We start from the raw sequence: 57671 nt of genomic DNA, 5'->3' as shown, positions 1-57671 counted from the left end.
GCTGCGGACGATTCCGGCACTCCAGTGCTCGATCCAGCAGCGGATAGCTCCCACGAGATCGCGATGCCTGAGCGCGGCGCGCGCCGGTTCGACAACAGGGCGGTGCGCGAGCTCAACAGTGGGCACTGCTCGAAATTGAACATGAAGGCGGGAAGGCGGGAAGGCGGAAAGAAAGATCAATGATCTTCCTGCCTTCCCGCCTTCATGTGAATTCTCTCCGGGCAAATTTGAGCACTACCCAACAGTGCTGGCCTCTCGGCCGGATGGCCAGCGTCGTTCCAGCCACGCGAGGTGACGCGCACCGCAGCGGTAAAGCTCGTTGCGAGACTCGTCCGTCAAGTGCCCCATTGGGGGATTGTCCTGCCCCCGCACGTCGATCGTCGGCAGCACGGCGCCGCGGCGCCCGACCGCGGCTAGTACGACCGTAGCGCCGAATGAGCTCGGTCCTCGCCCGAGCCGTCCAGTCCTCTCGAGCGTGCGTGACGCCCCGCGGCGAGGCATAGGCCGGTATGCCTATGCCTCGCTGCGGCGGTTTCGGGTATGAGCTCGTTGCAATCACTTGCATCGGGCGACGCGAGGACCGACGGCGATTTGGGAGCAGGGAGGCGAGGGCGCTTGGAGACGTTTCGCGACCTCGGCGAGGCCGCTCCAGAGGTCGCCGCGTCCGCCGCCGCGCTCGCCTGCTCGGACCAGGGCGATGTGACGACCGACGCGCGGCCGCCGAGCCATCCCGATCCCTCGAGCTGAGCTTCCAAGGACGCGACCCGAACACCGGATACCGTCCCCGTATCCACCGCAAACGAAGGTGCTGACCCATGATGAACCGACGAACGTATTTACCAAAGCAGATCCTGCTGTCAGGAGCGCTCGGCATCGCCCTCTTGGGCTGCGGCAGCGGCAGCGACGGGACGACCACCGGCGGCGGCGACGGCGGCGGTACCAGCGGCTCGACCAGCTCGGGCGTCACCTCCGGTAGCGGCGGCAGCGCCGCGTCCGGGGACACGACGACCACGTCGTCAGCGGGCACGACGGGCGCCGCCGGCGGCACCGGCACCGGCGGGGGCGGCGCCGGGGACGCGGGCACCGGCGGCGCGGGCACCGGCGGCGCGGGCACCGGCGGCGCGGGCGCCGGCGGCAGCGGCAGCGGCACGGGCGGCGGCGGGAGCGTCACCTGCCCGTCGCCCGCGTTGAGCGCTGGCGACTCGAACAAGACCGTGATGGTGGGCTCCCGGAGCCGCAGCTACGTCTTGCATGTCCCTGCCACGTACGACGGCAGCAAGCCGGTGCCTCTCGTCGTCGACTTCCACCCGCTCGGCGGCTCTGGCCCGTCGGAGCGGTCGGGCTCGCCGTATCCGGCGCAGACCGACCCGGAAGGCGTGATCATGGCCTTCCCGAGCGGGCTGTCCGGCCCCTCGGGCGGCGCCTGGAACGTGGGGCCCTGCTGCGTGGCCGACACCGACGACGTGGCGTTCGCCAGGGCGCTCGTGGCGCAGGTCCAGGAGACCGCCTGCATCGACCCCAAGCGCATCTACGCGGTCGGCTTCTCCATGGGCGGCGGGATGTCCCACTACCTCGCTTGCCACGCCGCCGACGTGTTCGCGGCCGTGGCGCCCGCCGCCTTCGATCTCCTGCAGGAGAACATCGGCGGCTGCGAGCCGTCGCGCCCCATCAGCGTGATCTCGTTCCGGGGCACGTCGGATTCCATCGTGCCCTACGCCGGTGGAGGCTCCTCGGTGGTGCGCGGCATGCCCGTCACGTTCCTCGGCGCGAAGTCGACCTTCCAGAAGTGGGCCGACATCAACGGCTGCACCGGCTCGCCGTCGGCCGAGAACGGGCAGGGCTGCTCGACCTACTCCAATTGCCAGGACGGCGTCGAGGTGACGCTCTGCACGAAGCAGGGAGGCGGCCACGAGCCCGGCAACGCCTCGGTCGGCTGGCCCGCGCTGAAGCGGCACGTCATGCCGTAGCCCACCCCGCCGCACGATGTCCCTCGGGACATCGTGCGGCCTCTGCAGCACCGGCTGGGAGATCGAGCAGAAGAGCTTCGAAGAAGATGACGGCGCGTCGCGCGACGCGTGACGCGTGACGCGCGAAGCTTTGGGTGTGCATCGATATTGAAATGATCTGTTGCTGATATATCCGTCGCACCATGAGAGCGCCGCCACAGAGCGAGCGAGCTCGCGTGTTGACCGCTGACACCCCGATCGGCCATACTGGCAGGCGATCCTTTGCCTTCCTGCGTCCTGCGCGGCCTCGTCGCTCAGGAACAGGGGCCGATCGGCTGTTCCATGAAGGTCAGCGGAACCACAATCCTGACGCGGAAGACCTTGGTGAGCCGGAGGTTCGGCTCGGAGGCGTGGCGCGGCTTCTTTCGTGAAGTGGCGGTGGCCAACCCCTGGTTCAAACGGCCGATCACCGCGAGCAGCTTCGTCCCGCTGCCCGAGTTCCTCGCGTTCCACGACGAGCTCGTCCGGCGGTTCTACGCGGATGGCAAGGACGCGCTCTTCGAGCTCGGGGCCGAATCGGCGCGCTGGGCGCTCGTCGACGGCCCGCTGCAGCGCTTCGTCCAGGATCCCGACATCTCGTCGCTGGTCGCGACCACCCAGAACATCTGGCACCGGTACTTCGCCGAGACGGACAGCCGCTCCGAGGCGACGCTGAGGGACTCCGGCATCGAATTTCGCGTGCGCGACCTTCCCGCATGGCATCCGTATTTCGAGTACTTCGTGGTCGGGTACACGAAGGAGATGCTGGAGATCTATTGCGCCAACCCGATCTGGACGCACCGCCTCGCGGGCGGGAACGGCACGACGTACGGCTACCTGCTCGCCACCGATCCCGTGCCGTCCGCGCCGCCGAGCAGCGAGCGCGGCGCCCGGTGCGGTCGGCTCCTCCAGCCGCGAAAGGCGCTCACGGGGCGCGAGCTGGAGGTGCTGCGGCTCGTCGGGGCCGGCAAGACCAACCGCGAGATCGCCCTCGTCCTTTGCATCTCGGAGAAGACCGTGCAGCACCACGTCGCCCACGCCTACGACAAGCTCGGCATCTACAGCCGCGCCGGCGCGACGCTGTGGTTGGCCGAGCGCGGCCTCCTGGGCTGACCGGTCCCGACGGGCTCCGGTTCGTGCCCAGCGCCGGCACCCCCGGCCAAGACCTGTTCGTCAGGCCAGCGTCCCCCGCGCGCCCGGCCGGGAGAGCGCATAGGCGATCCCGCCCTGGAGCGTGCCCCGCGTGACGATGTTCCGCAGTTCGACGCCGAGGCCGACCATGGTCTGCGCGACCTCCGCGCGGATCCCGGTGAGCACCACCTCGGCGCCGAGCAGACGCGCCCCCTGCGCCACGCGGATGAGCGCGTCGGCCACCTTCGTGTCGACGACCTTTACACCCGTGATGTCGACGATCGCGACCGTCGCGCCCGAGGACGAGAGCCCCTGCAGCAGGGTGTCCATCGCCTGCTGCGCGCGCATCGTGTCGAGCACGCCGATGAGCGGCATCACCACCACGTGGTCGGTGATCGGGATGAGCGGCGTCGACAGCTCGGCGATCGCCGTGGCCTGCAAGCGGATGAGCTCCTGCTGCTGCTCCGAGCGCATCCGCTCCGCCTCCTTGCGCGCCGTGATGTCGGTGTTGATCTCCATGATCAGCGCCTGTGCATCCCCCGGGTCGGCCTGCGCGACCCACCGGCTCTCGACCATGATGGTCCCGCCGTCGCGCCGGGTGTGCTCGAGCTCCCCCTGCCAGTGGCCCTCCGTACGCAGCGCCCTTTCGATCGCGGGGAGCGCCGCGGGGAAGCGCGTCCCCAGGAGCTCATGGGATCGCGCCCCGATCGCCTCGGCGGCGGCGTAGCCGTACATCCGCTCTGCCCCTTGGTTCCAGTAGGCGATCGTGCCGTCGAGCGCCCGCAGGAGGATCGCGTCGTGCGCGAGATCGAGCAGCCGCGCTTGCCGTTCGAGCAGGGCAGTCTGTCGGTCGCGCTCCTCCTCGGCCGCCTTGCGCGCGGTGATGTCGTTGTTGATCTCGAACACCGTCTCGGGCGCGCCGCTCGGGCCTCGCCGGAGCACCCACCGGCTCGAGACGATGACGACCCCGCGAGGCGTCGTGTGCTTGAGGTCTCCCTCCCAGCGGCCCGCCTCCAGCAACGAGCGCTCGATCGCGGGGAGCGGCGCGGGGAAGGCGGTGCGCAGGAGCTCATGGGAGGCGCGCCCCACGGCGTCCTCGCGGCGGATGTCGTACATCCGCTCTGCGCCCCTGTTCCAGTACGTGATCACACCGTCGAGGCGCCGGACGAGGATGGCGTCGTGCGCGATGTCGAGCAGCTCCACCTGCTCCCGGAGCGCCCCGATCTCCCTCTCTCGCTCGATCTCACGCGCGGAAGCGGCGTGAAGCAGCCGCTCCAGCTCGACCGTGCGATGCTGGAACACGTCGAGCTCGGCCGCTGCTGTGCCGCTCGGTGCGCTGCTGTTCGACATGGTCGCTTACCCTCCCGTCTCGCCCCCCAAGGATCCCCACCGCCAGCGCCGAGCTGGAGCGAGCCATGGACGCGAGAGGCTAGTCCGCGGCCGACTCGGCTGTCAAGATGCGGTGTCATCGGAATCCGCTGGAGGACCGGTGATCACCGCGGCGCGTCCAGGTTGGTTCCGTCGGGCTCCGGTGGCGTGCGGTCAGACTCAGCGGCTCGGGCGCACGCGATCGAGCCATGCTCCGGCGCCGTGCACGCCGGTGGGCTCATGGCCCGCACCGGAGGCCGGGGGATCGCCGCGGCGCCCGCCGGTCATAACGACGCGATCGTGCCATTACGTATTTTTGCGCGAGCGGAACAGTATGCAGAAAACTGTTCCGCTCGACCCGGCCATGAATCTGGAAATTCGAGCTCGTCGATTTCATCCGAGCCCGGACTTCCCGGCCGCTCGACGCGCCGCCGCGGCGGATGCTCCCCCACCGTCCCGCGCGCGCGCCGTCTCGAATACGACCCGATGCCGCCGCGCGAGCACGGTTCGGACGTGATGCGCTGGAATCGACCCGGAAGGTGGGGAAGGGGACCAAGGCAGGGCGCGCCGGCAGCTGGCTTGGTGTATCCGCCCACAAGAGCATGAGTCGAGGCCGTGATCGCGAGCGCGGATACGCGCCGTCCGCTCGCCGGCGGCCGCGATGGTTCAAATACAAACTGGCATCGCGGTGTCCCTACTGCATACTGCGCAGCGTCCGCTTCGCGCCACGTCGCGACGCGGCCGACAGCGCGGCTCATGAGCTTGAGGTCCGCTTGGCGCCGGCTTCTTCTGGCCAGAAGCTCGACAAGCGACCGTGATGCCTGACGAGCGTACGACAGATCAACAAGCACGGTGTGCGTGAAGGTGCGTACGCGTCGAGCGTCTCGACGCGGCGTAGGCAGGTTCACGCGCGCCGATGCTACCGACCCCTACCAGCAACAGGGAGGTCATCCGCGATGAACGAATTGAGCACTATGCCGCTCTCTCTGGAGCAAGAATGCGCCTTGCGGCTCGACCGGGGCCGCGGCGCCGCGCCGGGCCCGGTGGGACGGGGCGCGGCGTGGCTGGACGGCGCGCTGGACGTGCCCAGGCTGGTCCGCGCCGTCGAGGGGCTCGCGGCGCGCCAGGCGATCCTGAGGACGTCCTTCGCAGAGCGCGATGGACAGCCGGAGCAGGTCGTCTCGCCGCGGGCGGAGATCGCCTTTCGCGAGGTGGATCTCGGCGCCGAGGGGCAGCCGGCCTCGGATGCGTCGGCGCTCGCGGTGGCTCGCCGGGAGACCTCGCTGCCGCTCGATCTGGAGCGCGGTCCCCTCTGGCGCGTGAGCCTCATCCGCGTCCATGCGCAGCGCCACCTCCTCGCGCTCTCCATGCACCCGATCCTCTCGGACGGTGAGCCAAGCGCAGCGCTGTTCTTCTCGGAGCTGTTCGACGGCTACCACGGAATCGAGCGGCCGGCGCCGCCGATAAGTTATCAGGGCTACGCGCGGCGACAGCGGGAGCACAGGACCGCGGCGCTGCTCGACGCGCAGCTCGCGCACGTCCGCCGCGAGCTCGCGGGGGCGCCGGAAGCGCTGGAGATCCGGACGGATCGGCCGCGGCCCGCGGCGCGGACCTTCGCCGGAGGCTCGGCGGCGCGCGCGCTCGATCCGGAGCTCGCGCGCGCGCTGCGCGCCCTGGCGCGGGAGGAAGGCGTGCCGCTGTCCGCGGTCCTGCTCGCGGGAATGCACGCCGTCCTGCACCGGTATACAGGCCAGGACGACGTCCTCATCGGCGTGGCGCTGTCCAGGCGAGACGAGGAGACCCAGGGCCTCATCGGTCCGTTCGGCAACCTCGTGGTCGTGCGGGGCAGGCTGGGCGCGGATCCGGGCTTTCGAGCGCTCCTGCGCCAGGTGCGCCGATCCCTGGAGGAGGCGAAGGAGAACGGCGATCTCCCCTTCGCGTCCCTGGTCGAGCGGCTGGCGCTGCCGCGCGATCCGAGCCGCCCCCCGCTCGTCCAGGCCACCTTCTCCAGCGCGCGCGGCGCGCTCGCGCCGAGGAGAGGCGCTCTGCTCACGCTGACGCCGGCGGCGCTCGAGGCGGCCGAGGTGGCGTTCGAGCTCGCCGTCCGCGTCGAGGAGACCGACGCGAGCGTGATCGCGCGCATCGATTATAACCGCGATCTCTTCGAGCGCGCGACGGTGGAGCGGCTGCTCGGGCACTGGGCGGCGCTGCTGGGCGGCGCCGCGGGCGACCCAGCGCAGCCCGTCTCGGCGCTGCCGATCCTGACCGAGGAGGAGCGGCGAACGCTGCTGTTCGGGTGGAACGGCGGCGGGGTGTTCGATCCGCCGCGCGATCGGCTGCACGAGCGGGTCGAGGCGCACGCCCGTCGCGCCCCGTCCGCCGTGGCGGTGGCCTTCGAGGGGCGCCGCCTCACCTATGCCGAGCTGGATCGGCGGAGCAACCAGATCGCCCACCTCCTCCGGGCGAGCGGCGCGGGGCCCGACGTCCCGATCGGCGTTTGCCTGGAACGCTCGCTCGAGATGATCGTCGCGCTGCTCGGCGTCCTCAAGTCCGGCGCCGCCTATGTCCCGCTCGACCCGTCGTATCCCGAGGAGCGGCTCGCCTTCTTGCTGGAAGATACCCGCGTCCCCGTGATCCTCACCGAGGAGCGCTTCGCCTCCCGGCTGAGGAGCGGGAGCGCCAGCGTCGTGTGCCTCGACGCGGATCGGGCCGTGATCGAGCGACAGCCCGAGGGGGAGGTGGCGCCCGCGCCGGGCGAGGGCCCGGAGAACCTCGCGTACATCATCTATACCTCGGGGTCGACCGGCAAGCCCAAGGGGGTGATGGTCACCCACGCCAACGTCGTTCGCCTCTTCGACCATACCGCCGGTGAGGTCGGTTATGGCGAGCGCGACGTCTGGACCCTATTCCATTCCTATGCCTTCGATTTCTCCGTCCTGGAGATCTGGGGCGCGCTCTGCCACGGCGGGCGGCTGGTCGTGGTGCCGTTCCTCACGAGCCGCACGCCGGACGCCTTCCACAGGCTCCTCGGCGACGAGGGGGTGACCGTCGTCTGCCAGACGCCCTCGGCGCTCCGCCAGCTCATCCACGCGGACACCGCGGCCGATCCATCGCTCCGCGACCGCCTCCGGCTGCGCCTCGTGATCTGCGGCGGCGAGGCGCTCGACGTGGCCGCGCTCAAGCCGTGGTGGGACCGCCGCGGGGACGAGCGGCCCGCGATCCTCAACATCTATGGGCCCACCGAGACGACCGTGTTCGCCACCCGCCGCCCGATGGGCATCCCGGACCTCGAGCGGCCGTGGTCGAGCTCGATCGGCCGCGCGTGCCGCGACGTCCAGGTGCTGCTGCTCGATCGCCACCGCGCACCGGTCCCCGTCGGCGTCGCCGGCGAGATCTACATCGGCGGCCCCGGCGTGGCCCGCGGCTACCTGAACCGCCCCGAGCTCACGCGGGAGCGGTTCGTCGAGGACCCCTTCCGGCCCGGGCCGGGCGCGCGGCTGTACCGGACAGGCGATCTCGCGCGGTACCTCCCGTCGGGCGAGCTCGAGTTCCTCGGCCGGATCGACGATCAGGTGAAGATCCACGGCCACCGCATCGAGCTCGGCGAGATCGCGGCGGCGCTGGGCCAGCACCCCGGCGTGCGCGAGGTCGCGGTCGTGGCGCGCGAGGACGCGCCGGGCGACCGGCGGCTCGTGGCGTATGTCGTCCCGCGCCCGGTCGAGGGCGCCTCCGCCGAGGGCGAGCAGGCGCTCGTCCCCGCGCTGCGCGCCCTCGCGCAGCGCCATTTGCCGAGCTACATGGTCCCGTCCGCCTTCGTGTCGCTCGACGCGCTCCCCACCTCGCCGAACGGCAAGGTCGACCGCAGGGCGCTCCCTGCGCCCGGCGGCGCCCGGACGGGGCTCGGGACCGCCTTCGTGGCGCCGCGCTCCGAGCTGGAGGAGGCGCTCGCCGGCCTCTGGAAGGAGCTCCTGCGCGTCGAGCGCGTGGGCGTCGACGACAGCTTCTTCGAGCTGGGCGGCAGCTCGCTGCACGCCGTGCAGCTGTTCTCGCGGCTCCGCGGCGCCTTCGGGCTCGACATCGGCTTTCAGGAGCTCTTCGCGCACCCGACCGTCGCCGGGCTCGCCGCGCTGGCGGAGGGGGGCGGCCGCGCGGCCCCCCGGGCGGAGCATGCCATTCCAAGGGGCGCCCGGACGGGGCCAGTCCCCCTCTCGTTCGCCCAGGAGCGCATGTGGTTCCTCCACCGGCTCGCGCCGGAGAGCAGGGCCTACAACTGCCTTTGTCCCTTCCGCCTCACCGGGGAGCTCCACGCCCCGGCGCTCGACCGGAGCCTCCGTGAGCTCCTCCGCCGCCACGAGATCCTGCGCACGGTCTATACCGAGATCGACGGCCTGCCCGTCCAGATCGTCGCCGAGGACGCCGCGTTCCGGCTCGAGGTCGCGGACCTCCAGCACCTCTCCGAGGGGGAGCGCGAGGCCCAGGCGGCGCGGCTCCTCGACGCGGAGGCCCAGCGGATCTTCGATCTGAAGCGCGGGCCCGTCTTCCGGGCGGGGCTGCTGCGGCTCGGGCTGCGGGATCACGTCCTCTGGCTGCACATCCACCACATCGCCGTCGACGGCTGGTCGCTCGAGGTGGCCTACCGCGAGCTCGCGGCGCTCTACGACGCCTTCTGCCGGGGCGCTCCCGCTCCGCTGCCGGAGGCGCCGCTCCAGTACGCCGATTTCGCCGCGTGGCAGCGAGAGCAGCTGACGGAAGAGAGCCTGTCGGAGCTGGTCGCCGGCTGGAAGCAGCGGCTCCTCGGCGCGCCGCCCCTGCTCGAGCTGCCGAGCGATCGCGTCCGGCCGCCGGTCCAAACGTTCCGCGGCGCGACGATCCCGTTCCAGCTCGACCCGGAGGTCGCGAGGGCCATCCGCGACCTCGGCGCGCGAGAGGGCGTGACCGTCAATATGGTCCTTTTGGCCGCGTTCGCCGTCCTGCTCCACCGCGTCACGCAGCGCGACGACCTCCTCGTCGGGCTGCCGAGCGCGGGCCGCGATCACGCCGAGCTCGAGGCGGCGATCGGCTTCTTCGTCAACGTGGTCCCCATCCGGATCGAAGTCTCCGGCGCGCCGTCGTTCGAGCAGCTGCTCCGCCGAGTGAGGGCGGTGTGCCTGGACGCGTATGCGCACGACAGGCTCCCGTTCGAGCGGCTCGTCCAGGAGCTCCAGCCGGAGCGCGACCCGAGCTACAGCCCGCTCGTGCAGATCGTGTTCGCGCCGCAGCCGCCCGCGGAGCGCGAGCTGCACCTCGCCGGGGTCGAGGCGCGCGCCGTCGACACGGACACGAAGAAGACGATCTTCGATGTCTCGCTCTATGCCTGGGAGAGCGCCGGCGGCGTCGCCGGGATGCTGGAGTACAGCACCGATCTGTTCGAGCGGTCGACGATGGAGCGGACGCTCACGCACCTCTTCACGCTGCTCGCCGCCGCGACCTCGGATCCCGCGCGGTCCGTCGCGACGATGCCGCTGCTCCCGGAGCGCGAGCGGCGCCGGCTGCTCTTCGCGTGGAACGACACCGGCGCCGATTTCCCGCGCGATCGAAGCGTCCTAGCGCTGTTCGAGGAGCAGGTCGCGCGCGCGCCGCACGCCCCCGCGGTCGTGTCAGAGGGCGGTTCGCTCACGTATGGAGAGCTCGATCGCCGGGCGAACCAGCTCGCGCGCCGCCTGCTCGAGCTGGGCGTCGCGCCCGACACCCTGGTCGCGATCTGCGCGGAGCGCTCGCCGGAGCTGGTGGTCGGGATCCTCGGGGCCCTCAAGGCGGGCGCGGCGTACCTCCCCGTGGACGCCGCGATCGCGGGCGAGCGGCTCTCGTTCATCCTCGCGGACTCCGGGGCGCCGGTGCTCCTCACGCAGGCGCACCTCGCCGATCGCCTCCCGCCGTTCGCGGGCGCGGTGATCCGCCTCGACGCCGACGCGCCGGCGCTGGCGGCGCGGGACGGCTCGCGCCCGCCGGCGTGCGCGGGCCCCCGGGACCTGGCGTATGCCATCTACACCTCGGGCTCGACCGGCCGCCCGAAGGGCGTGCTCGTGGAGCACCGGAGCCTCATGAATTTGGTGGCGTGGCACGTGCGGCGCTTCGCCGTCTCCCGCGAGGATCGCGCGACCCTCGTCGCGAGCCCGGGCTTCGACGCGTCGGTCTGGGAGCTCTGGCCTTACCTGTGCTCGGGAGCGTGCCTGTTCATCCCCGGGGAGCCGCTCCGCCGCTCCCCGGACGAGCTCAAGGCGTGGCTCCTCGCGCGCGGGATCACCGTCTCGTTCTTGCCGACGCCGATGGCGGAGGAGCTCCTGCGCCTCGACTGGCCCGCTTCCGCCGCGCTCCGGTACCTGCTCACGGGAGGAGACAAGCTCCGCGTCTGGCCCGACGCGCGGCTCCCCTTCGAGGTCGTGAACAACTACGGTCCGACCGAGGGGACCGTCGTCGCCACCTCGTGCGTCGTGCCGAGGGCGCGGCCGGACGGCGGGACCGCGGCGGCCGACCCCTCGATCGGCCGCCCGATCGACAACATGCGGGCATACCTTCTCGATCCGCGCGGGGAGCTCGTCCCCGTGGGCGTGCCCGGCGAGCTGTACCTCGGGGGCGTGGGCATCGCCCGCGGGTACCTGAACCGGCCCGAGCTCGACGCGGCGCGGTTCCTCCCCGATCGGTTCTCGGACGAGCCGGGCGCGCGCATGTACCGCACCGGCGACCGCGCCAGGTGGCTCCCCGACGGGAACATCGAGTTCCTGGGGCGGGTCGACAACCAGGTGAAGATCCGCGGCTATCGCATCGAGCTCGGGGAGATCGAGGCCGTGCTGCGCGAGCACCCCGCCGTGGAAGAGGCCGTCGTGGTGGCGCGCGAAGAGCCGACGGGCAACAAGCGGCTCGTCGCGTACGTCATCCCGCGCCTCGACGACGGCGGCGCCGCGGAGCAGGCCCCGGCGCTCCAGGCGGAGCACGTCTCGGCGTGGCAGGCGCTGTACGACGGCACCTACGGGCAGGGCGGCGCCGGCGTGGATCCGGCCTTCAACATCACGGGCTGGAACAGCAGCTATACCGGAGCGCCCATCGACGCCGGCGCGATGCGCGCGTGGCGGGACCACACGGTCGAGCGGATCCTCTCGTTCCAGCCGCGGCGGGCGTGGGAGATCGGCTGTGGGACGGGGCTCCTGCTCTTGCAGCTGGCCCCGCAGTGCGCCGCCTACCTCGGCACGGATTTTTCGGAGAAGGCGATCGCGCTCCTCCGCCCCGAGCTCGCGCGCGGCACGCTCTCGCACGTGTCGCTGCAGCGCCGGGAGGCGAACGACCTCCGCGGCATCGAGCCGGGCAGCTTCGACGTGGTGATCTTGAACTCGATCGTCCAGTACTTCCCCAGCGCCGATTACCTGCGCTCGGTGATCGAGGGCGCCGTGCGCGCGACGGCGCCCGGCGGCGTCGTGTTCCTGGGCGACATCCGGAGCCTGCCGCTGCTGGAGGCGTTTCACGCCTCGGTGCAACTCCACCGCGCGCCCGCGGGCGCCACCGCGGCCGAGCTGCGGGCCCGGGTGGAGCGGGCGGTCGCCGGCGAGGAGGAGCTCGTCCTCGCGCCCGAGCTCTTTCACGCGCTGCGCGACGAGATCCCGGGCGTGGAGCACGTCGAGACCTGGCTCAAGCGAGGCCCCGGCGCCGACGAGATGACGCGCTTCCGCTACGACGTGGTCCTGCACATCGGCGCGGCGCCCGAGCCGGCCGCGATCGGCCGATCGCTGGACTGGGCCGCCGCGGAGGGCCTCGCCGGCGTCGAGCGGGCGCTGCGCGGGGCGGGCTCCCTCGGGATCGAGGTCCTGGGGATCCCGAACGCGCGCGTGCACGCCGACGTGATCGCGGCGCGCCGGCTGCGGGAGGCGGGCGGCGACGAGCCGGCCGGCGCCGCCGCGGCCGCCGGGGCGGCGGCGGCCGCGGTCGATCCGGAGGCGCTGTGGGCGCTCGCCGCGCGCCTCGGCCGTTCGGTCCGGATCACCGGGTCGAGCACCGCGGGCCCGGGGTGCATGGACGCGCTCTTCGAGCCCGCCGAGGGCGCGCCGCGGCCGCGGGCCTGGATGCAGTCGCGCCCCGGCGCGGCCTTACCGGCGCGGTCGCTCGCGAACAGCCCGCTCCGGCGGCCGAAGACGCGCGCGATGCCCCGAGGCCTGCGCGAGCTCGCCGCGGCGAAGCTCCCCGACTACATGGTTCCGGCCGCGTTCGTGAAGCTCGACGCGCTGCCGCTCACCGCCAACGGGAAGGTCGACATGGCGGCCCTCCCGGCCGACGACCGCGCGAAGCCCGCGCCGCGGGCGGAGGCGCCGGCGCCCGCCTCGAACATCGAGGTGGTCCTCGGCGAGATCTGGCGCGAGGTGCTCGGCCTCGACGAGGTCGGCCTCGACGATGCGTTCTTCGATCTCGGCGGCCACTCGCTGCTCCTCGCCCGGGTCCGCGCCGGCATCCGGGCGCGGCTCGGCGAGGACGTGCCCATCATGGACCTGTTCCAGTTCCCGACGATCCGCAGCCTCGCCGTCCACCTGAAGCGGGGCCCTCGGGCGGCGGCCGCCCCGGGCGACAGCGTGGCCTCCAGGCGCGCGCCCGGCGCCGCGGCGGCCGAGGCCCCGGCGCGGGGGGCGCTGCCCGAGAACGCCATCGCCATCATCGGAATGGCGGGGCGCTTCCCGAAGGCGCGCAGCGTCGGCGCGCTGTGGTCGATGCTCAAGGACGGGATCGAGGGGATCTCCTTCTATTCGTCCGACGAGCTGCGGGCGCTCGGCGTCGATTCGGAGCTGGTTCGAACACCCGGGTTCATCCCGGCGGCCGGCCTGCTCGAGGACGTCATGTGCTTCGACGCGGCGTTCTTCGGGTACAGCCCGAGGGAGGCCGCGCTCATGGACCCGCAGCAGCGGGTGTTCCTCGAGTGCGCCTGGGAAGCGATGGAGAGCGCCGGGTACAACCCGCTCGCGACGCCGAAGCCGATCGGCGTGTTCGCCGGGAGCGACGCCCCGAGCTACTGGATCGAGCGCGTCGGGCCGCCGCCGGCGGCGCCGAACTCGGAGCACGCCCGGATCTACACCGGGAACGTGACCGACTCGCTGACCACGCGCGTGGCCTACAAGCTGGGGCTCCGGGGGCCCGCGGTCAGCGTCATGACGGCGTGCTCGACGTCGCTCGTCGCGGTGCACCTCGGCTGCCAGAGCCTCCTCACCGGGGAGAGCGACATGGTGCTCGCGGGAGGCGTCGGCGTCCTCTCGCCGAAGCGGATCGGCTATCTCCACGAGGAGGGCGCGGTCACCTCGCCCGACGGCCATTGCCGGCCCTTCGACGCCGAGGCGAGCGGCATCGTGGCCAGCAACGGCGTCGCCCTCGTCGTCCTCAAGCGGCTGAAGGACGCCCTCGACGACGGCGACACGATTCACGCCGTGATCCGCGGCTCCGCCGTCACCAACGACGGCGCGCTCAAGGTGGGGTACACGGCGCCGAGCCTGGAGGGGCAGCTCGAGACGCTCGCCCGGGCCCACGCCGCTGCCGGCGTGAGCCCGGAGAGCATCGCGTACGTGGAGGCGCACGGCGCTGGCACGCGGCTCGGCGACTCGATCGAGGTGGCCGCGCTGTCGCGCGCGTTCCGGAAGGCGACCGACCGGGTCGGGTTCTGCGCGCTCGGCTCGGTGAAGAGCAACCTCGGCCACCTCCGCGCGGCCTCCGGGGTGACCGGCCTCATCAAGGCGGCGCTGGCGCTGGAGCACGAGCTCATCCCCCCGACGCTCCACTTCCGCCGCCCCAGCCCCGAGATCGACCTCGCGCGCAGCCCGTTCTTCGTCAACGCCGCGCCGCTCGCCTGGAAGCGCGGCGGGGCCCCGCGCCGCGCCGGGGTGAGCGCCTTCGGCATCGGCGGCACGAACGCGCACGCCGTGCTCGAGGAGGCCCCGGCGCCGGCGCCGTCCGGCCCGTCGCGGCGCCGTCAGCTGCTCGTCGTCTCGGCGAAGACGCCCGCCGCCCTCGAGAGGAGCACCGATCGCCTGGCCGAGCACCTGCGGCGCGCGCCGGAGGGCTCGCTCGCCGACGTCGCCTTCACCCTGCAGCGGGGCCGGGCGCCCTTCGCGCACCGCCGCGCGGTGGTGTGCGCGGATCCGGCCTCGGCGGCGGCCTCCCTCGGCCGGCGCGACCCGGACCGGGTCGTCACGGAGGTCGCCGGCAGGCGGCCGCCGGAGGTCGTCTTCCTGTTCCCCGGCGCGGGCGCGGAGCGCGTCGGCATGGGGCGCGAGCTCTACCTGCACGAGCGCGCCTACCGCGAGAGCATCGACCGGTGCGCCGACCTCTTCCGTCGCGAGCTATCGGTCGACGTCCGCGGCCGGCTCTTCCCCGAGGCGCCGGGGCGCGCCCCCGGCGACGGCGAGCTCGGCGCGCCGCGCCTCCGCGCGGCCGCGCTCTTCTCGACCGAGGTCGCCTTGGCGCATCTCCTGATGTCGTGGGGGATCCGCCCAGCGGCGCTGTTCGGCCACGGCGTGGGCGAGGTCGTCGCCGCGTACGTCGCCGGCGTGCTCTCGCTCGAGGATGCGGTCGCGCTGGCCGCGCTGCTCGGGCGCGCCGAAGAGGAGGCCGCGGGGCCGCTCCTCGCGCGCATCGCCCGGCGGGCCGCGTCGATGGCGAGGCGGGCGCCGAGCATCCCCCTCGTCGGGAGCCTCGCCGGCGACTGGGTGACCGAGGCCGACGTCGACGATCCGTCGACCTGGGCCCGGCTCCTCGCGGGCTCGGCGCGCGCGGACGATCGCATCGCCGCGCTGCTCGCCTCGGCCGATCGCGCCCTCGTCGAGGTCGGGCCCGGCGTCTCGCTGGCCGCCCTGGCGGCGCGCCACCCGGGCGCCGGGCGACCGGTCGCGACCACCCTTGCGGGCCCGGGCGACGGCGACGGCGACCTCGAGGTGTTGCTCGGCGCGGTGGGTCGGCTCTGGTGCGCCGGCGTCGACGTCGACTGGGCCGCGTTCTCCCGGGACGAGCGCAGGCGGCGCGTGCCGCTCCCCACGTACCCGTTCGAGCGCGTCCCCCACACGCTCGACACCACCTGCACCGTCGGCCCGGCCACGGTGCGGTCCGTGTCGCCGAAGATCTGGAGTCCGCCGGAGTCGTCCGGCCCTCGCTCGGGCTCGCCGGCGAGCGCGCGGCTGGCGGAGGCATTGCCCCCGGACTCGCCCGCGCCCGTGAGCGCGGCGCTGACGCAGCGGAGCGGGAGCGCCGCGCTCCTCCCGGACAGGCGCGGACCCGGGCAGCTCCTCGTCACGCTGCAGGCGGGGGCGCCGGACGCGGCGCCGCTGTTCCTGATCCCGCCGCTCGGCGGCACGGTGCACGCCTATCGCCCCCTGGTGCAGCGCCTGGGCGGCGAGCTGCCCGTCCACGGGATTCAGCCCACCGGCGCCGCGCCGGGCGAGCCGGGCTTCGCGTCGATCCCTGTAATCGCGGCCCGGTGCGTGGACGAGATCCTGCGCGTCCGGCCCGAGGGACCGGTTCTCCTGGGGGGGCATTCGGCCGGCGGCGTCGTCGCGTACGAGGTGGCGCAGCAGCTGCTCGCGCGAGGGCGCAAGGTGCCTTTGCTGCTGCTCCTGGACACGGGATTCGACCCGCGCGCGCGTGAGCGCTCACCGGCGAGCGGCCTCGCCCACGAGATGGCGAAGCTCGAGGCGGTCGCGTCGCGGAGGTACCGCGGCTTCGTGGCGGCCATGGAGGACGACGCGCGGCTCCGCGCCGAGGTCGCGAGCACATGGCAGGCGCTCGCGAGCTACGAGCCGCAGCCGACGGACGCAAGCGTCCTGTTCCTGCGCGCGCGGGAGCAGGTCAGCCCGGAGGACGCGGTGGCCGCCAACGCCTGGATGGAGCTGTCGCGGGCGGCGTTCGCCCTCCAGGTGGTGCCCGGCAACCATTTCACGATGATGGAGCCGCCCCACGTCGCGCACGTCGCCCGCGCGATCCAGCAGCACCTCGCGGCGGCGGTGAGGCCAGCCCTCGCCGACGCGCTGGAGGGGCGGGCGCTCCGGAGGCCGAGGGCCAGGTCGCTCGGCGCGGAGAGCGGGCCTGAGAGCGGGCCGCCGTCGCATTGAGGCGCGTTGTCGAGACGCGGGGAGTCGGCGTCCGGCGATCTCGCCGGTCAGCCGGAGGAGAGCGGGATCAAGACGGGGCGTGCCTCTCCTCGTCCGGAGCCGCCTCGGCTTTGGAAAGAAGAGGCCAATCCGGCCCTCCTGGAGAGCGCTGCCGCCGTCTCACGCGGCGGGCTCCGAGGCGCGCTTCAGGCCGGTCAGCACCTTGTAGCGGGCGGCGATCGCCTCCAGCTCGCCGGGGGCGAAGACGTCCTCGATGCGGTCGAAGCCGTCCGGCGCGCGGTCCTGGGCGATCTGCATGCACTGCTCCGGGCCGTTGCCGCGATTGGCCGCGACGATGGCGGCGGTGGCGGGCAGGCGCTCGGCCTCGTAGGCGGCCAGCGCCTCCACCGGATCGGCGTGGGCGGCGAGCGCGCGGACCAGGGCGCGGGCGTCCAGGATGGCCTGGCTCGCCCCGTTGGAGCCGATCGGATACATGGGGTGGGCGGCGTCGCCCAGCAGCGTCATGCGCCCATGGCTCCAGCGCGGCAGCGGGTCGCGGTCGACCAGCGGGAACTCGTAGATCGCCTCGGCGTCCCGGATCAGGCCGGGCACATCCAGCCAGTCGAAGCGCCAGGATTCGAACCTGGGCAGGAAGTCGGCGGGGTCGCCGCGCCGATTCCAGTCCTCCCTTCGCAGGCTCTCGGCGACGGCGAGCTCGGCGATCCAGTTGATCCTCTGGCGGCCGTCCGGCCCCGGCGGGGAGATGGGATAGGCGACGAACTTCTGGTCCTGATGCCCGGCCATGATCATGCTGGCGCCGGTGAGGAAGGGCGCGGCGAGCGTGGTCGCCCGCCACAGGATGCGGCCGCCATAGACCGGCGGCCCCTCGTCCGGATAGAGGCGGGCGCGCGCCGCCGAGTGGATGCCGTCGGCGCAGATCAGGAGATCGGCGGCGACCTCCCGGGCCACGCCCTCGCGGTCGAGGAAGCGCGCCACGATGCGGCCTCCGTCCTCCGCGTGGTCCGTGAGGCGCCGGTCGCAGATCACCTGGTCGGCGCCCAGCCGCTCGACGGCGGCGTCGAACAGCACGCCCTGCAGGGCGCCGCGGTGCAGGGAGATCTGCGGCGCGGCGTGGCCCGCGAAGCGGCCGCGCGGCTCGCCCCAGATGCGCTGGCCGAAGCGGTTGTAATAGACAAGCTCCCGGGTCGCGACCCCCTGGGCCAGGAGGGCCTGGACAAGGCCCAGCTCGTCCAGCACCTCGCCGGCGTGGGGCAGGAGGTTGATGCCGACCCCGAGCGGCAGGAGGGTGGGCGCGGCCTCGAACACCGTCACCTCGTGGCCCGAGGCGTGGAGCGAAAGAGCCGCGGCCAGGCCGCCGATCCCGGCGCCCACGACGATCACCTGCATGAGATCCTCCCCAGCCATGCGGCTCGGCGCCGCCGCTCGTTCAAGCCGCCGCCCTCTCCTCAATCACCGGCATAGCGGCCGCGGATGGTCATCAACGCCACCGCCATCCCGGCCGACAGCACCACCGGCACCATGGCCATGGCCACGCCGGCGGGGCCCCAGCCCTGTCCCAGCAGGTGGCCCGCCACGAGCGGCCCGCCGATGGAACCCAGCCGGCCGGCGGCGATGGAGGCGCCCGTGGCCAGCCCGCGCGCCGGCGCCGGGTAATAGAGCGGGATGACTCCATAGAGCGAATACTGCGCGCCCAGCAGGAAGAAGCCGGCCAGGCCGGCCAGCGCCACCACGGGCAGCAGGCTGTCGGACATCGCCAGCCCGAACAGCGACAGGCCCAGGGCGGGATAGGCCGCGATGATGGGAAGTCGCGGCCCGAGCCGGTCCACCAGCGCGCCGATGGCCCAGCAGCCGACGACGCTGCCGACGTTGAAGCCGAAGGCGGCGCCAGCGCCCCCCGACCCGCCCAGGCCCTTGGCCGCCACCAGCGACGGCAGCCAGTTCAGCAGCAGATACAGCACCAGCAGCGTCATGCCGAAGGTGAACCAGGCCAGCAGCGTGACCAGCAGCCGGCCATCGCCGAACAGCGCCTGCGCGCTGCCCGGCCGCTGCGCGCCGCCGGCCGCCGCCGCGCGGCTGTCGGGCATCAGCCACGCCATGACCGGCAGCAGCAGCAGCGGCAGCACGCCCCCGGCCAGGAAGATGCTGTGCCAGCCGAACCGACCCATGAGCCCCGCCGCGAACAGCGCCGCCAGCGCGCCGCCGACCGGCATGCCGCTGAACATCAAGGTGGTGGTGCGGGTCCGCCGGTCGGGCGCGGCCATCTCCAGGGCGACGGCCACCAGGCTGGGCATCGCCGCCCCCATGCCGGCCCCGGCGAAGAGCCGGAAGAGGCCCAGCGACAGCGGTCCACCCGCCACCAGGGTGGCCAGCGTGAACACGCCGAAGACGCCGACGGCCGTCATCAGCAGCGGTTTGCGGCCCATGCGGTCGGCCATCCAGCCGCCGGCGAGCGCGCCGCAGACCAGCCCGGCCATGCCGGCCCCGAACACGACGCCGGCCTGCCCGGGCGTCAGGCCCAGGGCGGGGATCAGCTGGGGGGCGGCCACGCCGATGGCCTGGATGTCGAACCCCTCCAGCAAGGCGATCAGGAAGCAGAGCGACAGCGTGACGGCGCCGCGCGGCGCGTGAGGGGGCGATGCGCCCATGGGGAGACCTCCCGTTTCCGTCTCATTGCCCGGGATTGTTGCAGCTGGCCGCAGCCTGTACGGATGCGGTGACTCCGGTCCAGGAGATCCTGCTCTCGTCGACCCAGCGCTCGGCGCAGCTCGACGATCGCCGTCCTTCCTCGCATCACCCGGTGCAGGTGACTGCAACGACTTCGTACCCAAGTCCTGTGGCTCCAGGCATAGGCATACTCGCCTATGCCTCGGTGCCAGGCGTCACGCGCACGCTGGCGGACCGGGCGATTCGGGTGGGGGTCGAATTTTGTGGTGTTGCAAGGCAGGACGCCGGCGTCTCCGCGCCGGCGTCCTGCTCACGAGAGGGCGACGCGGATCAGTTCTCGAACCGGATGTTGTCCATGTAGTAGGGGCCGGAGTTCGCGGTCACGTTGAAGATGAACTGCAGCTTCACGTCGCTCGGCGCCGCGTTGAGCGCCGTGACGGTGGCCGCCTGGAGCTGCTGCGGGAACGTGACCTCGTTGAACTCGCCCCGGGTGAGCCCGTTGAGCATGACGTTGCCGACCCACTGGTCGTGGATGCCGGCGGACGGGATCGAGATCATCACAATCAGCTCGCCCACCCAGCTCGGGTTCGGCTGTGCCTTCGACACGAAGAGCGAGAGCTTGATCTTGTTGCCCACCGGCGTGAGGCCCGAGGTGCTGAAGTTCGGGCTGAAGATCGTGTTGAACGAGCTCGGGGTCCGGACCTCCAGCGACGCGATGCCCTCCGTCACCCGGCCCGTGTGGGTCGCGAGCAGGGCCTGCGTCGAGGTCCACGCGCCCGGCTTCTCGAACCCGAGGGTCGTGTTGTTGACGAGGAAATGCTCCATCACCTTCTCGCGGTACGGGAGGAACGTCTTGAGAACGGCATTGGAGAGGATGAAGCGCCGCGGACCGTTCGGGTCGTTCTTGTCGACCTCCACCGTCTTCTCGGAGGTGTGGGTGAAGACCAGCGTCTTGGGGAACGGGCTCGGCAGGCCCACGTCGAGGTTGCTGCTCGCGCTGTTGGTGGCGTCCACGGGCTCATGGCACCCCGCGCAGGAGAGGGACTGAGCGCGCCCGATGATCTGATCCACGGACGGGTTGGTGGGCGTGCCGGACAGGTTGCTGCCCATGGCGATCAGCTTGTTCGCGATGTTGGTCCTCAGGGTCGACGTCCCGCTGCCGATCGCGTTCAGGTAGTTGTTCTGGAGGGGGATCATCAGGCTCTCGCCCGCGTTCATCGCGTCGGGCAGCGCCGACGGGTACGCGAAGCGGTTCACGTCGTCGGCCGCGGCGAGCCTCTCGACCATGTTCGGGAAGACGGTGCTCTGGAAGCTTACGACCCGCGAGTCGCCCGAGATGCCGGGCGCGAAGAGCTTCGCGGCCGGGTTGTCCTTCACGAACGACGGGATGACGTTGAGCGAGGGGCTGCTGCTGGTGCCGTGCGTGAGCCTGAACTCCCGGAGCGGCCAGGCGTCGAACGCCTCCTGGAACAGGAGGAACTCGTTGGTCCGGATCTGGCCGTTGTTCGGGCCCGGCGTGTGGCCGTAGTTGTCGATGTGGATGACGGGGCCCACGCCGGACGCGGGCAGGCCGTTGAAGTAGAAGGACTTCAGCTCAGTCGCCCGGGTCGCCGCGGTCTTCGAGGGGTTCGACTGGTTCAGCCAGAACTCGACGATGGGACGGCAGCCTTGCCGGCCGAGGCTGGGGCTCGGGTTGGGCAGCCGGCCCTCGAAGATGATGAAGCTGCGCCGAAAGGTCTGGTCGGGCCTGGCATCGCTGGAGTCGGGGTGGCCCGACTTCCGCGCGAACACGATCCGGTACTCCCCGCAGTGGGCGCCGTCCGGAGGGGCGAGATCGAAGCGGTTCGCCAGCGTCGTCGCCATGTACGCGTTGTCGCCGGCCGTCGTGGAGAACGGATCGATCCCTGAATCCTGTCCGATGGTCCGGGGGCAGCGGACCGGCCATCCGTTGATGGACCCCGGCGAGGGCGTGTCGCCGGGCTGCGGGGGAGGAAACACATCGTTCGGGTTGGCGGCCACGGTATCGCAATGCGGGACGGAGGGGTAAAGGCCGGGGGCTGCCCGGTACGTGTCCATGAACCGCTGGAACAGCGTGAGGGGCGTGAGGCCCGGGACGCCCGACTGGGTGACCAGCTGCTGCAGGACATCCTTCAGCGAGAACTGGGACACGATGTCGACCTCGGTGACGGTGAGCGACTTCAGGGGCTCGATCGGAAACGGCAGCGAGAGCGCCTCGGCGGCCTCGCCGAGGTCGACCTCCGCCGCGTCGAGCAGCGCGCTGGGGTCGTCCAGATCGCCGTCCCCCGGCGCGAAGTCCGAGCACGCGGCGGGCAGGAGGGCGAGCGCGGCCAGCGCGGCGTGCCGCGCCCTCCACCATGCCCCGGCGGAGCCGGGGACAGACCGCGAGCGCACCGAAATGCTCGAACTCGAACGCTTGAAAAGCATGAGACCTCCTGGAAACGACGATTGCTGACGGGCCGCGCCCCCGGTGGGCGCGCGCTCGAAGACGAAGAGAGACGGAGCCCAGGCGAGCGGGGGAGAACACCGCACGTCGGCCTGATGAGCGGGATAAGCACGCTCGCCCTGGGCTGGTCGCGTGCCGCCGTCGTCCGCGCCGTACGCAGCGCGGCCTCCGGGACCCTCGGAGTCAACGCTCCTGCGATGCCCCGCTCGCGCGCCGTCGCGCACGCGGTGAGCCACGACCGAGCGCGACGGGAATATGAATGCTGTTTGCGTTCGGGGCAAGCATTACATTCTGTCGCGAGCTGATCCGTTCCTGGCTCGCGCGCTCCCGCGAGATGCTTTGATCGGTGCACAAAATGGATGACGCCGGCGCGGATCGCCGCGCCGGCCCGGGCCGTGGGCTCACCAGGCCGGGCACGCCGCGCGTTCGCCGGGGCAGGGCGGGGCGCTGGCCGCGCAGTGCGGAGATCGGGTTACCTGGAGCTCATCATCTGTTCGCGAGGGCCGCCCGGGTTCCCCGACCTCGCCTGGGTCGCTCCAAGCTGGGTCGGGTCGGGCGCTGGTTCATGCATCGAAGAAGCCGCGTTCGCGCCACAGCCTGCGGCCCGTGGCGGGAAGATGCGTCCGCAGGTGCCAGAACCGAGCCAGCCATGGCGACGGCGATCCTCGCGGACCTCGACCCGACCCACGCCGAGGTCGCCGCAGCGACGCCCGCTGGCAAAGTTTGCCGCTCTGGCAATTCTTGCCATCGCGCGACGGCAGAGATTGCCACGTCGCCGCCGCGCCCATCCGCCGCCGCGCCTCACCGCGCGCGCGCGCCGAGGGGCGCGCCGCGGCTCCCCACCCGCTGCAGGGCGTAGGCGATGCCGCTCTGGAGCGTCCCCTGCGTGACCACCGAGCCGAGGTCGATCTGCAGGGCGGTCAGCGTCTGGGCGACGTCGGGGCGGATGCCCGTGATCACCGCCTGCGCCCCGAGCAGCCGGAGGGCGACGGCGGTGTTCATCAGCGTGCTCGCGACGTCGGTGTCGACCGTCCTCACGCCGGTGATGTCGATGATCACGACCTCGGCGCCGGTCGACTCGACCCCCTGGAGCGCCGTGCTCAGGACCTGCTGCGCCCGCTGGCTGTCCATCATCCCGATGAGCGGCATGACCATGATCCGGTCGGTGATCGGGATGATGGGCGTGGAGAGCTCCGCCAGGCGGGCGTTCTGCACGCGGATGATCTCCTCCTGGAGCTCGGCGCGGGCGTGCTCGCTCCGCTCCCGCTCGGAGAACTCGACCCGGAGCCGCTCCTCGGCGCGGTGCAGCGCCTCCGTGCGCTTGTGCAGGTGCGCGTACAGCACCGCGTTCTCCACCGCGGTCGCCGCCTGCGCCAGGAGGAGCTTCGAGAGCTCCAGCCGGGCCGACGTGAACACGTTGGTGGCCGTGCTGTTCTCCAGGTAGAGCACGCCGGTCGTGCGCCCCTGGTGCACCATCGCCAGGCAGAGGATCGATTTCGGGTCGTTCGCGGCGACGTAGGCGTCCGCGGCGAAGCGAGGCTCCTGGCTCGCGTCGGCGAGGACCACCGGCAGCCGCGTCCGCGCGACGTACTGCACGATCGACGACGGGACGTCGGCGCTGCCCTCGACCGGGACCGGGTGACCCAGCCGCGCCGTGCTCGGATCCACCGTGATGATCGCCTCGATCACCAGCTGCTGATCGCGCTCCAGGACGAGGACCCCCTTCTTCGCCCCGGCGTTCTGGATCGCGATGTCGAGCAGCCGGTGGACCACGCTGTCGAGGACGACCTCGCCGGCGATGGCCTGGGCGGCCCGGATGACCGCCTCGACGTCGAGCACGCTGGTGCTGAGCCGCGTGGTCGAGGTGGTCTGCACCGTCGTCCGGGCGAGCTCCAGCATGCCGGGCGGCGCCGACGTGAGATCGACCCTCGTCACGAGGTGCGGCGCCTCGGCCGCCAGGCGGTCCGCCTTGGCGGTCGCCCCCCACTGCATGTAGCCGTGGTGCGCGTCGGTCATGTAGGCGCGGGCGCACCGCGTGAGGCCGCTCCCCCCGTAGAACCTCGCGGCGAGCTCGCTCGCGATCGCCTGGTCGCGCGTGAACCCGGCCTCCTCGGCGCCCTCGATCGCCCGGTCGTAGAGCAGCGCCGCGGCGTGGCGGTCGTCGCCCGAGACGCGCGCGAGCTCCGCCGAGACGAGGAGGTGCTTGTGCCCGTAGGTGCTGGGGCAGCGCTCGGCCCAGCGGGCGAGCCTCTCCCGCTGCGCCGCGATCGCCGCGACGAGCCGCTCCCTCTCCGGGGCCGGCGCCCCGTCGCACGCGGCGGCGAGGCTCAGGCACGAATAGAAGACGAGCTCGGTCGCCCAGAAGTTGTTGGCGCTGCCGGCGGTCATCTTCTCCACGGCGGCCATCAGCGAGCGCGCGGCCCCGTGGTCGCCGTAGAGAACCGCCAGCTGGATCTTCTGCACGTGATACCAGGCGGCCACGTAGGTGAGCTCCGGGACCGAGATGGCGCTCGCGAACGCGGCCTCGTCGAAGGCGCCGTCGCTCAGCGTGTGCGCCCCGTCGGTGCGCCCCGCCAGGTTCGCGGCGACCTGCTTGGCGCACGTGAGGATGAGCGTCGTGAGCTTGTCGTTGGTCCGCCGCATCAGCGCGAGGCCTTGCTCGATCTCCTCGGCCACCGCGCCGAGATCGTCGCCGAGCGCCAGGCTCGCCGAGACCATGTGAATGCAGCAATAGGACGAGTACGCCAGATCTCCGGACTCCAGGCCGGCCTGCCGGGAGCGGGCGAGGATCTTGATCGTGTCCCGGAGCGGCTCGAAGAAATGGAGGATGGACGCGTAGGTCGTGAGCAGCATGCACGCGATGCGCGGGCTCGGGATCCGCTCGTGCAGCTCGATACCGACCTTGGCGAACTCGTACGCTTCCTTGAACCGGTCCTCCGTGGTCCTCGGCGCGAAGACGCCGTCGATGAGGAGCACCGCGTAGAGCACGTACGCGTACGCCGAGGTGCTCGCGTGGCCGTGCTCCATCGCGAGGTTGATCTGCATGATGAGCGTGAGCGGGCCGAGGACCGGCAGGCCGAGCGCGGAGGCGGGCTGCGTCAGGTCGGCGAGGAGGCGGAGGACGGCCTGCTTCTCCGGATCGGCGGCGGTGGGCAGCCCCAGGAGGCCGGCGATCGGGCGGCCCGCGAGGTGGGCCTGCATCGCCTCGAGCTCCCTGCCGAGCCGCGCGCCTTGCTCCTCGGCGCCCCTGGGGATGTCGACCCCGAGCAGCGCGAGGGCCTCGAGCCCGCGCGCCACGACGTCGGAGAGCTCGCCGCGCATCAGGTGGAACGACATGCGCAGGTTGAGGACCTGCGCGCTGTCGAGCCGCGTCCTCGCGCGCTCGAGGAGCTCGCCGAACAGCCGCTCGCCGGCGTCGAACCTGCCGGTCAGGCACAGGCACTCCGCGAGCCCGAGGGCCAGCGCGAACGCGAGCTCGTGCTGCTCCTCCCAGCGCCGCGGCCCGAGCCCCGTGGTCCCGGCCTCGAAGTAGCTCGCGGCCGCCTCGTACGCCGCGCCGGCCTTGGCCTTCCTGCCTGCCTCGAGGTTCAGGCGCGCGAGGGCGACGCGCTCTTCCGGCGCGGTGATCCGCGCCATGCCGAGGTTCATGTGGGTCGCGATCTCGAACAGCTTGCCCTCGGCGTCTCCGGGGTCGCCCTCCGCGCGCAGGAGCCGGCCGATCTGGAGGTGGACCTCCTGCTTGCGGGCGTCGTCGAGGAGCCGGTAGGCCGCCTGCTGCACGCGATCGTGCAGGAACCGGTAGGTGGCGTCGACCGAGAGCTCCGGCTCGTCCGCCTCGCCGGCCATCGCGCCGCTCACGGCCGCGTCGAAGAACCTCGAGTCCGCGCCGACGGCGAGGATCAAGCCCTCGCGGAGCGCCGCCGAGAGCTCGTCGGCCACCGCGCCGCGCGGCTTGCCGGCCACGGTCGCGAGCGTCTTCAGGTCGAAGCGGTAGCCGATGCACGCGGCGAGCGTGAGGGCGCGCTGCGCGCGCTCGTCGAGCTCCCGGAGCCTGCCGGCCATGAAGTCGACGACGTTGTCCGTGACCTTCCTCTCCTGGATGCGCGGCAGATCCCACGTCCACGCGCGCCGGGCCGGGTCGAAGGCGACGAGCCCCTCGGCGTGGAGCGCCTTCATGAACTGGTTCATGAAGAACGGGTTGCCGTGGGTCTTGCTCATGACGTGGCGCGCGAGCGGCTCGGCCCGCTCCGGATCGCAGGAGAGGGCGTCGGCGAGGAGCCGCGTCACCACGGGGAGATCGAGCGGCCCGAGGTCGATCTCGGCGACGCTCACCCCGGCCTTGCGCAGCTCCGAGAGGGTGATCGAGAAGAGGTGGCTCTCGTCGACCTCGTTCTGCCGGTACGCGCCGATCACGAGCAGGTGCTTGATCTCCGGCGCGGTCAGGATCTGCTCGAGGAGCTTCAGCGACGCCGGATCCGCCCATTGCAGGTCGTCGAGGAAGACGACGAGCGGGTGCTCCTGGGCGGGGATGGCGCCGCAGAATTTCATGAAGGCGAGGTGGAAGCGCGCCTGCGCCTCGGTCGGGCCGAGCGGATCGACGCCCGGCTGAGGGCCGAGGATGAGCTCGAGCTCGGGGATGAGGTCGATGAGGAGCGGCGCGTTCTGCCCGACGGCGGTCGCGATCTTCTCCGTCCAGAGCCCGAGCGCCTCCGCCGGCTCGGTCAAGAGGGCGCGGACGAGCTCCCGGAAGACGTGCGCCACGGCCGCGTAGGGCACGGTCCGGTTGATCTGGTCGAACTTGCCGGCGACGACGTATCCCTTGCCCTGCGCGACGGATTTCTGGATCTCGCCGACGAGGAGCGACTTGCCGATGCCGGCGTGTCCGGACACGAGCAGGAGCTCGCGCGCGCCCTTTTGAATGCGCCGCCACGCGCCTTCGAGGACGGCGAGCTCCGCCTCGCGGCCGTAGATCTTCTGCGGGATCCGGAGCTCGTCCACGTAATCGTGGCGCGCCAGCTCGAACGGCTCGATCCGCGGCCCCGCGTCGAGCTGCGCGAGGCACGCCGCGAGATCCATCCTGAGCCCGTAGGCGCTCTGGTACCGATCGTCGGGGCTCTTCGCCAGGAGCTTCATGATGATGTCGGACACCGGGCGCGGCACGTCGGGCGAGATCTGCGCCGGCGGCGGCGGGAGCCTGGCGATGTGGCAGTGCACGAGCTCCAGGAGATCCTTCGTCGGGAAGGGGAGCCTGCCCGTCGCCATCTCGTACAGGGTGACCCCCAGGGAGTAGAGATCGGTGCGCAGGTCGATGACGCGGTTCATCCGCCCGGTCTGCTCCGGCGACATGTACGCCAGGGTGCCCTCGAAGGCGGCGGGGCTCTTCGAGCGCTGCGCCTCCTGGGAGAGGCGCGTGGCGCTGCCGAAATCCATGATCTTGGCGCTCCACGTGGACGCGTCGACCATGATGTTCTGCGGTTTGATGTCCATGTGGACGACGCCGCCGCGATGGACGGATTCCAGCGTGCTCGCCACGGAGATCGCGATCCGGAGCGCGTCGTGGAGGGTCAGGGAGCGCGCGCCGATGAGCTCATGGAGCGTGCAGCCGCCGGCGTCTTCCATGATGAGCGCGAGGCTCGCCCCTATCTTCACGACGCCGAGGACCTTCACGACGCCGGGCAGGGCGAGCTCCTTGGCGATGGCGTATTCGTAGCGGAGCCTCGCGACGTCGGCCGGGGCGGGGCGATCGTTCCTGAGGCGCTTGACCGCGACGGGGGCGCGGTCGTCGTTTCGGTATCCCCGGTACACGGTCGACGCGGCGGATTCGTGGATGAGGCCCGTGAGCGTGTAGCCGGGGATACCTATCATGAGCTATTTGTAGAGCGCTTCTCTGCGCTGCATCAAGCGTCACCGCGCGCTCGGCCGAGGTAACACGTGGTGGATAAACGTGGCACCGATGGGCGGGTGTCGTGAGGGCGGCTGGACGCGCGTGTCATCAGCTGTCGAGTGGGATGTCGGGGGCCGGGCATCCGCGACGCCGCGGCGCGGTGGAGCGGCGCCGACCGTCGCGGCGTCCCGGAATACCTGACACAAGGTGTCAGGATTGTCGTGCGACGGTCGCTCGCCTCGGCAAACGAGGAAGGAGACGACGGAGCATGAGCGGAGCACTTCACGGCAAGGTGGCGCTCGTCGCGGGCGCGACGCGCGGGGCGGGCAGGGGGATCGCGGTCGCGCTGGGCGCGGCGGGGGCGACCGTGTACGCCACGGGCCGCACGACGCGCGCGCGGCGCTCGGAGATGGATCGACCCGAGACGATCGAGGAGACCGCGGAGCTGGTCACCCGGGCCGGGGGCCAGGGGATCGCGGCGCAGGTGGATCACCTGGAGCGCGAGCAGGTCCGCGAGCTCGTCGCGCGCATCGAGCGGGAGCACGGCCGGCTCGACGTGCTGGTCAACGACATCTGGGGCGGCGAGCTCCTGTTCGCGTGGAACTCGCCGCTCTGGGAGCACTCGCTGGACAACGGAATGCGGCTGCTGCGGCTGGCCATCGACACCCACATCATCACGAGCTTCTACGCCCTTCCGCTGCTCATCAAAAGGCCGGGCGGGCTGGTCGTCGAGATCACGGACGGCACGGCCGACTACAATGCAGGGCACTACCGCGTCTCCTTCTTCTACGACCTCGCCAAGACCGCGGTCCTCCGCATGGCGTTCGCCCAGGCCGAGGAGCTGCGGGCCCACCGCTGCGCGGCCGTCGCGCTGACGCCGGGGTGGCTGCGCTCGGAGATCATGCTGGAGCATTTCGGGGTCACCGAGGAGAGCTGGCGAGACGCGCTCGCGAAGGAGCCCCATTTCGCGATCTCGGAGACCCCCGCGTACGTCGGTCGGGCGGTGGCGGCGCTCGCGGGCGATCCGGAGGTGGCCCGGTGGTCCGGGCAGTCCTTGTCCAGCGGCCAGCTCGCGCGGGTCTATGGCTTCACGGATGTGGACGGCAGCCAGCCCGACGCGTGGCGGTACGTCGTCGAGGTCCAGGACGCCGGCAAGCCGGCCGACGTGACCGGGTATCGCTAGCTCCACCCACCAGGAGTCTGGCCAGGGATCCGAGAGAGAGAGTTCAACGCAAAGTCGCAAAGGCGCAAAAAAACAAATCTTATATCTTTTTTGCGTCTTTGCGCCCTTTGCGCCTTTGCGTTAAAATTCTCTCGTCCTCGCCAGCAAGGCGCCGATGCCGCTGCCCGCGTCAGCGCGCCGCGCCGGCGCGCCGGCCCACGACGATGTACTGCTCGGGCAGGTCCTCCGGGACGATCTCGGGCGACAGGCCCCCGGCGCGGAGCTCGGCGGCGACGGTCTCGGCGGGGATGCGGTGGTCCTTCGGGGGGCCGTGGCTCGCGGCCTCGGTGAAGTCGACGACGACCACGGCGCCGTCCGGGCGGAGCGCGGCCTTCAGCTTCGCCGCGTAGGCGGGGCGATCGGGGATGTGATGCCAGGTGTCGACCACGAGGATGCGGTCGACCGAGCCGGCCTCGAGCCCGGGATCGTCGGGGCGGACCTGCCGCGCGGTGACGTTGGCGAGGCGCTCGCGCGCGGCGCGCTCCGTCATGTAGCGGACCATGTCCTGCTCGATGTCCAGGCCGACGACCGCGCCGGCCGGCCCGACCGCGCGGGAGAGGTGGGGCAGGAAGTAGCCCGTGCCCGCCCCGAGATCCGCGACCCGCATGCCCGGGGCGATCCGCATGGCGGCGACGACCTCCGCCGGCTTCTGCCAGGCGTCGCGCTCGGGTCCCTCGAACGCGGGCACCCAGTCCTCGGCCCGCTCGAAGCGGTGCACGAGCGGCCCAGCGCCGTGGCCGTGCCCAGGGCCATGGCCTGCGTGATGGCCGTGCCCAGGGCCGTCGCCCGCGTGCCCCGCGCCTTGCGGGTCCTGCGGCGGGGCGTGATCCGCGTGGGCGGCCTGCGCGCCGCTCGCGGCGTCGCCCTGTCCGCCGCCCGCCGGCGCGGCGGCGTCGGGCGTGGCGCTGCAGCTGCTGAGGAGGGCGGCGAGGGCGGCGCAGGTGGCGGCGTGGCGAGGGCGGCGGTGCATCCGCGCTCCCTACCACGAACGCGGCGCTCCGGTCCCAGGGGCCCGCCGCGCGCGCGGCGCGCCGCTCCCCGCGAGGCAGGCCGATCTACCGGGATCCCGCGGCTGCCGCCGGCGCGGCGGCGCGGCCGGGGAGGAGCAAGGCGCAGCCGAGCGTCAGGAGCAGCGCCGCGCCGAAGATCGACGTGGCCATCGTGTGCTCGCGCATCACCACGTCGCCCTCCGGGCGGTCGGTGAGCACGAGGCCGAGCACGGTGAGGCCGGCGATGCCCCCGACGTAGCGCATCGTCGCGGTGAGGCCCGCGGCCATGCCGCTCTTCTCCCGCGGGACATCGCTCATCGCAGCGGACTGCGACGGCGCGGACGTCAGGCCCATGCCGGCGCCGAGCATCACGAGCGCGGGGATCGCGTCCGAGAGCGCGCTCAAGGGCCGCGCCGCGAGCAGGACCATGCCGGCCAGGGCGAGCGAGCAGCCGGCGAGCGCCACCGCGCGCGGCCCGAAGCGGTCGGAGCCGCGCCCCGCGAAGGGCGAGGCGACCACCATCGTCCCCATCATGGCCATCAGCGTCGTGCCCACGTCGCGCGGGCCGACGTGGAACAGCCGCCCCGCCACCTGCGGCAGCTCGAACATCGTCGCGTACATGGCGAAGTTCTGGAGCGCGATGATCAGGCTGCCGCCGACGAACGCGCGCCGCCGGAACAGCGAGAAGTCGACGACGGGATCCGCGGCGCGCCGCTCCCAGAGCACGAAGGGCACGAGGCCGAGCGCGCCGAGCGCCGCGGCCCAGCGGAGTTGGGCGGCCTCCAGGCCGAGGGCGAGCCCGACGAGCGACCCGCCCAGCAGCGCCGAGCCCACGATGTCGAAGCGCGCTCGCGGCGCGGCCGGCGCCGCGGCCGCGGGGCGCGGCGGCGCGCCGACGTGCGCGAGCGCGGCGGAGAGGAGCAGCACCGGGACGTTCGCGAGGAAGATCGACGTCCACCCGAACGACCCCACGAGCAGCGCCCCGATCGTCGGCCCGGTGCCCGCCGCCACCCCCATCACCGCCCCGAAGGCGCCGAAGGCGCGCCCGCGCACCTCGGGCGGCAGCTCCGTGCGGAGCAGGGCCGTCGCGCTCGGGACCACGATCGCGCCGCCCGCGGCCATCAGGACGCGCGCCGTCGCGAGCGCCGGGACCACCGGCCAGAGATAGGCGAGCGCCGCCCCCACCGAGAGCACGAGCTGGCCCAGCCCGAGCGCGCGCCGGTGGCCGAGGCGATCGCCGAGCTTCCCGCCGGGGCTCTGCAGGACGATGCCCGAGAGCAGGTAGCTCGTCACGAGCGCCTGCCGGAGCGCGCCGGAGTCGGCGCGGAGCGTCCGCGCCATCTCCGGCAGCGCCACGGCGACCATCGTCGAGTTGAGCGGCGCGAGCGCCGCCGACAGCGCGATGGCGGCGAGCAGCCGCACCGGCAGGCGCGACGAGGCCTCAGCCACGGCCGCGCTCGTCCGCTTCGCCCTGACGGCCGGCCTGGCGGAGGAGCGTCACCCGGCCCTCCGTCCCGTCCACGAGGATCTCCTGGCCGTCCGCGATGCGCTCGGTCGCCCCCGCGGCCCCCAGCACCGCCGGGATCCCGTACTCGCGCGCGACGATGGCCGCGTGGGAGACCGCGCCGCCGGTGTCGGTCACGACGCCCGCCGCGAGGGTGAAGAGCGGCGTCCACGCGGGGTTCGTGTAGCGGCAGACCAGGATCTCGCCCGCCTTCACCCGCTCGAACTCGCGCGCGTCGCGCACGATGCGCGCCTTGCCGCGGACCACCCCGGACGACGCCCCGACGCCGCGGAGCTCGTCGCCCGGGGCGCCTCCCCCGCCCATCTCGAACGCTGTCCGCTGCCACCGCGCGTTGACCACCCCGTACGTGGCGCGCCGCCGCTGCACGAGCCGCTTCACCTCGTCGAGCGGCGGCGCCTCCCCCGTGAGCCACGCCCGGACCTCGGCTTCGGTCAGGTAGAAGACGTCGTCGGGGCTCGGCAGGTGCCCGCGCTCGACGAGGCGCCGCGCGATCTCGGCCACGATCGCCTGGAGCGCGGAGTACGAGCGCACCAGATCGAAGTGCGTGCGCTCCCGGAAGACGATCGCGCCCCGCAGCCGCTCGACGTTGCGGCGGAACGCGTCGGCCAGGCCCGGCGCGAAGCGGAGCGCGCGGGTGACCTCCTCGAGCGCCGCCTGGTAGCGCGCGAGCCCGGCCTGCTCCGACGGCGGCTCGGTGGCGTCGAGCAGGCCGCGGAGGAGCCCCCACACGGGCGCGGGATCCTGGCGCCACGTCGGCGCCGAGAGGTAGAGCCCCGCGCTCTCCCGGTGCCCGTGCTCCTCCAGGAACGCCTCGACCTCGGCCAGCGTCGCCCGGCCGGCCTCCGAGGCGCGCAGCGCGTCCGGGCGCCCCTCGCGGATCGCGCCGGCGACCTCCGGACCGGCGCTCGCCGCCCGGCGCGCGAGGTGGAAGAGCGCGAGGTTCACGTCGGACGTCCGGGTGTGCACGCCCGAGACGAGGTCGCTCATGACGGTCGCCGCCCGCTTCGGCCCCACGGCGAGGGTGACCGGAACGCGGAGGGCGACCGCGGCCAGCTGGCTGGCGCTCCGCTCGAACCGCTCGCCCAGGACCGCGGTCGTGGTCTCCGCGATCCGGTCGGCGCGGCGGAGGAGCGCGGCGTCGTCCAGCGCGCGGAGATCGACCGGCGCGCACGCTTCGAGGAGGCGCTTGAGCCCGTCGCCTTCCCACCACGCCATCGCGTCGTAGCGCAGGCTGGCCGCGACCTTCCGCGGCAGCCGGAGCAGCCGGAGGGTGGGCCGCATCCGCGGCGGGATGAAGATCGGGCGCCACAGCTGGTCGACCCACGCGCGCTCCTCGTCCTCGTCCACGTCGAGCCCGAGGAAGCGCACCATGCGCACGAGCGCGGGGAGCGTCATCCGGAAGCCCCATTGATCGAGCGGCTTCGGCGCGACGGGGAACCGGTCGTTGTCGTTGGCCTCGAGCATCCTCCGCTGCAGGCGGGTGAGCTGCGGGGGAGGCGGGAGGGGCTCGATCTCGGCGTTGCCGAGCGTGGTGATGGGGCGCGACTGGAGCAGGTGCAGGGAGCCCCCGGCGATGGCGAACTCCACGTCCTGCGGGCAGCCGAAGTGGGCCTCGAGGCGGAGCCCGAGGCGGCCCAGCTCGATCACCAGATCGTCGCTCGGCGCGGGGCGGCCGGCCTCCCGGCGGTCGCGGTCCTCGATCGCGAGGTCGTCCGCCCCGGGGCGCGCGGCCCCGTTGGGCTTGCCCGCGCCGCTCGCCGCGGCCCCGTTGGGCTTGCCCGCGCCGCTCGCCGCGGCCCCGTTGGGCTTGCCCGCGTCGATCGCCGCGGCCCCACCGAACGGCGCGCGCCGCAGGCGGTACACGTCGCCGGTCGTGTGGCCGGAGACCACGGCCTCGCCGAGGCCCGGGGCGACCTCCAGGAGCATGCGGTCGGCGCGCTGGGCCACCGGGTCGACGGTGAACAGGACGCCGGCGAACTCGGCCGGCACCATCCGCTGCACCACGACGGCGATGTGGACGCCCAGGTGATCGACGCCGCGCGCCGCCCGGTAGGCGAGGGCCCGCGGGCTCCAGAGGGACGCCCAGCACCGCCGCAGCGCGACGATCAGCGCGTCCTCGCCGACCACGTCGAGGTACGTCTCGTGCTGGCCCGCGAACGAGGCGTCGGCGAGGTCCTCCGCCGTCGCCGAGGAGCGCACCGCGACCGGCGGCGCGCCGAGCTCGCGGTAGGCGTCGCGGACCGCGCCCTCGATCCCGGGCAGCATCGCGCTCCCCTCGAAGAGCTCCGCCGCCGCCGAGGCCGCGTCCTCCCAGCGGCTCGCGCCGAGGTGCGCCGCGAGGCGCTCGGCGAGCCCCCACGCGCGCGCCTGCTCGGCATACGCGCCCGCGCTCACCACGAACCCGGGCGGTACCGCGAGCCCGAGCCGGAGCAGCTCACCCAGGTTGGCTCCCTTGCCGCCCGCGGTGGAAAGATCGGCTCGGGACAGCTGACTCAAGCGATGAACAAGCATCAGGCGCCTCCTTCGGCCAAGAAAGGTCGCTTCCCCCTGCGCCCCGAGCTCCCCGGCGTCCGCCCGCCCTCCGGGCAGCGCCTCGCTCGAGCCGCCAGCGTCAGCGTTCTGTGAGAATCGTTACCAGGAAGTCATTGTCCTGTAACACAATAAGTATCAGGATACTTATAAATGGCAAGGCCGCGGAACATCACGGACGCACAGATCCTCGACGGGGCGCGCGCGTGCTTTCTGGAGCACGGCGCCGGCGTCTCGACGACCGTCATCGCGGAGCGGCTCGGCATCTCGCACGGCGTGCTGTTCCAGCGCTTCGGCACCAAGGAGCAGCTCCTGCGCGCGGCGTTGCAGCCGCCCATGGAGCCGCCGTGGATGGCGCGCGCCCGGTCGGGCCCGGACGACCGGGACGCGCGGATCCAGCTCCTCGAGCTCGGCGAGGAGATCTCCGCGTACCTCGAGCGCATCGTGCCGTGCCTGGCGGTGCTCCGGTCGGCGGGCATGACCGTCGAGTCGATGGCCGAAAGGCGCGAGGACCTGCCGCCGGTCCGCGCGCGGCGCGAGGTGGCCGCGTGGTTCTCGCGCGCGATCGCCCGCGGGCTGCTGCGCCCGGTCTCCGCGGAGCACGCGGCCGATCTCTTCCTCGGCGCGCTGCACTTCCGGCCGTTCCACCAGCACCTCTCGAACCAGGGGTTCGACCGGGCCGAGAGCCGGGCCTACCTCGCGTTCGCGATCGACGCGATCCACCGGACGCTCGCGCCCGCCGCGGAGCGACCGTGACGCGCGCAGCGCCGCGCGGTCGGGGCGCGGGGGCGCCGGGGGCGCCTCGGTGGGCTCAGCGCTTGATGGCCTCGACAAGGTGGCCTCGCGGCGCGCCCGCGGGCGCGGGCGGGATGGGCCAGCGGCCCCAGCGCGTACCCACCTCGCCCGGCTCGACCACGGCGGCGTCCCAGCCATGCGCCGCGACGAGGCCTGCGGGATCGTCGGTGCCGAAGATCCACGGCGCGCCGAGCTCGGCCATCATGCGGAGCGCCGCCGCGAGCGCGGGCGCCTCGAGCAGCGACTTGCCCACGACGTCATAAAGAAGGACGGAGCGCGGCGCGGAGAGCCTGTCGATCCGCGCCATGAGCGTCTCCACCGCGCGCGCGTCGAGGTACTGCAGCAGGCCCTCGACGAGCCAGACGGTGCGCGCGGCGGGGTCGAACCGCGCGGCGCGGAGCGCGGCGGGCCAGTCGCTGGCGAGGTCGGCGGCGATGGCCACGCGCTCGCTCGCGGGGGGCTGCGTCCCCAGCGCGCCGGCCTTGTGCGCGATGACCTCCGGCTGGTCGATCTCGAAGACGCGCGTCCCTGCGGGCCACGCGAGCCGGTAGGCGCGCGCGTCCATGCCCGCGGCGAGGAGGACGACCTGCGCGACGCCCGCGGCGGCGGCGCGCGCGAGCGCCTCGTCGAACCAGCGAGTCCGCACCTCGATGATGGGCATCGAGGGGCCGACTGCGTCCCGGTACGCGCGGAGCGCGGCGTACCCGGCGTCTCCGGCGAGCGCGTGCGCGAAGGGGTCGTCGAACAGGCGATCCTTGCGCTTCGACTCTTCCGCGCGCATCGCGGCGACGAGCAAGGCGGTGACAGCGACGGGGTTCATGAGCTCTTCCTTTCTCTCGTGTCGAGGAGAGCCGAAACCTGAGCGCGCCCGCCGCGAGCGTCTTGGATATTTTTACCCGCGCAGCGGCACGTGGTTGGGGCGCTCCACTTCCTGGGCGAGGTACGCGGAGGGGCCGAGACCGGCGAACGCCCGGAACTCGCGGCTCAGGTGCGCTTGATCGAAGTAGCCGAGCTCCGCGGCGATCTCGGCGCCGCGAACGGGGCGGCGCGCCCCGCCGCGCGCGTCGCGCCGGCCGTCCATGAGGCGCAGCGCCGCCTGGAACCGGCGGACACGCCAGAACGCCTTGGGGCCGAGCCCGACCTCGTCGTGGAAGAGCGCGATGAGGCGCTTCGGCGAGAGCCCGGTGCGCGCGTTGACCTCGGCGACGGCGCGGAGCGTGGGATCCTCGAAGGCGCGCAGCGCGAGCGCCACGGCGCCGTGCCGGCGGAGAGGCCGCGTGGCCCTGGCGCGGAGGGCGCCCTCGAGCGCGGAGAAGCGATCCGCCGCGCCCCGGGCCTCGAGCAGGCGTTCGCGGAGCCGGGCCGCGCTCGCGCCCCAGAGCGCGTCGAGCGCCGCGTGCCTCCCCTCGAGATCTCCGGCCGGGACCCCCAGGAAGGGGAACGCGCCGCCTGGCTTGAAATGCACGCCCATCACCGACGCGCCCGGCGCGGTGTCGATGACGAAGTGCCCCGCGTGCGCGCCGGAGATCATGATCCCGGGGAACCGCTCGAACGACTCGGGATCGTCGCGATCGAAGATGCGGAGGCGATCCTCGCGCAGGTTGATGATGATATCGAGCGTGCCGGACGGGAGCGCGCGCTCCCTGGGCGCGGGCGCCGTGTAGCCGTCCCACAGCCAGAAGCAGTCGACGAAGTCGTCGAGCGGCGGTCCGGGACGGTGGATGAGCGCGGGCATCGCGGAGGAGCTTAGCGCAGCCGCCGCCGCGGGGCCTCGCGCCGGCGGGCGGCTGCGCTGCGCGTCACAGCTGCCTGGCGCTGACGACCTGGGGCTGCCACGCCGCCCCGGTCTTGTTGGCGCAGAACCCGAACGACGTCGACGCGCCGGTGTCGAGCAGTCCGCTCGACTGCGTGCTCGTGGCGGTCATCTCGCTCCCGTCGAAGCCGAAGCTGGCGTTCCAGCTCGAGTTGACCGTCGACTGCCCGAGGTCGATGACCGCCTCCCACCCCCAGATACCGAACCTGCGCCCGTTGGTCACGGTGACGTTGGCGCAGTAGCCGGTCGCCCAGTCGGCGTTCAGCTGGATGTTCGCCGTGACGGCCCCGGGGTTGGCCGGGATGTCGGGGATGTCGGTGCGCCAGGTCGTGCCGTTGCCGAAATAGCGTGTGATCGGCACCCAGTTGCTGTCGAGCCTCGGGTTCGGCTGCCCCGCCGGGACCGGCCGGGTCGCGAACTCCGCCAGCGTGTTGAAGAAGGTGAGCTCGCTGTCGGTGAGATCGCGGCCGTGCGCCTCCACGACGAACGCGATGTGGAAGTCGCGCTGCGCCGTCGCCGGCCCCGGGGTCCGCACGCCGAGCTGCGCCTGGATCTGCGCGATCGTCACGGTGGCCTGGACCGAGGGGATCACCGTGTCGCAGTAGTCGAAGAGGCCGCCGCCGTGCCTGCGGAGCGGCGGGACCTGGCTCCCCGGGATGAGCCCCATCATGTAGAGATCGAGCGGCGAGGCGGTGGTCGCCCCGCCGCGACCGTTGCTGTCGCAGTCGAGGGTGAAGGTGCCGTTTCCGTTGTCGATCCACTCCATCCCGCCGAGCAGGCTGGCCGCGCTGGTGGTCGGCAGGTAATGGAAGCCGTCGGTCATCCCGAAACCGGAAGGGAGGTAAGCGCCCCACTGGTGGAGGAGCTCGTGCACGAAGTTGCTGCTCAGCCAGCCCCGGCGCAGGTTGTCGAGCGCGGCGACGCCCTTGAGGCGGCGGCTGTAATACGATTGGGAGTAGTCGACCGGATCGCGCCCGATCCCGGTGTAGTCGATCTTCACGGCGGAGTGGACGCCCGAGTTGCCGTTGCTCACGCTGCCCGGCCGCTCGAGGTGCGACGTGGCCGAGAGCACCGCGAAGTCGAAGACGTCCGGCACCACCTCGTACATGTCCGAGAGCATGCCGGCGGCGTCGCCGCCCGCGCCGCGCAGAAACCGCTGGCTGTCGCCGCGCCCGTCCCGCACCTCGACGAGGTGCGACGCCGCGCGGAACTTCGGGCTCAGGACCCGCCGCGGCGCGACGGGCACGCTCGGCGCGAGCGCGCCGACCTGGGGGCGGACGAAGAACTCGACGGTCTCTCCCGTCGCCTTCGTCATCACCAGGTTCCCGAGCTCCACGGCATAGAGGCCAGCCGGGCTGTCCGGGCTCGACTCGTAATGAGCGGGCAGCGGGATCGACGGCGTGGGGTCGAAGCGGAACGGCCCGACCGTGAAGATGCCGTCTCCGGCGACGCGATCGGCGCCCACGCCGTCGTCGCGCAACGTCAGGTCGCTCGGGCCCTCGATCCGGAACTCGAGCCCGGTGAGCTCGACGCTCACCACGTCGTCCACGGGGTCGACCTCCAGCACGAACTCCTCGGATCCGTCGCTGCGCACCACGCTCGGGACCGTCTCCCACGCGTGCTCCAGCCCCGTGAGGTCGCCCGCGACGAGCGCCTCCTGGCCCGACAGCACATCGCTGGATCCGGTCGTCTCGAGGGGCGCGGGGTCGCCGCCGCAGCCGCCGAGCAGCGCGCCGAGCAGGCCGGCGCAGAGCAGCCCTCGCGGAGCCGTCGCCGGCCGCATTGTCATAGCAAGATCTCGCCGTCCTGCGTCGCTGCAGGCGGAATTCCGATGGATGACGTCCAACCAAGCCATCTTCGTGATCTCCGGGTTGCGCCGTGTCGCGCTGCGCTCGTGCGCGGCGCGGCGGCGTGCTGAGGCATGTAGGTCGCGGGGCGCCGCCCTTCCAATGCGAAGGCGGCATGCGCGGGATGCACAGCGTGCATCTCGCCCCGACTCGACCCCGGATCGCCAACGCGGCGGGCGTGCCGGTCGCGTTGGCCGGCGCGTGCGCTGCGCTGCTGCGAGCGAGCGCCCGCGCCGCCGTCGTGCCACGCGAAACGCCCAGCTCACCCCACGTGGAAAATTCCACCTCGGCTTCTGTAGAGAGCTCCACCTCACCCTGACTGAAACTATCCGCTCTCGTCGCTCCCGGGCCGGCTCCCAGGGCTGTCGGCGGACGTATTTGTCACGCGATCGAAGCACGATTGACATAATATTGCCTCGGACCGCCGAGCTGAGGAGCGATTGATGAACCTACGGAGTCTGCGTTATCTCTTGCCTTTCGCCGCGCTGGCCGCCACTCCCCTCGTGGGCTGCGGCGGCTCCGAGGATCCCGGCGCGTCCGGGACCGGCGCGAGCGGCGGTGGAACCGGCACGACCAGCACGGGCGGGGACGGCACGGGCGGGGACGGCACGGGCGGGGACGGCACGGGCGGCGACGGCGCCGGCGGAGACGGCGGCGCGGGCGGCAGCGCCAAGGAGGAGCCCGATTACGACCTCGCGTTCCCGCAGGACCGGGTCCCCCGCATCGACATCACCATCGCGCCCGAGAAGTGGCAGGAGATGATCGACGATATGACGTCGATGATCGGCGAGTTCGGCGCGCAGGGCCCCGGCACCTTCGAGCCGCCGCAGGAGTGGGTCGACGCCTGCAACGGGCTCGTGGCCGGCGACGCGTGCACGGTCGATCTCTTCGGGTCCCCCGCCGAGGGGACGTGCGGGGAGCTCCCCGGCGGCCTGACCTGCCAGCCGAAGCCGCAGGATCCCGACGAGTTCGAGCCGCCGCAGGAGTGGGTCGACGCCTGCAACGATCTCGCGGCGTCCGACCCCTGCACGGTCGACATCTTCGGGACCCCGACCCCGGGGACGTGCACCGAGGAAGAGGTCGGCCTCGCCTGCTGGCCTTCCGGGCCGGGAGGGGTGGGCGGCGACCCCGGGCTCATCAGCAGCGTCGACCTCATCCCGCGCTCGCCGGTCTACGTCGAGTGCGACGTCGCCACCGAGGATCGGAAATGGGAGCACGTCGGGATCCGCCTCCGGGGCAACGCCAGCCTGCTCCTGCCGTGGGGGGCGGGGAACTGGAAGCTGCCGCTGCGCCTCAACTTCGACCGGTTCGAGGATGACTATCCCGAGACAAAGAACCAGCGCTTCTACGGGTTCGACGGGCTGGCGTTCACCAGCAGCTACCTGGATCCGTCGCTCCTGCGCGAGAAGCTCGGCACCGACATCTTCGCCAAGGCGGGGATCCCCGCGCCCGCGACCGCGTTCTACCGGGTCTTCATCGATCACGGGGAGGGGCCGGTCTACTTCGGGCTGTACACCGGGATCGAGGTCCCGTCGGACGACTCGTTCCTCGACAGGCACTTCGGCGGCCACGAGGGCAATGTCTACAAGCCCGATGGCACCGGCGCGCGGTGGGAGACCTGGGATCCCGAGACCCTCGTCAAGGAGAACCACGAGGAAGAGGCCGATTTCTCGGACGCGCGCGCGCTGTTCGACGCGCTGCACGCCGACAGGACCGACGCCGCCGCCTGGCGCGCGGGGCTCGAGGCGCGCCTCGACGTCGACGGCTTCCTCCACTGGCTGGCGCTCAACACGGTGATCGAGGACTGGGACGTGTACGGCCGCCTGCCGCACAACTACTACCTCTACTCGGACCCGAACAAGGGCGGGCAATTCACGTGGATCCCGTGGGACCACACGTTCGCGTTCATCGATAGCGACGCGGGAGGAGTGACCCCGATGCCGGCGCTGCCCCTCGACATGTCCCAGGTGACCGAGCAGTGGCCGCTCATCCGTTACCTGCTCGACGACCCGGTCTACCTCGAGATCTACCGCGACTACGTGAAGCAGGCCGCGGAGGTGGAGTACGAGCCGGCCGCGGCCGAGGCGTGGTTCAAGGCGGCGCACGAGCTCATCGCGCCGTACGTCGTCGGGCCGGAGGGCGAGATCGAGGGGCACACGCACCTCGCGTCGCCCGCGGACTTCGACAACGGCCTCGCCACGCTGATCGCCCACGCCAAGGGGCGCGCCGCGGAGGTGGAGGCGTACCTGGCGCAGTGACGCGCCGGGCCGGATCGCCGCGCAACCGGGTCTCCCCGCGCTGATCACGCGAGCGCTCGCCCATTGCGCGCGGCGCTGCGCAACCCCCCTTCGGCATCGATTCCCCCGGAGAGAGCCCGCAGGCGCCGCAGCGCGCGGCGCCTCGTCCAGCACCGGAATGCAGCGTGCGCCCGCGCAGGTGGTGCGCGCGTGTGCGCGCACCCGCTCGATTGCGGGGACAGCGCGCGCCCGCGAGGATGCAAAGAGAGCTCAAAAACGTCGTGGATTGAATTTACAGGTCGCGACGGACATCGTATGCACAGGATCGGGGGGCGCACACGTCGTGTGCGATGAATCACCTGATCTTGCCAGGGGGTGTTCGATGCTGTTGTCCGGACATGACCAAAAGGACGCGTGTACCCCACACAACACCGGCATGGGAGGGCGTCGATGGAAGGGGCTGCTCTCGGCGGCGATGTCGGTCGCCGCGATCGTGTGGTCCGGGGACGCCAGAGCCAACCAGGAGGTCCGCGACTGGAACACGGTGATGGCGCAGATGGAGCCGCTGACGGGGTTCTTCATGGCGTCGAGGCTCTCGGCGCTCCTGCACGTCTCCATTCACGACGCGCTCAACGCGATCCCCGAGACCGCGCGCTATGAGACCTACCTGCCGCCCGTGGACGCCGAGGGGCCCGCCTCCCCCGAGGCGGCCCTGGCCGCGGCGGGGCGGACGATGCTGGCGACGTACATCGATTTCTACTCGAACCAGAGCCTCCCGCCGGAGTTCGCGAACCCCGGCCTCCAGGACCTCTTGCCGATGGTGGAGGCCGTCTACGACGCGCAGCTCTCGGCGATCCCCGACGGCCCCGAGAAGGAGGAGGGCATCCGGATCGGCGAGGCGGCGGCGATCAACCTGTGGAACGAGCGCCTCGGCGACGGGTGGAACAACCCGGATGATCTCGAGTTCGTGTGGCCCGACAACGACGGCGACGACGACCCGATGACCGGCCTGCCGGGGGAGTACGTCATGCTCGACCCGGCCGACACGTTCCCCGGCACGTCGCAGCCGTTCTTCTTCTGGTGGGGGGACATGACCCCCTGGACGATGCGCGACAACGACCAGTTCCTGCCCCCGCCGCCGCCCCGCCCCAAGAACGGCGCGTTCCGCAGGGACATGGAGGAGACCCGCGCCTACGGTGCCGTGGACAGCGCCGTGCGCACCCCGCAGCAGGCCTTCGAGGCCCTCTGGTGGGAGGCCTGCGACGGGTTCGTCTTCAGCGGCACGTACGCGTTCACCCGCCAGCTCGTCTCGGACTTCGAGCTGGACAACTACGAGGCCGCGCGGGTGTTCGCGCTCGCGATGCTCACCCAGGCCGACGCGATGATCTCCAACGTGAACAGCAAGAATCACTACAACTTCTGGCGGCCGATCACCTCGATCAACTACTACCATCCGGGCTCGGACTGGAGGCCGCTCATGACCACCTCGCCGAACCAAGAATACCCCGCCGGCCACCCGATGGTGAGCGGCGCGACGCTGTATGCGCTGATGGAGTTCTTCGGCGGCGGCGACCTGGATGAGCCGCTCGTCGGGACGAACACGTGCGGAGACATCGTGTTCGACTCCCTCAAGGACGCCGTCGAGGGGGTGATCAACGCCCGCGTCTGGGGGGGCATCCACTACCGCGGCTCGGGCGAGGTCGGGGCCAGGACCGGCAAGAAGATCGCCAAGTACGTGCACCAGCGCTTCCTCGAGCCGCTGTAGGCCCTTCGCGCGGCGTGCTCAGCCGCTGCGGCGCCGCCGGACGGTGTGCCTTCATGCGCCGACACGACCTCATGACGGGCACCGCTCGGAATGTTCGCATTCCCACTTGTTTGAGCCCGGACAACCGGAATAGTATGGTGTCCTGACCAGGGGGGCCTTGGTCCTGCCGGTTCGGACGCCGCCACGCGCTCGTGGCCGCCTGTAGTGTCTGTGGGCCTGGGTGATGTCTTCGCTCGGGGGATGCTACATCGGCCTCCGGCGCACGGGCAGCTTCGAGCCGGGCTCGATCGCGGGCGCGGGAGGTTTGTGTGAGCCGATTCACAATCACGGAGGAGATCCAATCGGGTCTGGATACCGCTCTCTACCGCGGCTACCGGAATTCCGATCATGCGCCGATCTCGGTGAAGCTCCTCAAACGCTCCCACGAGAGCCCTCGAGAGGTCGCGAAGCTCCGCTACGAATACATGATGATGCGCGACCTCGGGCTGCCCGGGGTCGTCACGGCGTACGGCCTCGAGCGGCACGAGGGCGGCCTCGCCCTCGTCATGGAGGATCTCGGCGGGCAGGCGCTCCACGACGTCCTCAAGGCGCAGCGGCTCGACCTCCGGACGGCGCTCAGGATCGCGGCCTCCGTCGCGGAGACCCTGGACGCGCTCCATCGCCGGCACGTCATCCACAAGGACATCAACCCCAGGAACATCCTCGTCAACGTGCGCACGGGCGCGGCGAGGCTGAGCGACCTCAGCGTCGCGACGCGCCTGTCCCAGGAGATCCAGCCGGCGCAGAGCCCTGACGCGATCGAGGTGAGCCTCGCCTATATGTCGCCGGAGCAGACCGGCCGGATGAATCGCACCCTCGATCACCGGACCGACCTCTACTCGCTCGGCGTCGTGATGTACGAGGCGCTCACGGGCCGCCTGCCGTTCCCGTCGTCGGACCCGATGGAGATCGTGCACAGCCACATCGCGAGGAGGCCCGCGCCGCCTCACGAGGTCGCGCCCGAGGTCCCGAGGGTGGTCTCGGACATCGTGACGAAGCTCCTCGCGAAGGCCGCGGAGGACCGCTACCAGGGCGCCTTCGGGCTCGCGGTCGATCTGCGCGAGTGCCTCTCGCAGCTCGAGGCGAGCGGCGCGGTCGCGCCCTTCCCGCTGGGCCAGCGCGACCTCTCCGGCGAGCTCCACATCCCCCAGCGGCTCTACGGCCGCGAGGCCGAGACAAGGGATCTCCTGCTCGCGTTCGATCGCGTGGGCCAGGGGGGCGTCGAGCTGCTCCTGGTCGCCGGCTTCTCGGGCATCGGCAAATCGGTGCTGGTCAACGAGGTCCACAAGCCGATCGCGGCGCGGGGCGGCGCGTTCATCTCGGGCAAGTTCGATCTCCTGAACCGGAGCGTCCCGTACGCGCCGATCGCGAACGCCTTCCGGGACCTCCTCCGGGGGCACCTCCAGGGCTCCGACGAGGAGCTCGCGGGCCTGAAGGAGCGGCTGCTCGCCGCGCTCGGGCCGAACGCGCAGCTCATGATCGACCTCATCCCGGAGCTCTCGGCCGTCCTGGGGCCGCAGCCGGGCGTGCCGGAGCTCGGGCCCACCGAGGCGCAGAACCGGTTCGTCATCGTCTTCCAGAGCTTCCTGCGGGTCTTCGCCACGAGGGAGCGCCCGCTGGTGCTCTTCCTCGACGACCTGCAGTGGGCCGACGCGGCGTCGCTCCGGCTGCTCCAGGCCGTCCTCGCGAACCCGGAGAACGCGTACCTCCTCGTCCTCGGGGCGTACCGCGACAACGAGGTCGGCCCGGCCCACCCGCTCGCGCTGACGGTCGAGGAGATCAGGAAGGCGGGGGCGAAGCTCGGCGAGATCACGCTCAGGCCGCTCGCGCCGCCGACCGTCGCCCAGATCATCGCCGACACCTTCGTCACCGACACGGACCGGGTGGCGCCCCTCGCCGCGATCGTCTCCGAGAAGACGCAGGGCAACCCGTTCTTCATGAGCCAGCTCCTCGGGGCGCTCCACCGGGACAAGCTGATCGGCTTCAACGCGGGGACCGGAGCGTGGGAGTGGGATCTCGCGCGCATCCAGCAGGCGGACATCACGGACAACGTGGTCGTCCTCATGGTCGGCAAGATCCGGAAGCTCGCGCCCGGCACGCAGCGCATCCTGAAGCTCGCCGCGTGCATGGGCCACCAGTTCGAGCTGAGGACGCTGGCGATCATCCACGAGAAGACGCCCGCCGCGACGGCCGCCGATCTGTGGGAGGCGCTCCGCGAAGGGTACGTCGTGCCGCTCACGTCCGAGTACCGCTTCCTCCACGCGCCCAGGGGAGAGGAGGTCGAGGACCAGCACGACGTCGAGGCGCTCCGGATCTCGTACAAGTTCTTGCACGACCGCGTCCAGCAGGCCGCTTACTCGATGATCGAGGAGGACCGCCGGCAGGAGGTCCACCTGCAGATCGGCAGGCTGCTCAGGCGGTCTCGCGCGGACGAGGGGCACGTGGAGGACGTGTTCCAGATCGTCCACCACACGAACCTTGGCGCCGCGCTGATCGCCGAGCGCGGCGAGCAGGTGGACGTCGCGCGGCTGAACCTCGCGGCCGGCAAGCGGGCGAAGGCCGCGACCGCGTTTCAGACCTCCGTCGGGTACTTCCGCGCAGGCGCCGCGCTGCTCGGCGAGGCGGGGTGGGGCGACGAGTACGCGACGACGTTCGAGCTGTCCGCCGAGCTCGCCGAGTGCGAGTACCTGGTCGGCCGCCACGAGGAGGCGGAGGCGCTCTTCGACGTCATCCTGCGCCGGGCTCGATCGACGCTCGAACGAGCGCAGATCCTCAACCTGCGGGTCGTCCTCTACTGCATGCAGATCCGGTACGTCCAGGCCATGGACGTCGGGCGCGCCGCGCTCGCGCTCCTCGGCATCCGCGTGCCGGAGGCGCAGGACGAGTGTCAGGCCGCGCTCGAGGCGGAGCTCGCGGCGGTGCGCGCGAACCTCGGCGGGCGCCGGATCCGCGAGCTCGTCGACGCGCCGTCGATGACCGATCCCGAGCAGCTCATCGCGCTCAAGATCCTGGCGAACCTGTGGGGGGTGGCGTTCATCATCAACCCCGTGCTGCTCGCGCTCGTCTGCGTGATGCCGGCGAACATCTCCCTCAAGCACGGGCACTCGGAGGAGGCCGCCTTCGGATACCTGACCTACGGCTTCGTGCTGGCCACGCGCGGCGAGTACGACGCGGCCCACGAGTTCGGCCAGCTCGCGCTGGATCTCAACGAGAGATACAACAACATCTCCATCAAGTGCCGGCTTCACTACATGTTCGCGCTCAACGTGAGCTTCTGCAAGAAGTCGCTCCGTCTGTCGCTCGAGCATGCCCGGCGCGCCATGCGCGCAGGGCCAGAGTCGGGCGACCTGAACTATCTGTCGTATACCCTCTCGAACATCGTCTGGACGCGGATCGCCCTGGGCGACGAGCTCGGCGCCGTCGGCGAGGAGATAGAGAAGCTCCTCCTCCTGGTGCGGCAGACGTACAACGCGGCGAGCACGGCGAACGTGACGATCGGGCGGCAGCTCGTCGCCTGCCTCCGGGGGCGCACGGCGGGGCTCCACTCCATCGGGGACGAGACGCTGGACGAGCCGGCCTTCGTGGACAGCATCATGGCGCCAGAGCTCGTGAGCACGCTGTGCTGGTACGCCGCGGCCAAGCTCCGGCTGGCGCTGCTCGCCGAGGACTACGCCGGCGCGATCGAGATGGGGCGCATCGCCGACCAGACGATCGGCGGGAGCGCGGGCCTCATCCTGTCGGTCGACATGGCGTTCCACCTGTGCCTCGCGATCCTCGCGTTGCCCCCGGCGCAGGCGGCCCGGGAGCCGCTCGGCGGCATGCTCGCCCGCTACCGGGGCAAGGTCTTCTCGTACGCCGCGGGCTGCCCCGAGAATTTCGAGCACAAGCGCCTCCTGATCGAGGCGGAGGAGGCGCGCGCCGCCGGGCGCCTGATCGAGGCGATGGACCTTTACGATCGGTCGATCCAGGCAGCGAAGACGAACCGCTTCGTGCACGACGAGGCGCTCGCGAGCGAGCTCGCGGCCAGGTTCTATCTCGGCCTCGGCCGCGAGAAGGTCGCCGGCGTCTACATGATCGAGGCCCACCGGTGCTACCGCGCGTGGGGCGCGTCCGCGAAGGTGGCGCAGCTCGAGGGTCGATACGGCGCCCTCCTGGCCGCGCGCCCGCCCTCGGCGCCGGAGCGGCTCGGGCTGCCGGCGGGGCCGTCGGCGATCGATCTGATGGCGGTCATCAAGGCGTCCCAGGCGCTGTCCGACGAGATCGACCTGGAGCGATTGCTCCAGAAGCTCATGAGGATCACGATCGAGAACGCGGGCGCCGAGAAGGGGTACCTGCTCCGGGATCAGGCGGGGACGCTGCTCCTCGAGGCGGAGGCGTCCGCCGCCGGCACGGTGGTGAGCGTCTGCAACCCCGCAGCGCCGCTGCCTTCGTCGGCCGCGCCCATGACGCTGCTCGGGCATGTCCGGAGGGCGAGAGAGCGCGTCGTGCTCGACTATGCGGCGGGCGAGCCGCGGTTCGCGGACGACGAGTACATGCGGCTGAACCGGCCGAAGTCGGTGCTGTGCATCCCGCTCCTGCGGCAGGCCGCGCTCGTGGGTCTCCTTTACCTGGAGAACAACCTGACCGCCGGCGCGTTCACGCCGGAGCGGGCGCTGACGCTGGATCTCCTCGCGTCGCAGGCCGCGAGCTCGCTGGAGAACGCGCGGCTCTACGCGGAGCTGTCGAGGGAGAACGCCGAGCGCCGGCGGGCGGAGGAGGCGCTCCGGGAGCTCAACAGCGAGCTGGAGCTCCGGATCCACCAGCGGACGGCGCAGCTGCGGGTGGCCAACAAGGAGCTGGAGGCGTTCAGCCACTCCGTCTCGCACGACCTGCGCGCGCCGCTCCGGGTCATCGACGGGTTCAGCCTCGCGCTGATCGAGGATTACGGCGACAAGCTCGACGAGGAGGCACGCGACTTGCTCTCGCAGGTGCGGCGGGGGAGCCAGCGGATGTCGGAGCTCATCGATGACATGCTCAGGCTGTCGCGCGTGACGCGCGCCGAGATGCAGCGCGAGCGCGTCGACATGAGCGCGCTCGGGCGCGAGGTGCTCGCCGCGCTGCAGCGGCCTGAGCCGGATCGCGCCGTGGAGTGCGTCGTGGCGGAGGGGGTGGCGGCGGACGGCGACCCTCAGCTGCTCAGGATCGTGCTGGAGAACCTGCTCGGCAACGCGTGGAAGTTCACGAGCAAGCGGGCGGGCGCGCGGATCGAGCTCGGGCAGCTGGAGGGCGGGCAGGAGGAGCCGCGGGGCGGGCGCGCGACGTACTTCGTGCGCGACAACGGGGCCGGGTTCGACATGAGGTACGCCGCGAAGCTGTTCGGCGCGTTCCAGCGCCTGCACACCGAGGAGGAGTTCGCGGGGACCGGCGTCGGCCTCGCGACCGTACATCGCATCGTCGAGCGCCATGGAGGCCGCATCTGGGCCGAGGGCGCCGTCGACGAGGGAGCGACGTTTTATTTCACGCTCTAGGCCGGGATCTCATCTGTTCGCGAGGAGCGCCATGAACCACGGAACGAACCCCCTCGTCGATGGCAACGCGCGGGACGCTCGCGCGGGTCGCGACAAACGTCGGATGAACGCGGTCCCGCGGCCGGGGAGCGCGTCCTAGATGGGCACGCCGCTGCGCGTCCTCCTGGTCGAGGACTCCGAGCAAGACGCGCGGCTGATCCTGCGCGAGCTCAAGCGGGGGAGCTACGACCCGTCGCACGTGCGGGTGCACACGCCCGAGGGGATGACCGAGGCGCTCTCGCGGCAGGCGTACGACGTCGTGCTCTGCGATCACAGCATGCCCCGGTTCGACTCGCTGGCGGCGCTGCGCATGGTCAAGGAGCGCGGGCTGGATCTGCCCTTCATCATCGTCTCGGGCAGCATCGGTGAGACGACCGTCGCCGAGGTCATGCGGTCGGGCGCGAACGATTACGTATTGAAGGGCGAGCTCAGGCGCCTGGCGCCCGCGATCGAGCGCTCGCTGCGCGACGTGGCGGAGCGGGCGGAGCGCCGGCGCGCCGAGATCGCGCTCAAGGAGAGCGAGGAGCGGTTCGCCCTGGCCGTGCAGGGCTCGCGCGACGGGCTCTGGGACTGGAACCTGGCCGGCGGGGGCGCCTATTACTCCGATCGTTTCAAGGACGTCCTCGGCTGCCAGGACGGCGAGCTCGGCGATTCTATCGAGTCCTTCCTGGGCCTCGTCGACGGGGAGGACAGGGATCGGGTGGCGGCCGCGCTCCGCGGTCACCTGGAGCGGCGCGCGCCGTACGACGTGGAGTTCCGGCGCCGCACCGCCGCGGGCGAGCTGCGCTGGCTCTGCTCGCGCGGGCAGGCGCTCTGGGACGAGCAGGGGAGGGCGACGCGCATGGCGGGCTCGCTCAGCGACATCACGGCGCGCAAGCGGGCGGAGGCGGTGCTCCTCGACAAGCTCGACATCATCGAGCGGCAGCAGGAGGCGATCCGCCAGCTCTCGACGCCGATCATCGAGGTCTGGGAGGGCGTGATCACCATGCCGGTGTTCGGGTCCGTCGACGAGCGCCGCGCCGAGCAGATGATGGAGGTGCTGCTCCAGGCGATCATGCGCACCCGCTGCGGCTCGGCCATCATCGACCTGACCGGCGCCGACGGCATCGACCACCGCACGGGCGATCACATCGTGAGGCTCGTCCGCGCCGTCGAGCTCCTCGGGGTGCGCGGGATCGTGGTGGGCATCCGGCCCGAGGTGGCGCAGACCATCGTGTCGCTCGGCGTGGATCTCTCGAGGATCCACACGCTCGCGAACCTCCGTGACGCCCTGGTCCACTGCATGCAGGGCCCCGCGCGGAGGGAGTCGCGGCGCTGAGCGTCCGCGGGGAGGGCCGCTCGTCGACCTCCTGGGAGACCCGCTGGGGCTCGCCCCGGCCTACAGGCGCACCACCTTGGACTTGTCCCCGTCCAGCGTCCGCAGCGCGTCGCGCGTGTCGACGATGAGCTTCGACTCCGAGAGCATCCGGGCATAGTCGGTGTCAGAGTGGTCGGTCACCACCACCACCGCGTCATAGCGTCCGTAGTCGACGCTCGGGCATACGCTCCTCAGCTCCAGCCCGTGCTCGCGGACCTCGGGCACGTGCCGATCGACGTAGTCGACCTCGGCCCCCAGGCTGCGCAGGCCGTGGATCACGTCGATCGCCGGCGACTCGCGGTAATCGGCGACGTCCTTCTTGTAGGCCACGCCCGAGACGAGCACCTTCGCGCCGTTCGCCGGCACCCTGCGCCGGTTCAGCGACTCGTGCACCAGGGAGACGACCTCGCCCGGCATCGCGCTGTTGATGCTGTCCGCGACGTCGATGAAGCGCGCCTGGTACTTGAGCCCGCGCATGCGCCAGGACAGATAGAGCGGATCGATGGGAATGCAGTGCCCCCCGAGCCCTGGCCCCGGATAGAAGGGCATGAAGCCGAAGGGCTTGGTCGCCGCCGCGCGGATCACCTCCCACACGTCGACGCCGAGCCGCCGCGACATCAGCGCGACCTCGTTCACGAGGCCGATATTCACGGCGCGGAACGTGTTTTCGAAGAGCTTGACCATCTCGGCCGTGTCGGTGCTGCCGACCGGCACGAGCGTGTCGATGATCGCCCCATAGAGGGCCCTCCCCACGGCGAGGCACGCCGGCGTCATTCCGCCGATGACCTTGGGCGTGTTGCGCGTCTTCCACTGCGCATTGCCCGGATCCACGCGCTCGGGGCTGAAGGCGACGAACACGTCCTTGCCGAGTTCGTAGATCCCGCGCGTCAGCGTGGGCGCGAGCACCTCGCGCGTCGTGCCCGGGTAGGTCGTCGACTCCAGCACGATGAGCATCTCGGCGTGCTGCCGCGCCGCGATCTCCTCCATCGCCTGGGTGACGAAGCTCATGTCCGGATCCTTGTTCTTGCTCAGCGGCGTCGGCACGCAGACGACGACGGCGTCCGCGGCGCTGAGGACGCCCAGATCGGCGGACGCCGTGAGCTTCCCGGCGTCGACGAGCGGCTCGAGCTCCGCGGAGCGGATATCGTCGATGTACGATTCGGCGCGGCCGAGCCGGCGCACCTTTTCGGGGTCCTTGTCATAGCCCGTCACGGCGAAGCCCGCCCTGGCGAGCTCGACCGCGAGCGGCAAGCCGACGTAGCCCACGCCCACCACAACCACGTTTGCCTCTCGGCGCTCAATCTTCCTGAGGAGTTTTTCCATCTCTCGGTCTCTGTGCTTGGTTCATTCGATGCTGGCCCGCGGGCGGCGCGGCGCTGCCCCTCGGCGCGATCGCCTCGCCTCGCGCGCGCGGCCAGGTTGGGGTTATCGCCTCACTCGACCGTGACGCTCTTGGCCAGGTTGCGAGGTTTGTCGACGTCCCTCCCGAGGAGGGACGCGACATGGTATGCGAGGAGCTGCAGAGCCACGGCGTTCACCACGGGGCTCAGCAGCTCGTCCGTGCGAGGGACCCGGATCACGTCGTCCGCGTGGCGGGCCGCCTCCGCGTCTCCATCGCTGACGAGGGCGATGATCCTCCCGGATCGCGCCCTGACCTCCTGGATGTTGCTGAGGACCTTCTCGAGGAGGGGGCACTCGGTCGCGATGACGACCACGGGGAGGCCCTCGTCGATGATCGAGATCGGGCCGTGCTTCATCTCTCCGGCGGCGTGCGCTTCGGCGTAGACGTAGCTCAGCTCCTTCAGCTTGAGGGCGCCTTCGAACGCGCTCGGGGCGTTCACGCCGCGCCCCAGGAACAGCCAGCCGCGGGCGTCCCTGTATTTGGCGGCGATCCGCTCGATCTCCGCGACGCGCGCCTCGTCGAGCGCCTCGTCGACGACGCTCGGCAGGTCGCGGAGCTCGGCGGAGAGCTCGGCCGCGCGCGCGGGGCTCAGGGCCCCACGCGCGCGGCCGAGCCAGAGCGCGAACAGGAGCAGCGCGCTGAGCTGGGCGGTGTACGCCTTGGTGCTGGCGACGCCGATCTCCGGCCCGGCGTGGACGTAGAGGACCTCGTGCGCCTCGCGGGTCATGCTGCTCCCCTGGACATTGATGATGCCGAGCGTCCTCGCGCCGAGCCGCTTCGCCTCGCGGAGGGCCTCGATGGTATCCATGGTCTCGCCGGATTGGCTGATGGCGATCACCAGCGTCCGCTCGTCGACGATCGGCTGGCGATACCGGTACTCGCTCGCGATGTCGACCTCGACCGGCACCCGGGCGAGCCGCTCGATGAGGTGCTCACCGACGAGGCCAGCGTGGTACGCGGTGCCGCATCCGATGATCTGGACGCGATCGATCGAGGAAGGGTCGAGGCGCAGGTCGAGCCGCGCCTCTCCGGCGCCGCCGCGCAGGCCGCCCGCGATGGTGTGCTCGACGACCCGGGGCTGCTCGTGGATCTCCTTGAGCATGAACGTATCGCAGTCGCCCTTCTCGGCGGCCTCGGCGCTCCAGTCGACGAGGGTGGGGGGGCGCGCGCGCGGCCCTCCCCCGAGATCCGTGACGTCGTAGCCCTGGCTGCGCAGGACGACGAGATCGCCGTCCTGCAGGAACACCACGCGGCGCGTGTAAGGGAGCAGCGCCAGCACGTCTGACGCGAGGAACATCTCGCCGTCGCCGACGCCGATCACGAGGGGGCTGACGCTGCGGGCCGCGACGATCTCCTCGTGCTCGGCGTGCGCGACGACGACGGCGTACGCGCCGCGCACCTCCGCGAGGGCCGCGCGGACCGCGCCCGCGAGATCTCCCCGGTACTTCTCCGCGATGAGGTGCGCGAGGACCTCGGAGTCGGTCTCGGAGCGGAACGCGTGGCCCTGGGCGGCGAGCCGATCCTTGAGCGGGCGGTAGTTCTCGATGATCCCGTTATGGCTGACGACGATGGCCCCATCCTCACTGGCGTGAGGGTGAGCGTTGCGGTCGTCGGGCGCGCCGTGCGTCGCCCACCGGGTGTGACCGAGGCCGAGCATCCCGCGGACCGAGCGCAGCTTCAGCTCTCCCGCGAGGCCGGCGAGCGGCCCGCCCTTCTTGTAGACCTCGATGCCCGTCACCGTGCGAATCGCGAGGCCCGCGCCGTCATGGCCGCGGTACTCGATCCGGGCGAGCTTGTCGAGGAGCACTTCCTTTGCGTCGCGATAACCCACGTAGCCAACGATTCCACACATGGTTTGCACCCGATGACGAGGAGGCGCCTCAGCGCCTCACAGGACGCCCCGTGAAGCGATGGACCGCTGTTCGTCCGAGGGCGCGTGCATCCGTCATGCCACGCCGCGCATTCCGGCGAGGACCGCGCCTCGACCTGGCCGCGCGCCGGACAGGCGGGCATGACCGCGGACGCCGCGCAAGGCGGCATTGCGTGACCGCGCCAACCGTTGCTCGCCGCCTGGCGCTCGTTTGAGCGGCTCGCAGCGGCTCGCAGCGGCTCGCAGCGGCTCGCGCGGAATGCGGGCGCGTTGGCGCTCCGATCCGGCTTGGCGCGCGACGAGCGCCCTCGACATCGACACGCGGCACGGCCGTTGCTCAAGGCAGGGGCAAGAGGCCAGCGCGCCTACGCTGGATGATCGATCCAGCAGGGGAGTCGCGCGCGCGCCGGGCAAGCTCGCCCGCGCAGCGAGGGTGCTGATGGGCGAGCTTGCCCGGCGCGCGGAGGCCTCGAGGAGAGGTGGAACTACATGGGAAAATACTTCGGCACCGACGGCGTACGCGGTATCGCAAACTTGGAATTGACGCCAGAGCTCGCCTTCCGGCTCGGTCGCTGCGGCGGCCACGCGCTGGCGGGCGAGGGGAGCGGCGCGACCTTCGTCGTCGGGCGCGATACGCGCGTCTCCGGCCCGATGCTGGAGGCGGCGATCGTCGCTGGGCTCTCTTCTATCGGTGCTTCCGTCATCCATCTCGGCGTCGTGACGACGCCGGTCGTCGCGTACCTCACCAGGCACCTCGGTGCGCGGGCAGGGATCATGATCTCGGCATCGCACAATCCAGCCGAGGACAACGGCGTCAAATTCTTCGGCGCGGACGGCTTCAAGCTGCCGGACGAGATGGAAAAGGCGATCGAGCAGCTGCTCGACGCGCCGGAGGACAGGCTGCCGCGCCCGGTCGGCGGACAGCTCCGCGCGGCGTCGGTCGACGCACAGGCGAAGGAGGCGTACCTGCGCCACCTCAAGGCGGCCGTGCCGGCGCGCTTCGACGGGGCGCGGGTCGTGCTCGATTGCGCCAACGGGGGCGCGTACGAGCTCGCGCCCCGCGTCTTCCGGGAGCTCGGCGCGGACGTGGTCGCGATCGGGGTGGCGCCCAACGGATTGAACATCAATGATGCGTGTGGCTCGCTGCACGTCGAGGCGCTGCGAGAAGAGGTCTTGCGGCGCGGCGCGCAGCTGGGGCTGTCCTTCGACGGCGACGCGGACCGGCTTGTGGCCGTCGACGAGCGCGGGGCGGTGGTCGACGGTGATGAGATCCTCTATGTCTGCGCGTCGGCCGCGAAGCGAGAGCGCCGGCTGGCGAAGGACACGATCGTCACGACGGTGATGAGCAATGCGGGGCTCGCGCAGGCGGCCGGGCGGCTCGGCGTCGCGACGAAGCGGACCGAGGTCGGGGACCGCCACGTCGTCGCAGAGATGCGGCGCGGCGGCTACAACCTGGGCGGGGAGCCGTCAGGGCACGTCGTCTGGCTGGACCACGCGACGACCGGCGACGGGATCTTGGCAGGGCTCTTGCTGCTCGACGTCGTGAGGCGGACGGGCCGTCGGCTCAGCGAGCTGACACGACCGTTCGAGAGGCTCCCGCAGGTCCGCGCCGATGTGATGGTCGCCGACAGGAACAGGTTGAGCGGCAATCCGGCGATCGCCGCGGTCGTCCGCAGGGTGGAGCGAGAGCTCGGCGCCGGCGGGCGCATGGTGGTCCGCGCGTCCGGGACCGAGCCGGTCGTCCGCATCATGGCCGAAGGCCTGGAGCGGCCTCGGATCGAGGCGTACGTCAAGGAGCTCGCCGACGTGATCGCGCGCGAGCTGTCGTGCTCGCTGAACGCATGAGCGCGCGCGACCAGGAGCGAAAGATGTTTCAGCAGCTGATTGTAGGATTCGGCAAGGCAGGGCGAGATCTGCACCTGACCTGCCTGCGCAAGGCGCGACACAGGCCGGAGGGGCGAGGGCTGTTCGATGAGCGCATCGGCGTCGTCGATCCGCTCGTCGCCTCGGGAGGCGCGCTCCAGGGCGCGGCCGGCCTCCCGGCCTATCCCTCGATCGCCGACGCGCGCGGAGCCTTCGATCCGCGGCGCACGGTGGTCCACATCTGCACGGGGCCGTCGGAGCACTACCCGGTGTTCGTCGCGGCCGTCTCCGCCGGGTTCCGCCGCTTCGTCGTGGAGAAGCCGTTCACCATCCATGTCTCGGATGCGCGCGCGATCCTCGCCCTCGAGCGGGAGGCCGGCCTCGACGTCGCCGTCGTGAGCAACTGGCTCTCGAGCCCGGTGACGGCGCGCCTCAAGGCGATCATCGACAGCGGTGAGCTCGGCGCGCTCGAGCGGATGGTCATCGAGAGCAGCAAGCCGCGCATCAACCGCACGCTGGCGAGCAGCAGCCATCAGACCGCCTTCGACGTCGAGATGCCTCACCAGATCGCGCTGGCGCTCGCCCTCGGCGGGACCGAGGCCGCGGTCCTCCACGCCGAGTGCACCGATCTCTCCGCCGCCTCGGGCACGGTGCCTCACATGGGCGGCGCGACCATCGCGACGATGCACGGCGATCGCGTGGCCGCGGTCTGCCACTCCGATCTCGGCTGCCCGATGCGCAAGCGCGACGTCATCCTCGAGCTCGAGCGCGGAACGGTCATTGGATATTACCAGACCGGCGCCGACGACAACCACGCCTGGGTCAAGGTCTTCAGCGGCGACGGCCGCCTCGTCGCGACGGACGTGTACGAGGACGACCCCCTGAGCACCTGCTTCATCGAATATTATCGTCACTTCGCCGCTCAGGGGCCCGAGCCGCTGAGCAGCGTGGAGTTCAACACGGGGGTGGTGGACGTCATCGCCCGCGCCAAGGTCCTGAGCGGCCTCCTCCATCCGGCCGGCGTGCCGGACGCCGTCCTGCGCGGGGCCGGGAGGTCGCGAGGGCGCGCGGGCGCGGGCGCGCCCGCCGCCTGCTCGGAGCTCGCCGCCGAGCTCTCGTCGGGCGCCGCACGGGCGCTCATGCCGCCGCCCGTCGCGGCGCGGAGCTTCAAGCAACGGAGTCGTACATGACAGCAGTTATCCCGTTTTACACGTGCGCGGCGTCGCTCGAGCGGCAGCGCGGCGAGATCGACGCCCTGATCGACGAGCTCTTCGCCGGCGGGTCGTTCACCGACGGCGCGCTCGTCCGCCGCCTCGAGCGGCGCATCGCCCTCTTCACGGAGGCGCGCCACACGATCGCCTGCGGCAACGCCACTGACGCCCTCACCATCATGCTCATGGCCGCGGGCGTCGGGCCCGGCGACGAGGTCATCGTCCCTTCGTTCAGCTTCTTCGCGTCCGCGTCCTCCATCGCGCACGCGGGGGCCAAGCCGGTCTTCGTCGATATCGATCCGGTCACGTACGCGATGGATCCAACCCAGATCTCCGCGGCCGTCACGCGGCACACCAGGGCCGTCATGCCGGTCCACCTGTTCACGCAGATGGCCGATATGCCCGCCATCGTCGACGTCGCCCGCCACCACGGCCTGCTCGTCCTCGAGGACAGCGCCGAGGGCATCGGGATGTGGCTCGGCGGACAGCACGCTGGCCTCATCGGCGACGCCGGGGTCCTCTCGTTCTTCCCGACCAAGACGCTGGGGGCGTTCGGCGACGCCGGCATGGTCCTCACGAACGACGACCGGCTCGCCGAGGCCGCGCTCATGCTCCGCAACCACGGCCAGAGGGAGGGCGAGCCCCAGGTCTATCGCCGCCTCGGCTTCAACAGCCGCATGGACAGCCTCCAGGCGGCGATCCTCCTGGTGCGCCTCGGGCGCTTGCCCCAGGACATCGCCAGGCGCGCCGCGCTCGCCGCCCTGTACGATCGCGGCCTCGCCGGCCTCTCCCCCAGCGTCTCGACGCCGCGCATCCGGCGCCGCCCCGAGGGCGCGGGCCCCGTCTACTACGTCTATCTGATCGAGTGCGAGCAGCGCGACGCGCTCGCCTCTCACCTCGCCCGAGAGGGGATCGGGACCGAGACCTACTACCCTGTGCCGCTGCACCTGCAGCCTTGTTTTCGGGGGCTCGGCTACGTGCGCGGCGACATGCCCGTCGCGGAGCGCGCCTGCACCCGGACGCTCGGCCTCCCGATGTATCCGGACATGACGTCCGGACAGGTCGAGCGCGTCTGCGGCGCCATCGCCGATTTCTTCCAGCGCGGAGGCGCCCGATGAAGATCGCGTACTTCGATTATGCGAGGCGCTTCGGCGCCGACGCGGCGCTCGTCAAGCAGCTCGTGGCCGAGGTGGGCGCCTCGGGCGCGTTCATCCTGAAACAGCGCGTCTCCGAGCTCGAGGAGGCCATCAAGGGCCAGACCGGCGCCGCCCACGCCGTCGCCGTGTCGAACGGCACGGACGCGCTGCTCATCGCGCTGGCGTCCCTCGGCGTCGGCCCGGGCGTCGACGTGCTGACGCCCGCCTTCTCGTTCATCTCCACGGCGAGCGCGCCGGCCCTCCTGGGTGCCCGGCCGGTCTTCGTCGACGTGAACCCCGACACCGGCACCATCGCCGCCGACGAGCTCGCGCGCCGGCGCACGCCGGAATCGAAGGTCGTCATCGCCGCTCATCTCTTCTCCTCGCTCGCCGCGATGGCCGAGATCCAGGCCGCCGCGAGGGCGCTCGGCCTCCGCGTCCTGGAGGACAGCGCCGTCGCGCTCGGCGCGAGGACAGCGGGTGTTCCCGCGGGGCTCGCGGGCGACGTGGGCGTCTATTCCTTCTTTCCCGCGAAGCCCCTCGGCGGCATCGGCGACGCCGGGATGATCGTCTCCAACGACGCCGCGCTCGGCGACATGTGCCGGCGGCTGCGCAATCACGGCCAGGACGGCGTCACACGCTTTCTGCATCACCACCTGGGATGGAACCACCGAATGGATGAAATCGTGGCTGCCTACCTGACGACGAAGCTCGCGCGGCTCCCCGCGCTGCACGCGCGCCGCCGCGCCATCGGCGAGCGCTACGACGCCGAGCTCGGCAAGCTCGGCGCCGCGATCAGGCCGCTCGCGTCCGCGCCGGGCGAGCGCGTGTTCTATACCTATGTCATCCGCGCCGAGCGCCGTGACGCGCTCCGCGCCCACCTCTTCGAGCGCGGCGTCGAGACCCAGCTCTATTACTCGGTGCC

At 71.8% G+C, this 57671-nt stretch carries 27 protein-coding genes (1 of these 27 only partly in view); 14 read left to right on the top strand and 13 right to left on the bottom strand.

Features of this window, described 5'->3' with window-relative positions:
• Positions 1-615: 615 nt before the first annotated feature.
• The 3 genes from WMF26_RS24565 to WMF26_RS24555 all read left to right on the top strand — a co-directional run bounded on the left by WMF26_RS24565 (position 616) and on the right by WMF26_RS24555 (position 3098).
• Positions 616-747: a hypothetical protein gene (locus WMF26_RS24565; protein ID WP_438002279.1), complete on the top strand. Its 132-nt coding sequence runs from the start codon at positions 616-618 to the stop codon at positions 745-747.
• 68 nt (positions 748-815) lie between these two features.
• Positions 816-1967 carry an alpha/beta hydrolase family esterase gene (locus tag WMF26_RS24560; RefSeq protein ID WP_438002278.1) on the top strand — a complete coding sequence of 384 codons (1152 nt, stop codon included), beginning with the start codon at positions 816-818 and terminating at the stop codon, positions 1965-1967.
• A 321-nt stretch (positions 1968-2288) separates the two neighbouring features.
• A complete protein-coding gene (locus tag WMF26_RS24555) occupies positions 2289-3098 on the top strand; it encodes a response regulator transcription factor (protein ID WP_438002277.1) in 810 nt (269 codons plus the stop codon).
• 60 nt (positions 3099-3158) lie between these two features.
• On the opposite strand, the gene WMF26_RS24550 is transcribed toward WMF26_RS24555, so the two are convergent.
• Positions 3159-4466, bottom strand: coding sequence for a PAS domain S-box protein (locus tag WMF26_RS24550; RefSeq protein WP_437948538.1), 1308 nt, complete (start codon positions 4464-4466; stop codon positions 3159-3161).
• Between the two features lie 974 nt (positions 4467-5440).
• On the opposite strand from WMF26_RS24550, the gene WMF26_RS24545 reads away from it, so the two are divergent.
• Positions 5441-16588, top strand: coding sequence for an amino acid adenylation domain-containing protein (locus WMF26_RS24545; RefSeq protein WP_438002276.1), 11148 nt, complete (start codon positions 5441-5443; stop codon positions 16586-16588).
• 159 nt (positions 16589-16747) lie between these two features.
• Here WMF26_RS24545 and WMF26_RS24540 read toward each other — a convergent pair whose 3' ends face one another.
• The 4 genes from WMF26_RS24540 to WMF26_RS24525 all read right to left on the bottom strand — a co-directional run bounded on the left by WMF26_RS24540 (position 16748) and on the right by WMF26_RS24525 (position 27581).
• Positions 16748-17974 (bottom strand): flavin-dependent oxidoreductase, encoded by a 1227-nt coding sequence (locus WMF26_RS24540; protein ID WP_438002275.1) that lies wholly within the window; start codon positions 17972-17974, stop codon positions 16748-16750.
• 59 nt (positions 17975-18033) lie between these two features.
• The gene (locus WMF26_RS24535; protein WP_437948534.1) at positions 18034-19233 is read right to left on the bottom strand and encodes an MFS transporter; all 1200 of its coding nucleotides are present in this window, start codon (positions 19231-19233) and stop codon (positions 18034-18036) included.
• 349 nt (positions 19234-19582) lie between these two features.
• On the bottom strand, positions 19583-21664 hold the full coding sequence (locus WMF26_RS24530; RefSeq protein ID WP_438002274.1) for a hypothetical protein: 2082 nt from the start codon (positions 21662-21664) through the stop codon (positions 19583-19585).
• Between the two features lie 853 nt (positions 21665-22517).
• Entirely contained in the window at positions 22518-27581 is a 5064-nt protein-coding gene (locus tag WMF26_RS24525; protein WP_438002273.1) for a protein kinase domain-containing protein, read from the bottom strand.
• Between the two features lie 287 nt (positions 27582-27868).
• Between WMF26_RS24525 and WMF26_RS24520 the strand changes: the two genes are divergently transcribed.
• Positions 27869-28783, top strand: a complete 915-nt coding sequence (locus WMF26_RS24520) for an SDR family oxidoreductase (RefSeq protein WP_438002272.1) — start codon at positions 27869-27871, stop codon at positions 28781-28783.
• A gap of 169 nt (positions 28784-28952) precedes the next feature.
• Here WMF26_RS24520 and WMF26_RS24515 read toward each other — a convergent pair whose 3' ends face one another.
• The 3 genes from WMF26_RS24515 to WMF26_RS24505 all read right to left on the bottom strand — a co-directional run bounded on the left by WMF26_RS24515 (position 28953) and on the right by WMF26_RS24505 (position 33847).
• On the bottom strand, positions 28953-29792 hold the full coding sequence (locus tag WMF26_RS24515) for a class I SAM-dependent methyltransferase (RefSeq protein ID WP_438002271.1): 840 nt from the start codon (positions 29790-29792) through the stop codon (positions 28953-28955).
• Positions 29793-29877: 85 nt separating this feature from the next.
• Positions 29878-31260, bottom strand: coding sequence for an MFS transporter (locus WMF26_RS24510; RefSeq protein ID WP_438002270.1), 1383 nt, complete (start codon positions 31258-31260; stop codon positions 29878-29880).
• Positions 31253-33847, bottom strand: coding sequence for a PEP/pyruvate-binding domain-containing protein (locus WMF26_RS24505; RefSeq protein WP_438002269.1), 2595 nt, complete (start codon positions 33845-33847; stop codon positions 31253-31255). The genes WMF26_RS24510 and WMF26_RS24505 overlap by 8 nt, the downstream gene beginning before the upstream one ends.
• Positions 33848-34018: 171 nt before the next feature.
• Here WMF26_RS24505 and WMF26_RS24500 point away from each other — a divergent pair, with 171 nt between their 5' ends.
• On the top strand, positions 34019-34621 hold the full coding sequence (locus WMF26_RS24500; protein ID WP_061627882.1) for a TetR/AcrR family transcriptional regulator: 603 nt from the start codon (positions 34019-34021) through the stop codon (positions 34619-34621).
• Between the two features lie 55 nt (positions 34622-34676).
• Here the strand turns inward: WMF26_RS24500 and WMF26_RS24495 are convergent, their stop codons facing one another.
• The 3 genes from WMF26_RS24495 to WMF26_RS24485 form a co-directional block, all read right to left on the bottom strand.
• Entirely contained in the window at positions 34677-35480 is an 804-nt protein-coding gene (locus WMF26_RS24495; protein ID WP_438002268.1) for an SAM-dependent methyltransferase, read from the bottom strand.
• A gap of 72 nt (positions 35481-35552) precedes the next feature.
• Positions 35553-36395 carry a DUF6597 domain-containing transcriptional factor gene (locus WMF26_RS24490; RefSeq protein ID WP_438002267.1) on the bottom strand — a complete coding sequence of 281 codons (843 nt, stop codon included), beginning with the start codon at positions 36393-36395 and terminating at the stop codon, positions 35553-35555.
• Between the two features lie 64 nt (positions 36396-36459).
• Positions 36460-38262, bottom strand: coding sequence for a cellulose binding domain-containing protein (locus WMF26_RS24485; protein ID WP_438002266.1), 1803 nt, complete (start codon positions 38260-38262; stop codon positions 36460-36462).
• 501 nt (positions 38263-38763) lie between these two features.
• On the opposite strand from WMF26_RS24485, the gene WMF26_RS24480 reads away from it, so the two are divergent.
• From WMF26_RS24480 to WMF26_RS24465, 4 genes are all read left to right on the top strand, one after another.
• Entirely contained in the window at positions 38764-40578 is a 1815-nt protein-coding gene (locus WMF26_RS24480; protein ID WP_438002265.1) for a CotH kinase family protein, read from the top strand.
• A gap of 415 nt (positions 40579-40993) precedes the next feature.
• A complete protein-coding gene (locus WMF26_RS24475; protein ID WP_438002264.1) occupies positions 40994-42322 on the top strand; it encodes a hypothetical protein in 1329 nt (442 codons plus the stop codon).
• Positions 42323-42630: 308 nt separating this feature from the next.
• Positions 42631-47868 (top strand): AAA family ATPase, encoded by a 5238-nt coding sequence (locus WMF26_RS24470; protein ID WP_438002263.1) that lies wholly within the window; start codon positions 42631-42633, stop codon positions 47866-47868.
• 139 nt (positions 47869-48007) lie between these two features.
• Positions 48008-49225: a PAS domain-containing protein gene (locus WMF26_RS24465; RefSeq protein ID WP_438002262.1), complete on the top strand. Its 1218-nt coding sequence runs from the start codon at positions 48008-48010 to the stop codon at positions 49223-49225.
• A 60-nt stretch (positions 49226-49285) separates the two neighbouring features.
• On the opposite strand, the gene WMF26_RS24460 is transcribed toward WMF26_RS24465, so the two are convergent.
• Both WMF26_RS24460 and glmS read right to left on the bottom strand, forming a co-directional pair.
• Positions 49286-50536, bottom strand: coding sequence for a nucleotide sugar dehydrogenase (locus tag WMF26_RS24460; RefSeq protein ID WP_438002261.1), 1251 nt, complete (start codon positions 50534-50536; stop codon positions 49286-49288).
• Positions 50537-50697: 161 nt separating this feature from the next.
• Positions 50698-52518 (bottom strand): glutamine--fructose-6-phosphate transaminase (isomerizing), encoded by a 1821-nt coding sequence (glmS, locus tag WMF26_RS24455; protein ID WP_438002260.1) that lies wholly within the window; start codon positions 52516-52518, stop codon positions 50698-50700.
• Between the two features lie 507 nt (positions 52519-53025).
• Between glmS and glmM the strand changes: the two genes are divergently transcribed.
• The 4 genes in view from glmM to WMF26_RS24435 are tightly spaced (at most 23 nt apart) and all read left to right on the top strand, a layout consistent with a single transcriptional unit that may run on beyond the window.
• Complete coding sequence (gene glmM, locus WMF26_RS24450; protein ID WP_438002259.1) at positions 53026-54381, top strand: phosphoglucosamine mutase; 1356 nt, start codon at positions 53026-53028, stop codon at positions 54379-54381.
• Between the two features lie 23 nt (positions 54382-54404).
• Positions 54405-55589: a Gfo/Idh/MocA family protein gene (locus WMF26_RS24445; protein WP_438002258.1), complete on the top strand. Its 1185-nt coding sequence runs from the start codon at positions 54405-54407 to the stop codon at positions 55587-55589.
• Positions 55586-56728 (top strand): DegT/DnrJ/EryC1/StrS family aminotransferase, encoded by a 1143-nt coding sequence (locus WMF26_RS24440; protein ID WP_438002257.1) that lies wholly within the window; start codon positions 55586-55588, stop codon positions 56726-56728. The genes WMF26_RS24445 and WMF26_RS24440 overlap by 4 nt, the downstream gene beginning before the upstream one ends.
• Positions 56725-57671, top strand: partial view of a DegT/DnrJ/EryC1/StrS family aminotransferase gene (locus WMF26_RS24435; protein WP_438002256.1) — the 5' portion only. The gene runs 163 nt beyond the window's last position; 947 of the gene's 1110 nt are visible here — the first part of the coding sequence; it begins with the start codon at positions 56725-56727; its stop codon lies beyond the right edge, outside the window. Before WMF26_RS24440 ends, WMF26_RS24435 begins: the two co-directional genes overlap by 4 nt.

Origin of the sequence: Sorangium sp. So ce185 (assembly GCF_051526825.1) — a bacterium.
Classification (GTDB): domain Bacteria; phylum Myxococcota_A; class Polyangia; order Polyangiales; family Polyangiaceae; genus Sorangium; species Sorangium cellulosum_D.
This window is presented reverse-complemented; position numbering and strand designations above follow the sequence as displayed.

Coding starts and splice junctions, on each gene's coding strand:
- WMF26_RS24560 (WP_438002278.1), top strand. CDS start 816: ATGATGAACCGACGAACGTATTTACCAAAGCAGATCCTGCTGTCAGGA.
- WMF26_RS24555 (WP_438002277.1), top strand. CDS start 2,289: ATGAAGGTCAGCGGAACCACAATCCTGACGCGGAAGACCTTGGTGAGC.
- WMF26_RS24550 (WP_437948538.1), bottom strand. CDS start 4,466: ATGTCGAACAGCAGCGCACCGAGCGGCACAGCAGCGGCCGAGCTCGAC.
- WMF26_RS24545 (WP_438002276.1), top strand. CDS start 5,441: ATGAACGAATTGAGCACTATGCCGCTCTCTCTGGAGCAAGAATGCGCC.
- WMF26_RS24540 (WP_438002275.1), bottom strand. CDS start 17,974: ATGCAGGTGATCGTCGTGGGCGCCGGGATCGGCGGCCTGGCCGCGGCT.
- WMF26_RS24535 (WP_437948534.1), bottom strand. CDS start 19,233: ATGGGCGCATCGCCCCCTCACGCGCCGCGCGGCGCCGTCACGCTGTCG.
- WMF26_RS24525 (WP_438002273.1), bottom strand. CDS start 27,581: ATGATAGGTATCCCCGGCTACACGCTCACGGGCCTCATCCACGAATCC.
- WMF26_RS24520 (WP_438002272.1), top strand. CDS start 27,869: ATGAGCGGAGCACTTCACGGCAAGGTGGCGCTCGTCGCGGGCGCGACG.
- WMF26_RS24515 (WP_438002271.1), bottom strand. CDS start 29,792: ATGCACCGCCGCCCTCGCCACGCCGCCACCTGCGCCGCCCTCGCCGCC.
- WMF26_RS24505 (WP_438002269.1), bottom strand. CDS start 33,847: ATGCTTGTTCATCGCTTGAGTCAGCTGTCCCGAGCCGATCTTTCCACC.
- WMF26_RS24500 (WP_061627882.1), top strand. CDS start 34,019: ATGGCAAGGCCGCGGAACATCACGGACGCACAGATCCTCGACGGGGCG.
- WMF26_RS24495 (WP_438002268.1), bottom strand. CDS start 35,480: ATGAACCCCGTCGCTGTCACCGCCTTGCTCGTCGCCGCGATGCGCGCG.
- WMF26_RS24490 (WP_438002267.1), bottom strand. CDS start 36,395: ATGCCCGCGCTCATCCACCGTCCCGGACCGCCGCTCGACGACTTCGTC.
- WMF26_RS24485 (WP_438002266.1), bottom strand. CDS start 38,262: ATGACAATGCGGCCGGCGACGGCTCCGCGAGGGCTGCTCTGCGCCGGC.
- WMF26_RS24480 (WP_438002265.1), top strand. CDS start 38,764: ATGAACCTACGGAGTCTGCGTTATCTCTTGCCTTTCGCCGCGCTGGCC.
- WMF26_RS24475 (WP_438002264.1), top strand. CDS start 40,994: ATGGGAGGGCGTCGATGGAAGGGGCTGCTCTCGGCGGCGATGTCGGTC.
- WMF26_RS24465 (WP_438002262.1), top strand. CDS start 48,008: ATGGGCACGCCGCTGCGCGTCCTCCTGGTCGAGGACTCCGAGCAAGAC.
- glmS (WP_438002260.1), bottom strand. CDS start 52,518: ATGTGTGGAATCGTTGGCTACGTGGGTTATCGCGACGCAAAGGAAGTG.
- glmM (WP_438002259.1), top strand. CDS start 53,026: ATGGGAAAATACTTCGGCACCGACGGCGTACGCGGTATCGCAAACTTG.
- WMF26_RS24445 (WP_438002258.1), top strand. CDS start 54,405: ATGTTTCAGCAGCTGATTGTAGGATTCGGCAAGGCAGGGCGAGATCTG.
- WMF26_RS24440 (WP_438002257.1), top strand. CDS start 55,586: ATGACAGCAGTTATCCCGTTTTACACGTGCGCGGCGTCGCTCGAGCGG.